Source organism: Pseudoalteromonas sp. TAP-3C (assembly GCF_059888565.1).
The window spans coordinates 2,592,844-2,650,325 of the sequence record NZ_CM187618.1 but is presented as its reverse complement, the minus strand read 5'-3'; the positions used below and the strand labels follow the sequence as shown (position 1 = coordinate 2,650,325).

Here is a 57,482-nt window from a genome sequence, read left to right as displayed (position 1 = left end):
ATCATGTGGGTTTGATGGGTAAAGATTATTATATAGATGCTTATATACCTGCTTTAAATTTAGCTATCGAGGTTGATGAGCCTTATCACGAAACTCAGAAAGATCATGATATAAAAAGACAAAAAGAAATTGAAAGTGAATTAGGATGTAAATTTATAAGGGTTTCTTGCCGGGAGTCAATCTATAACCAAGTTGATAACATTATTGAATTTGTTAAGGAAAAAGATACTAGCCCTTGGTTATATAAAAACCCAAGGCTGAATTTTCGTTCTGGTGAATATTCAAAGTCACATTGGAATGCACTAGTTGACAATAAGATACCTGAAAAAATGGATTTTTTTGCTGATAACTTAAAAAATAACGGTTATGAGATAAAAACAGGCTCAGTCCGTGGTATACCTTCGATTAGTAATGGTGAATATGGGTTCTTAATATCCAATAATAACGTTACCTTAGCAGTATATGCCAGAAAAACAGGAAGAGTTAACGTAAGGTTAATGTACTACCCTGAAGATATAGAGTCTTATGTGATTAAGCTTGTTGAACCTAGACAGATTTCTAGAGAAGGTGTGCCAAAATACTATGCGATTTTGTCCTGTGAAAACTCACTAAAAGATATTAAAGAGTCAGAAAAAAAAATAGAGCATTTCTTCAGTAAAATAAAACAATTCATAAGTTAATGATCCCTCAGAACTAGATTAGGGTCAAATCCTGAGGGATCCCCACATTTTTTATCCAAGCTACAAGCACTCACGGTAATCCTTATTTAGTTGGTTGAGTGCTTCTAAAAACGTTTTCAATTTTATTTTATAGCCAAATTTTTCGAAGTATTGCGTTCCTAAACTAAAACAAGACAGCACGTTTCTATCCTTTATCGTATTCGCCTGAAAGCTTCTATGCACATTCAATATTTTTGCCGTTAAACCTGCTAGCCAAAGGATAAAATTAGCAATTAATGCTATCAATAATGCGACATTCAAGCGGCCTTTTTCATAGCTACGACAATGACGTAAGTTCAAGCCATTACTTGTGTTTTTTAAGTCTCTAAAGGACTCTTCTATTTGCATTCGTTGACTGTAAATTTTAACAATATCTTGTGCTGAATAATTAATATTGCACAATGAGGTAAATAATAACCATGGCTCCGTCGCACCTTTAGCATGTTTCAAGCTTACGCTGCTGCGAATAGTTTTTCCTCGAAGATTTTTCTTCTTTCTTTGTTTAGGTTTTGATTTAAATAAGTAAAAGTGACCACTCAATGAATTGGCTTTAGCGAGTTGTGTTTCAAATAAATAAGCGGGTCTTGCAGTTGCTTTTGAGTAAAGTGTTTTGACTGGTGACCAACATGTATCATCTTCTGGCTTTTGATATTGTGTTTGATGCCTCACTCTGCCTACAAAATCCCAACCAAATTTAAGCACTAACTTAAACCAAGGATTGCGAAATCCTGCATCGGTAACGATGATCGGCTTGCACTCAGAAGGCAATATTGATTTAAGTGTTTTGAGGAAATCCTTATGCACGCTTTGCTTCATGTATTCACATTCACGAAAACTTTGCTCATAGATTGTCATTGCTCGACCTTTAACTGGGACTGCTGCTCGTAATAAATGAAACTCGCCACAGGGTGTTAACCCAGACCAATCAATCGTCACGCATGGACGTCTAATTTGACCAATCACGCGGCGAGTGATTTCTTGGTAATAGTGGTAGCGGGCGTGCTGGACGCGGGGGTTGCCAAATAACCTATCCATTCGTTTAATAGTGTGTTTAACCTTCGCGTTGCTCTTTAGTTTTCGCCCTAAAGCAGCAATGGATAAGAACTTATGTTGGCAGAGTGTTTCTACCGCTTTCATTAATGTGCAGTGGTTACGCTTATCAATAATACCCGCTGTATTAGAAAATGTTTTATGTAATAATTTACTCAAGTGCATAGTCGATTTACTTTGTAATTTCTTTGGTCGGAAAAAACATATAAGATCAGAATTGGCTGTGCACTTCAACTGTTTTTTACATTATCTTATTGATTTATATTATCAAATTGTGGGGATTCGTCAGGCGCCAACCCCGAAACTCGGCATCAGGACGATGCCGTTTCCGAATGGGAAATCACGCTTCAACTCGCCATACAGGAAACTTGCGCCGTTCTTGACCCAGGCAAACCCCAGCGATGGCACGAGACGGTAATCCCCGATGGGGCGCAATCGGTATTCGATGCCGTAGCGCCAGGGGTTTTCCACATGCCGGTCGATGCCCACCTGGCCGATGGTCAGATTGAGCGTGGGCGAATCCGTCATCGCATCTTCTGCCGGGAACGCCTGGACGAATACCGGGAAAATGAGTGTTGCGGTGATAATGAACCACCCCCGCAAGACAGAGCTGGAAGCCGACCGCCTCATGAGGGCCATCCTACCAATCAATCCGCCAAGTCGACCGTCGGCCCCAGCTCAACGGGAAGCGCCATTGAAATATTCCTGGGTACCATGATGGGCCATGGCACCCGCGATACGGCCAATGGCCTGGGTGTAGGCCGCAGTCCGCAGAGTGACGCCATTCTTCTCTGCATAGTTAAAACACAACCCGGCCTCAAGGGCCAGACGCTCGGCGAGTCGTTGGGTGACTTCCTCTTCGGACCAGATATCGCCAATACGGTTTTGCACCCATTCCAGATGACTGACGATCACGCCGCCAGCATTAACCAATACATCGGGTAGCACCTCTATACCGCGATCTACCAACAGCCGATCAGCACCACCACTAACCGGCCCGTTGGCGATTTCCAGGATCGTGGTAGCATTTACCGACGCGGCGTTATCCTCGGTGATAGCGTTTTCCATGGCAGCAAGTACCAATACATCCACATTCATCGCCAGCAGTTCATCGTTCGTCAATTGCTCGAACTCGGATTCTTCGCAGACCGAAGCGTCGCAATAGACCATGCCCTTGAGTTCACGGTTCTCGTTTTTGTGCCGCCAGATCGGGTCCGGGTCGAGTCCGTCATCAGAATGGATGGCGCCTTTTGAGTCCGACAGCGCGACGATGCGATAACCGCGCTCGTGGGCCAGCCGGGCGAAGTGATAGCCGGCATTGCCGAAGCCCTGGACTGCCACGCTGAGCTCTTCCGGTGCTTTGCCCCGACGTTCCGCCCACAAATCGAGCACCTGCAGGGCACCGCGCCCGGTGGCTGCGGTGCGCCCCTTAGAGCCACCCAGTCCCAGCGGCTTGCCGGTGATGGCGGCGGGTACCTGGCGGCGTTCGATCCGGGCGAATTCATCGGCCATCCAGCCCATGATGGTGTCGTTGGTATTGACATCCGGCGCCGGAATGTCGCGATCCGGCCCGATGAGATCGTGAAAGGCGCGGATATAGCCACGCGACAGGCGTTCCAGTTCCAGTCGAGAGAGCACCTTGGGATCGACGCAAACACCGCCCTTGGCGCCACCGAACGGCAGGTCTACCACCGCGCACTTGATCGTCATCCAGAAACTGAGCGCTGTGACTTCCTCCGCGCTGACGTCCGGATGGAAACGAATGCCACCCTTTCCGGGGCCTCGGGTATCGTCGTAGCAGATGCGCCAGGCCGGAAAGAATTGCAAAGCGCCGTCGTCCATGCGGACCGGGACGTTGATCTGCACGGTCTGCTGTGGCTGGGCCAGACGTCGGCGCACGTCTTCAGCGACATCTAGTTGGTCAAAGATCGCGTTCAGGTGATCGTTATCACCGAAGGCTTGGGAGTTTGAGTGGCTCATCATTGTGACTCCTTATTGGATGGGGTATCGCAGCAGGCATCGGACTGTTTCTTGCGCCATAGGGCGTAGGCGGTCAGGCCGATGAAAAAGGCCAGAGCCGGTAACAAAACGTAATCCAGATAACCGGTTAGTGCCGCCAGACCTACGGCACCGAGCAGCACGACCAGGATGGGCGTGAAGCAGCACAGGGCGACGATCACCGTCCCGATCAGACTAACTCGCAGAAGTGTTTTGGGATTTTTCATCGTTCAGTTCTCCTTCGGAAAATGATGTGTGTGTGGTCGTCAGTCACCGGTTGCCGATCTGTAGCAGCCGCATTAGCGACAACACGAACAGGCCAGTCAGCGCGATGGCGGCAATTGCCCAGTGCTTCCCGATGAAGGCACCGGCGCTGGTGCCGGCCAACAAGACGGCGAAAATCGGCAGATGACAGGGGCAGCTCAGGGCGGCGAGTAGGCCCCAGGCGTAGGCTCTCCAAGTAGATGATGCGGGCTTGCTGGGCGCGATACTGCGCCTACCCCTATCAGGATCTGAATGGCAGTCATGCTTTATATCGCTCATCTACATCTCCCCGCAAGACTCACCCCGCGCAACAGGACAGTTCTTTGACATCCTTGTTGAAAGTCTGGGCGCACAGCTTTATGCCTTCAACCATAGTCAGGTAGGGAAATAACTGCTCCGCCAACTCGGTGACTGTCATGCGGTTACGAATGGCCAGGGCTGCACTTTGGATCAGTTCACCCCCCTCGTGAGCCAGGATCTGGGCACCGATTAAGCGTCCGGTTGCTTTTTCAACCACAAGCTTGATAAAACCATCGGTCTCGAAATTGGCCAAGGCGCGGGGGACGTTCTCCATACCCAATACTCGACTGTCAGTGTCAATACCTTGCTGCTGGGCCTGTGCTTCAGTGAATCCAACGGTGGCTACTTGCGGATCGGTGAAGATCACTGCGGGCATAGTGGACAAATCCAGTTGAGCGTCTCCCTCCGTCATGTTGATCCCGGCACGGCTGCCAGCCGCTGCGGCAACGTAGACGAATTGTGGCATGGTGGAACAATCGCCGGCAGCATAGATACCTGCCACGTTAGTCTCCATGTGCTTATTAATGATGATTTCACCATTTTTTTCGGTTTTGACATCGATCCCTTCCAGGTTGAGCTTAGCCGTATTGGCATGGCGTCCGGTCGAGACTAAGAGCTTATCGCAAAGCAGTTTTTCACTACCGATTTGTCCTTCACCCTCTAGGGTTAAAGTAAATTGCTTGCCATCATGGGACACCTGACTCGCCTGGGTGTTCGTCAGGACACGAATGCCCTCTTTTTCAAAGCACTGCGTGAGTTTTTCGCCCAGTAAAGGCTCTTCGCGATACAGCAGGGTATGTCGTGCCAATACCGTTACTTTACTGCCTAAACGTTGATAAGCCTGAGCAAGTTCCAGCGCCACCACGGATGAGCCAATAACGGCCAAATATTTCGGCAACTCTTCGGCAAAAAGCGCTTCAGTAGAAGTCCAATAAGGCGTATCCGCGAGACCATTAATAGGTGGGATGGTCGGTGTTGACCCGGTTGCGATCAGAATTCTATCGGCGTAGAACTCTTCTTCCGTACCATCCGTTTTGCTGAGGATTAAGGTGTTTTTATCTTTAAACTGTGCCCAGGCTTTGACCAGACTGATAGCAGGATTGGCATCCAAAATGTTTTGGTATTTCGCCACACGAAGTTCTTCGACACGCGCTATTTGTTGTTTGCTGAGTAATTTACGGCTTATCTCGGGCTGATGGTTTTTAACTCCTGCAAAAGGATTGCTGCGCTGCTGCTGCGCCAGTTGGGCGGAGCGGATCAAGATTTTGGAGGGCACGCAACCGACATTGACGCAACAGCCACCGATCACCTCTGCCGCCTCGATAAGAGTAACTCTGGCTCCCCGCTCTGCGGACTTAATGGCGCAGGCGAAGGCTGCAGAACCACTACCAATAATGGCTACTTCGGGTACTTTTGAGTATTCATTTCTTGTATCGTTAGTCATAATTATCTGCTTCCTTTAATTAGCTTTGTTAGTTGGCACGGCGCAGCTATCATCATTACAGCGCTTGTTGGCCGGTGAAAAAATATCCCAAAGTGATACTGCCACCATCAAGCCCAGGGCCAAATAAGTGACATAAGTGCTCCAGCCGTACTGAAACCAGGGATACAGGGACAGCAGTAGCAATACCGGACCCAATATGCCCAATAGGCTGCGGTGCCATTGGCGGTGACTGAACCAGCCTAGGCCATTCAGTACCAGAGCAATCCAGGCGAACAGAGGCAATAACGTATTAATGAACACACCTTCCCACTGGCTCAGAAAGCTAAGACCAAGGGCTGCGCCTAGCGTGGCTATGGCGGGAAAGCACATGGCGCAGCCCATAGCCGCTACCACGGCGCCCAAAGAGCCAATTTTATCGCCAATGCGGGTCAGTAAACGAATGAGTGTTTCCATGGCGATTACTCCTGGACCGTTGAGGGATAACCGGCATGGGTCGTGGCCTTAACCAAGGCATCGGCAGTGGTTTTGCTGTCCTCGAAAGTCACCACCGCTTGTTTTTTCTCATAACTGACCTCTGCGCTGGATACGCCTTCCACCTTGTTCAGCGCCATTTTCACTGTGATCGGGCACGTGACGCAGTTCATGCTGGGCAGATCCAAGGTGACGGTTTGGGGTTTGGCCCAGGCAGACAGGCTGGCGACGAGCAAGGTGAAAGTGAATAGGATTTTAGTCATAGGTTTTTTCCTCATTTAGTTAGGTAAGTAGTTAGACAATTAGTAATATCCAGTAAGTACTGGTAATGAGTACCAGGGCAAGGAGTGCGCTGATCCAGAAAATCACCTGGCGACGCTTGTGCACTTGTGGTACCGCACAGGCGGTGCCCGGTTCGCAGGCCTCAACGGGACGGTAGAGCTTCCAACCGGTCCAGCCGAACAGGGCCAGCACGGCAAAAATAAACACAGGGCGATAGGGTTCCAACAAGGTCAGGTTGCTGATCCAGGCACCACCGATGCCCAGGGTTAGCAACAACAAGGGGCCAACGCAGCACAAGCCAACGCCAATGGCGGCCGCTATACCGCCAATCAGCGGCAGATTTAAATGGTTTTTTGGCATGGTTTTACTTAGCTCCTTTTCAGCACTTGATTTGTTTCAGTGAAGTAAGCCTAAGCGCCGTACCATGGTACAGAGTCAAGCAGAAATATACTCAATGTGTTTTTAAGGTTTATGCTCGGGTAGCAGGGATTCAATAATGGGGCAATGTGCCTGGTCAGGATTGACGGCGCATTGGTTTAATAAATTATTGAGGACGATTTCCAGGCGGCGCAGATCGGCCATTTTGGCACGCACACTGGTGAGCTTTTGCGCTGCCATGTTTTGCACTTCCTGACAGGGAGTGTCATTGAGGGTCAGCAGGTTGGTGATTTCCTCCAAGGTAAATCCCAGTTCCTGGGTACGCTTGATAAACCGGATCCGGTTCAAAGTGGTCTCTGGGTAGCGGCGATAACCTTCGCTTGGCTTGTCGGGCTGTTCGATAAGACCACGCCGCTGGTAATAGCGGACAGTCTCGACGTTGACGCCTGCCGATTTGGCCAGCTGTCCGATGCTATACGTCATGGCCACCGCGAAACGCAAGCCATCATGCCACAAGGCTTAGATGTGCATCGATGACATCCCAGGGGGCCCGCAAGGTGCGGGATCCTGTCCGCTCCAACAAACTTGCTTCTTCCAGGGCGCGGGTATCGGCATGGACATTCTTGTAGTCGCGCGCCAATGTGTTCGCCAGCGAACGGACACTCATCGACCCTTGTTGGCGGAGCGTCTTCAGCACCTCCAGGCGCCGAGGGGTAATCACTGCCAGAAGCATGGAAAGATCCTCGAAATTCAGGTGGATCTCTGTATCGATTTTCTTGCCCTCTGTTTTTTTATCGCTTTGGGCCCGCTGCCAGGCATCCACGAAGCGTTCAAACCCTTTGTCGGGTGTTTCAGTACCAATATGGATATGCTGTTTAGTCATGTTATTTACCTCGCAGTCGTTCAATGTCGGTTTTAAAATCGGCGATGAGCTGTTGCACGGAGATCCAGGTGTAATCCTCTTCGCTCTCTTGTCCTCCGGAATTTCCGTAATGCCGGTGATCCCCTTTGCCGCGTCATTGTCATAGCGAACCAGGCAGTGCCCGGACTGGCCGTAATAAAGCCGGTATTTCAATCCATGTGGCCGCTCCGTGTCTGGTATCGGTAATCGCCAGATCACCATTTCGCGGATGGCCCCATCCCGGTAGACGTACTTGTCTCTAAAGAGTAATTCCGCTTTCATATGGCTAACAGTACCATATGGTGCATCCTTGTGACAATTGTGTGTAGTATTGATTTTAGCTGGCGTTTATTAGCAATTTAAGGGTAAGCGCTCAATTCTGCGCGTATATTGACAGTTATGCTAATTGATCGCTTTTGCTGATATTCCATGGCAGCAGCGCGTCGATTTGCTCTACTGTTTCGGCATAAGGTAACTTGGTTAGCAAGTCATGAAGATACTGATACGGCTCAAGGTTATTAAGCTTGGCACTTTCTACGATGCTGTAACACACCGCGCTGGCATGGGCACCCTGTGGGGTGTCGGCAAACAGCCAAGCTTTGCGCCCAACCACGAACGGGCGAATGGCATTTTCGGCTAAGATATTACTGATACGCAGCTCACCACAGGTGCAGTAAACCGTCAGTTTTTTCCATTGGTTCAACATGTAGTGAATGGCCTTGCCCGTTAAGCTGTCTTTAGGCACTTTGTTCACATTAGTATCGAGGAACGCTTTGATGTCATTTAATATCGGCACGCTATTTTGTTGCCGATACGCTTTGATGTGCTCAGCCGTGAAGTCTGTTTGTTTCTCGCTTAGGTCGTTTATCTGGCGCTCAATATTGTAGAGCTTTTTAATCAAGGCGAGTGCCACGGCAGCCTTGCCGACGTTGTTGGTTTTTTTCTTTGGCGCAGCGTCGAAGGCATCTTTAAATTTACGCCGTGCATGGTCCATGCAACCCACACTAGTGAGACTATATTTTTTACACGCAGGACTGTACCCATCATAACCATCAGTTTGCAGATACCCTTTAAAGCCCTCGAGTAATGTCAGCGGCACTTGCCCGCTACGCGACGGGTCGTAGTCATACAGTATGCTTTGTTGCCCCGGCAAACCGCCAAGGGAAACCCACATGTATTTCTTGGAGGTCGCGGCTTTGCCGGGCTCCTTCAATACTTGTAGCGGCGTTTCATCCATCGCAATGACGTTGCCTTCATGTTGTTTGTCGCGCATCAGGTTGATGATGGGCAGCAGCACGTTGGCCGATTTCATCACGGATTCGTCAGGGTCAAGTCTTTCTTCTTGCCTTTTTATTGGTTATGGATAATCTTTAGGTATTAATTTATACAAATTGATAGGTGAAAAGATGGCTAAATAAAGAGTAGGGCATTTATTCCAAGGGCATGACAGCGGGGTAGGGTGTTAAACTTGAGATTGGTGTTTGCCCTTGGCAAGAAACAAGATCTGATAATCATATAGAAAGCTCCTCGAGTTTTTCGATACAGTTGTGTTGAACAAAACATAAACTGTACCTCGAGGAGCTTAGTATGAAACTATATGGTGGAATTGACTTGCATTCAAATAATAGTGTTATTGCTATCATTAATGAACAAGGTGAAACGCTTACCACTAAGCGTTTAAATAATGATATGTCCGTCATTTTATCTTTTCTAACCCCTTATAAAGACACGCTATCAGGGCTTGTTGTTGAATCAACTTTTAATTGGTATTGGTTAGTTGATGCATTAATGGATGCCGAGTTTAAACTTCACTTAGCAAACCCCGCTGCAATTCAACAATATTCAGGCTTAAAACATGCTGATGACCATAGTGATGCACGCTGGCTGGCTGAAATGCTACGGCTAAATATTCTGCCTGAGGGCTATATTTACCCGCGTGAACTCAGGGCTGTTCGCGACTTAATGCGTAAACGAATGGACATTGTTCAACAGTCCACTAAAAACGTATTATCAGTGCAAAGTTGTTATATACGACATCTTGGCTACAAGCTCAGCAGCAACAAAATAAAGCAAATGGCTGCTATCAGAAAAGGCGTGGATGTTGAGCAAGTGAATGCAGATTTTAGTTCAATAAACACGGCGCTGGCAGTCATTTCTAACCTCTCATTAATACGTTGTGCTCAACAGCAAATCAATGCAATAGAGGGGGCGATTTTAAAACAAATGTCACTCTCCCCTGAGTTTATAAACCTAACCAGTATCGATGGAATTGGAAATATATTAGCGCTGACGATAATGTTAGAAACAGGCACGATTAAACGGTTTGATAGCCCAGGTAATTTTTCTTCGTATTGCCGCTGCGTTAAAGATGCAAAATACAGCAATGGGAAAAAGAAAGGCGCTACAAATCAAAAGAATGGTAATCGTTATTTATCCTGGGCGTTTACTGAGGCGGCTAATTTTGCCATCAGATATAACCCAACAATCAAAAAATATTATCAACGTAAACTAGCTAAAACAAACAACGTAGTCGCGATTAAAACCGTTGCGCATAAACTTGCAAGAGCGTGTTACCACGTGCTTAAAGACAATGTGCCATTTGATGAACACAAGGCTTTTTCTTAACGGCTATACAATGAATTAGGTTAACGTGTTGAGTTAATAATAGGGTTGGTAAAACCATCAGATCTGATTGAGCCTGCACGTTAACCGCTCAAATTTAAATGTTGGATATGCCCAATGTCTGAGCCATAAAGGGTTGGTTATGTGAAAACATAAACCACTGATTTGTTATTGCGCAGTGCATGCACACTGCCAAAAACTGGACTGATATTGGCACTAAACGATGACTGAGGCGAAAGCCAAGGGCCTTAATTAATCATCAATGATGCTTATTAAACCGCCTTAATTCATATGGCGTTCTTTATTCAAGTCACGGTGCATATTCACACCAATCGACGTCATTACTAGGTGCGTAGCCATATTTAAATTGAGTTTAAAAAATAAGAACACTTGGTTTTTTGAATAAAAAGATCAAGAAAACACGGCTGTCTGCTTGACCGGAACTTTCTAATGGGTGACCCTCGGAGCTTCATTTCTCTGCATTTCCTATGCAAACTCTTACTCAGCAATTTGGACTCAACCAGGTGAGCCAGTAAATTATAAACTGAGCTTAAAATATAGCTTTTAATTTATGATAAAAAGCCCATTTAGCTGTAGTAATGTTACTCGCAGTACTGCGGCTATAACTGGTGGTGTTTATTGTCATTGTTTTGCAATTGGCTCGTCTGTAGTCATTTTTAGATAAGTCATATTTTCAATATCTAACTTATCAAAAGGGTATTGACCTCGAATATTATCATTAAAAAACTTCCCCATTGATGTTGAGTAATACAATTCATCCCATACTAAAATTGGGATATTGTAATAACGGTAAACGCTTCCTGATTCAAATTTCAGATCAAGGACTTTACTGATCGTTGAGTAGCCTATGTGTGAAAAAGCATCGGATCTTACTGGGTGTTGTTCAAACAAGGGGAATGGAATTTGGTTTTGTATAGAAAATTCAATTCCAGCGCTTATTGCATTTGCAACTGCATTATTTCTTAGGTATGCATCAATTAGCCCATGACCAGTTGAATCAAATAAAGACTCAGCAGAATAGTTTGAAGGTAAACTACCAAATAAAATCCTTACGGCTCGCATGACCCAGTCTTCGTCAAGTGTAAGGTGTGAAATGATCTCTTTATATTCCTCCCCCAAACTTCCTCCTATTGAGCTTGTTGGTGTTGCTATTGCGGCTAGGCTAACCATTGGATAATCGGAAGCAAGATAACCGTCGCTATATTGATAAGTAGATATGGTTTCCTCAAAAAGAGCATTGGTGTAAAAGTTTCCCTGCGAGTGACCAATAAGAATAATACGGTTGCAAGAATGCATCTGAAATTGAAGTCTTTGAAATGCATTTTTATAGTCTGTCTCGTCAATAATAGAGTAATTTACTTCAGTAAATACATCCTGTAAAACTGATTCAATTTGGGCGATATCTACATTTGAAAGTGAGCTAACAGTGCCTCCAATGATCGCAGTTATTATACGATACTCTGGTGAAAATATAGGTAAGTCGCTATATTTTTGCTGCGCAACTTCATATATTTGCATAAGTATTGCTTCACTTTTATTATAACTCCCCGTAGGAAATGCTCCTTTTTTAAATTCAGGTAGATGATAATTTTGAAAGTGACCTAATTCATTTAAGTTTGCCCTGTATTGCTTGATATTAGTTCGCATCCCATTTACATAGAAAATGCGTACATTATCAATGTTTTTAGAGCAGTACCGATCTAGTGCTTGATAATTACCATACGTAAAAACTGGAAATATAAGTAAGAATAAAAAATATATAGCTTTCACTTTATGTCCTCCTTAAGTATTTTGCAGTCTCTATCAGCATTTCGATGAAAACCGTCATCCCAAGCAATATAGTCACTAATTTTATTTTGGCTTTTTCGGTTCGCGTAAGCTCTGTCTATTGTATTAAAGTATAAAATTTCAGGTTCTCTAAAATGAGGTTGTGAATTTTGTAAATATCGAACACAGTAACTGATGTTAATCATATCTAAAATAATCTGCTTACCAATATCAGCATCTAAATTTGGTATACGCCCTTGCTCAATATCAATAACCAGTTGTAATGTTGAAGCGGCACCTAAACTAAAGGTGATGAGCTGCGGTGAATCAAATTTTTCATATACATAGCGCTCATAATCATCACGAATACCGTTATCATTTTGGTCAACACCGTCCAGCGTTTTGTAGTCGTCAGGGTGTTCAGGTGGTAAATCTGGGGTTAGGTAAAATAAATCTTTAATGCGCTGCCAGCTACTGTGGGGCTTAGGTTCGTTATTCTCATTCCAATAACGGGCAAGGAAGTAGTCAGGTCCGTATTTTACAAGGCTGCCACCTTGATACACTTTGTTTGCTTGCCATTTTTCTATCATGGTATTTTGCAGCCAAATCCAACCATCCCAATGTGGCTGGTTTTCTATCGGCTCAATACCCTTAACCCAAAAAGCGGCAATAAATAAGCTGTTGTTGTGAGTAACGACATCACCGGCTACATAGATAGAGCTGGCATTCCATTGTGGATGGTTTGGTTTAATGCTAGTTAAATCTACATTTTTAGATTCAGAGTTAAGCTGAAAAATATTTACAGCGTAAGTGTATGAACAGAATAGTAAACATGTGAGAACTATGAGTTTAGTCATTACAAATTCCTTTTTATAGAAGCTCCATTACTTTTTTTAAATTAAGTTCATTTTTTGGGTGATTGCAAGTCGAAAGTATTAAATATATTAATAACGTGATGGGTACATGTGTAGCTGCCAAATTTAAAGTATTTTTTAAAACCTTATTAAGTCTGTGTTCCATTTGCTAATAAAGTATCAATATAGGCGAGTTCTTCGCTAAAAATCCCACAAAAAAATGCACTTTGCTCAATGATTACAGTGTCATTAGGTTGAGCTTTGTAATCATGTTGGCAACGTATAAGCTCGCTGATTAACCACGGGCAATCATTGCTTGTAGTATTTATAGCTGTTTTTAAAAAAGAGGGCCATTTGATTTTTTGTAAATTAAAGCGATACAACATCACAGCGATATGGCTATACGCTTGTTGCTCAAGTGATGGTGGGTTATCACTATTTGCTGTATCACTATTTAGCAACTTACTACTAATAAGTACTTGTTGCAGTGCGACTTGTTGTGATTTACTTAAAAAAGTTGTTGTCATAATGCGTGAGTAGCCTTGGTTACAATGAAAAATAGCATTAAATATTAAAGGCTAAGCAGGCGTTTTATGACTCATGCAGCACCGAAAAAACGCAGCAACACTAATAACAAAATTGGCCTGACTCGTTACTGAATTAATAAAATACAATTGTAATTGGATGGATAGTTTTGAAGAATAAAGCTTAATGAAACCGTACTTCCCTAAAATGAATTTTATTTAAAATTGCGTTATTATTTAACCACTTTAAACAATTGCTGAGACTACATTGAATTATTTAGCCCACCTTTATTTAGCGCAGCCTATGGCTGATTCTCAGTTTGGGAATTTGTTGGGAGATTTTGGTGGTCAGCGGCAGTTAACACACATACCTGCAAGTGCTAAAAATGCGCTAGATAATCATTATTTAGTCGACAAATTCACAGATACTCATCCTTTAGTTAAAGAAGCTAAACAGTACTTTTCCCCTAAACGTAGGCGCTTAACTGGCTGTGCTTTGTAAAGGTTTAAAGTCTTGATTTATTATTCTTAGTTTATTTTAATGAACTTTACTGGGTTTTAGTTTTAATTTGCGTACTTTAACATTGGTCAGGTATGTTTAGTTTGTTTTAATGTACTTTCCTATTTATAAGTTTATTTTGCTGTACTTTTTTGTTGATAATTGCTTTTTTGTTCACTATAGTAAACTTAGTTTTGTTTAAGTTCTTTTTTATGAACTATTAATTTAAGGTTAGAAGATAGTGAGTAATTTATACGCTCTAAAGCAACAGCTTTTAATGCTTTTGCAAGAAGTTGAACGATTAGAGTCTTCATATGCCAACTTAGATGAAGCTTTTCCTTTGTCTGAAATTAAAGCGCGCGTTAATCAATATTGTAAAGATAATAGCATCACGGTAGATATCTTTTGCGAACTTGCCGCAATCAGCAAAGCGACTCTCTATAAAGCATATAGCAGTCCTGGTTCAGCTAAGCGCTCAACTATTGAGTCTATCCTTAGTGTGTTAGGGGATTATCAATTACTGGTAGGACGATGTATGTAATGGAAATTAACCGCAGAGCAACGGTATTTATAAATAATATCAGAGCGGGTGTTCTGATTGAATATAGGGATGAAAGCCTGTCCGGTAAAGAAGAGTACACTTTTATTTATGACGAAAATTATTTAACAAAAGGTGAGCCAATTGGGCATCACTTTCCACTAAGAAGTGAACCGTTTTACTTTGACATTCTTCCTCCATTTCTTACTAATTTGTTATCTGAGGGATGGCTGCGGACTCATTCCATTTGAGTCTGGGGAGCTTGCTTATATAACGAAGCGCTTTGATGTCATCGACAAGTAGCAGCGCTACTTAATTGAAGATGGGGCATCGTTGTGCCAAGTTCATCCAAAGCACAAAGATAGCGATGCGTTGAGTTACGAGAACGTGCTAATTAAGTTGACTCGTTGCGCAGGTAATAGCAAAGCCGTTACGCTAAAACTGTTTTTACACGTTGTATTTAGCCATATAGTCGGTAACAACGATTTGCATTTAAAGAACTTTTCAATGCAAAGAAAGCCAAATAAAAACAATAACATTATGGACTTAGTTACGCCCATGTATGATATGTTGAGTTTGGCACCTTATCCAGTATTCGATAGAGCGTGTTTTATGTCTTTTGGCGTTCTTGCTATTGAAGAAGGGGAAGAAGGCGATTTTAGCGACGCGTATAATATCTTTGGCTTTTATACCAAAGAGGATTTCGTTCAACTTGGTGTTAATATTGGTCTGCCTAAATCTATGGTAGAAAAACAGCTAAAAGTGCTGAAGATTAAAGTACTTAAGGCCATTGATGGTGGCTTTCGCACACCGATCCCTGATCACATATACGATGTTATTATCAAACGCATTCGCGAGCGTTGTCGTACATTAGAACTTACTCCACCCTAATAGTTGACGTGTTAATACTTAATCATCAGGCCCTTTTAGGGTAAACACTAAATGTTTGCGCATATCTTTTAAAATCACGCCTTTTTTTAGCATGGCACCACTTAAACGTTTTTGCCATTTCAATAAGTCGGGCTCTGCCGCTGTTAACGCCTGCTGATTCTCAAACTGAAAACACATTAATAAAGAGCCAGGGAATAAGTGGTATTCTACGTCAAACCAGCACTGCGACATGCCTGGAATGTCAGTAAGAGCCTGTTTTTCGATTGCATCAGCAACATTGAGCACCAGTGCTTGTTGTTTTATTTGCACTTTAGAGAGTTTTTTCATGAGAGATCCGATTTGAAGGCTAAAAATATAGCCAAGATGGCATATTATACCTAAGTATTTAGGTTGTTAACAACGTTAACTTTAGCTAAATACGGGGTGTAATGTTCAGCTGTAAAAGTTTTTTGTTAGTGCTTTGCCGTTGCTTGTCTAGTTATATAGCCTTGATTTGTTTAGATAAAAACAAGTTAGCTATATCTGCCACTTTTATCAATGAGTCTTTATCTTGAGAGCTCCATGACACCTTTTTTCCCACACTTTCACAACAAATAACACCTAACGGTTTGTTATCAAGAATGTAAATGTAATCAAGCAAAGAATAAATATTTAGTGGCTTGAAGTAAGCGTTAGTAAATGGTTTGGTTACCTGGTTATTTCTGGCGTCGGAGGCGTCTAGCACTTGGTTGGTTAAAATATAATTGAAATAGGCCGGGGAGTCTCCGGTATTTAAAATAGTGCCACTGGATATGTGATCATTTTCATCAAGGCAAATTAAACAAGTTAATGCACTATATTCTTTGCTAAATAACCAAAGGCTAACTCTATTGGCATTAGGAACTAATATTTTTAATTCTTTGCATATTTGGTTTAGCTTCCAGTCACTAGAAATAGTAGGATCGCTGATTTTTACTGCTAAGTTTTTTAAATTTAAGTTTTTAGGGTTGTAAACATTAAGTAAACTATTTAACTTGGTTTTATCAAATGGTTTAGTTAAGTAGCCATCCATACCAATCTCTAAGTAATGCTCTATGTCTTGTTTTAGGGTGTTTGCCGTCATTGCTATAATTGGAACGGTTTTGCCTGCGGGCAGCGCTCTAATAACCTTAGTCGCTTCCATACCATCCATTTCAGGCATTTGTATATCCATAAAAATTAAATCTACAGGGTTTTTTGTGAAGTACTTAATACATTCTTCCCCGTTTTCAGTGAGTACTAAATTGGTGTTGTGTGCGTTAAGCATTTTAGTAATTATGAGTTGATTGATTTTGTTATCTTCTGCAATTAAAACAGTGCAACCTTGCAAGTTTGTTATTTCACTGCTTTGCTGTGGCATTGAGGGTAATAAAGCAAGCTCAAAGTTTTGTTCGTAGGTAAACGTAGAACCTTTTCCTTTTACACTGCTAAAACTAAGATGCCCTTTCATTAACTCACTTAAATGGGAACAAATCGATAAACCTAAACCTGTCCCGCCATATTTTCTTGAGGTCGATGCATCCGCCTGTTGAAACTCTTTAAATAAGTGCTCTCGAACGGTTTCGTTAATCCCTATGCCTGTATCAATAACTTCAAATACAAGTGTTTGTGACTGCAATGTACTGCTTTTTACACTCACCTTTATTTCTACTTGACCATGATTGGTAAACTTAATCGCATTTGAACACAAGTTATTTAGAATTTGAGAAATCCTAAGAGGATCGCCCTTTAAATGAACCGCTATGTTAGCATCCACGGATGTGAAAAGTTTTATACCTTTAGTCGATGCTTGCTTTTGCTGGGGCTTTACAACGTCGTTGATAACTTTATTGAGGTTAAAATCGGTATGCTCAATGTCTAACTTGCCCGCCTCAATTTTAGAAAAATCTAAAATATCATTTACAATATTTGATAGGTAACGCGCTGAGTTTAGAATGTTTTTTAAGGTGTTATCTTTCTCTTCTATTGTGCTTTCAGCTATACCAAACTCAGCTAAGTTTAAAATACCATGTAACGGTGTTCTGAGTTCGTGAGTCATATTCGCTAAAAATTTACCTTTTAAATTATTGGCTGTATCTGCCTCATCTTTTAGTTTTTTAAGTTCTTTATTGTGTTTTTCTTGCCTCTTTAAGGCTATCGCGAGCTTTTTATTATTAAGCCTGAGCTCTAGCTGTGTAATTACTTCTTTGCCTAAAGTTGTCAGTGCGTTTTTTTGTTTTTCAGTGAGTTTTTTTGGACTATCGCTGATAACACATAACGTACCTATGGCATTTCCTTTAGGAGTTATAAGAGGCGCACCAGCATAAAAACGAATGTTGGGATCATTGGTGACTAATGGGTTGTTATAAAAACGCCTGTCAATGAGTGCATTTTGTACTTCGAAAATTTGCTGCTGTAATATTGCGTGAGAGCAAAATGCAATATCTCGTGGTGTTTCGTCTGCATCAATGCCGTGTTTTGATTTAAACCATTGCCTGTTTGAATCAACAAGGCTTATAAGTGAAATAGGGGTTTCACAAATGTCAGATACAAGCTGGGTTAAATCGTCGAATATTTTTTCAGCTTCTGTGTCTAAAACATCATACTCATATAAGTCCTTCAGCCTAGATAACTCATCTTCAGCTATTGGTGCTTTTATCATGGTATTGCTCTGTATTTAGATTTCATTAGTATCAAATAAACGTATAAAAATAATAAATAGAGTATAGCCGTGCTTGTGCAGTTTAGCTTTATGAAAAAGGGGTGAACACTGATTTTCGTGCACCCAATATATCACGCTTTGGTTTTACGACTCTTTATACTTCGTTTGAGAATGCATGGCAGGCAATGGTTATTTTAGCTGAGGCGGTTAAAACTCAGTTGTACAAAGAGCCACGTTTTAATTTAGCCGGCAAAGTAACGTAACGCTATCTTACCTTAACAATAGCTTATTTAACTAACAACATAAAAGCAGATGAACAGTGCCACTACTGTTCATCTTTTATCAAGTTAAAGTAATTTAGTTGCACTCTCATCTCGGTAGCTTGTTCCGCCATTTGCCGTGCAGCTGCCATTGTTTCTTCTGTAATGGCCGAATTAGCTTGTGTTAAACCGGTTAAGCGTTGTACAACAAGATTAACTTCTTTAATGGCCTGCTGCTGTGCAGAGGTTGAATGATCTATATGTATGATGTTTTTATTAACATCGCTAACAGCTTGCATAATTTGTTTTAATTTCTCACCAGAGCTGCCTGCTAATTCAGTCCCAAGGGCTATTTTTTGGTTACTATTTGCAATGATACTTTTTATTTGCTTTGCAGATGCCGCACTGCGACCCGCTAAATCACCAACTTCATTGGCTACAACAGCAAAACCTCTTCCATTATCGCCAGCTCTGGCTGCTTCAACAGCGGCGTTAAGCGACAGTAAGTTAGTTTGAAAAGCAAGGTTATCAATAACAGTGAGTATTTCGTTAATATCTTTACTTGCTTTATTTACTTCATCTATTGCATTGACTGTTTGTGTTGATAAGCGGTTACCTTCATCAGCAATTTTTTCTGCATTGTTAGCTAATGCCACTGCGCTTTTTGATTGTTCAGATACTTTGGTTAGCTCATCTAGCATTTGCTCGGTGCTTGAGCTTGCCTCTTCAAGGTTGGCAGCTTGCTCCTCTGTTCGTTTACTTATTTCAGTATTGCTAGATGCTATTTCTCCTGCATTTTGCACAACCTGACTAGCAGAAACTTGGATTTCTTTTATAACACTGGTTAATTTAGCAATAGTTGTGTTCGTATCGCCTTTAAGTGTGTTAAATACACCTTGATATTGTCCCTCTATTTTTTTAGTAAGGTCGCCTTTAGCTAAGTTTGATAAGACACTGCTTACTTCATTTATAGCTAATGAAACCAATGAAGTAGACTCGTTTACGTTGTTTTTTAAATCTTCCAGCTGGCCTTGCAATGGTTGGTTCAGCTGATGGGTAAAGTCGCCGTTTGCCATTGCTGCCATGACTTTATTGAGGTCATTTATTACATGGTCTAGATTAGTTACCGATTGATTTATATCATTTTTTAAGTTATTGAGTTGGCCTGTCATAACAGATGAAATAGTATGATCAAAACGTCCTTGACTAATGGCTAGCATAACTGATGAAATTTCAGTTAGCGCATTATCAATCGCCATAATTGATGTGTTGATGTTATTTTTTAACTGCTCTAGTTGACCACTGGCTTCACATTCTATCATTTTTTTAAAGTCACCTAGGCTAACAGAGGTCATAACCTCACCTATTTCATGCATAACATTATTTAGATTAGCCATACTGGAATTAATATCTTGTTTTAGGGTGTCAAGTTGACCTGCTAAAGGGGCGTTTAATTGTGCTGAAAATTGCCCTTGGCGTAATGCACTCATAACGTCACTAATGCCATTTATTGCCATGTTTAAACTGCTTACGGAGTTATTTACGCTGTCTTTTAATTGTGCAAGCTTGCCTTTTGCTGGGTAGGTGATTTGCTCTTTAAAGTTACCTTGTTCAACGTTCATCATAATATCGACAATACTGTTCATTGTTGTATCTATTGAGGACAGCGATTGATTAATATTACTTTTTAAGGTGCCCAACTCACCTGACATGGAGGCATTAATTTGTACATCAAATTTGCCCTCAGCCATAGCAAGCGAGATGTTATTTAATTCGTTTACTGCACTGTTAAGCGAACTTGCACAGTCGTTAGTAGCTTGTTTTAAGGTATCGAGCTCTCCCCGACAGGGTGCATTGATGCGTTGGTCAAATTTACCTGCGGCCATCTGATTCATCACACGGTTAGTTTCGCTAATTGATAGCTGTAAAGTAGCCAAAAGAGTGTTGAATGCATGAGTGCTTACACCTATTTCATCGTTTGAATAAATTGTTGCCCGCAATGAAAAGTCACCTTGTTGCTCTACCTTTTTCATTGTATCAGCCAGTGCATGGATTGGTTTTGTTAAGGTGCGTGAAAACCAATATGCGGCAACAGTAACCATGACAATAGTGATTATAAGTATAACGATGAGTAGCTGAGAAAGTGTATTTATAGACTCGAAGGCTTCGTGTTCATCCATTTCTGCTATTAGTGCCCAGCGCATATTAAATACATCCACAGGTGCAAATGCGGACAGAACCATTTCATTATTATAATCATTAATTACGTGTTGGCCTTTTTCATTGTTGAGCGCTTTGGTAACAGATAAAGTATTAACCGCGCCTTTATTTGGGTTTCTAAAAGAACGCTCTACAGAGCGATTTATAGGATCGATATAAGAATCAGAGCGCATTAACCCTTCAGGGCCAACCAGGTAGGTTTCTCCACTTTCACCTAAACCTTCACGTTCTTTCATAATTGAGTTGATGTCATCTATAGAAAGCTGAGCGGCTAAAATTGCAATTGTTTCACCATTGACAACAATTGGCTTACCAATAAAGCTTGCAGGTGCATTATATGAAGGGGAGTACTGTTTATAATCAACAAATGCGATTTTTTGAGGATCTTTGTTATTTTTTAATATTTGAAACAGGCTTGCTAAATTACTATTGGCGTAAGGGCCTGATTGCAGTGACGTTGCAAAGTCGACTTCTTTGTAAACTGAATAAACAATATTGCCATTTTTTGGGTCGATTATAAAAATGTCGTAAAACTTATTTATAGTCGCAACATTGCGCAAATAGTCATGATATTTACGATGGGTTTGTTCATATGCATCTGATTGCGCTGTAGCCGTTAATTTTTGTTTTTCACCAATTGGGTTTGGATTGTTAGCTAAATAACGAGATTGTAACTCAATAGTTTTTGAGCTCATTAAATCCAGCGCTGATAGCGAGGCGGTGTTTGTTGGATTTAACTGTTTAAATTTAGGGAAAAAAGAATCTTTATAAAAGTTATTTAGGGACTCTGGGGACATGGAAGGTGAAATAGCATCATACCCATTTATAAACTGTGCAGCTATGAGGGGGAAATCGGGATTAGCGTGCAGTGTATTAAGTTTATTTTCAATATTGTCAAAGTAACGTTTTACAGCGCTTTGCTTAACTTTGCTTACAGCATCTAATCGAGAATATACTTGTTTGGTGATTGAGTCGGAAGCTATACCAATAGCAACGGCTATAATTATGGCTATTGGTACTAAAGCAACTACTAAAAAAGCAGATATAAGCTTTTTAGTTAAATTTAACGAATTAAAAAAATGACTGATTGCGGGCATTACTATGTTCCTTGTAATAAGGTTTGTACCTTATAAGAGCATAGAACACAATTTCTGAAAATCTAATTAATAAGTAAAGTTGTGGGTTTTTATTTACTTTCAATACATTTTATTGTGCTTCCCATTTTTAAAGGTGTTTTTTATTAAAGCGCAACTAAACTATGCGCTAGCATGGTTTGAATTTGTTTTACTATTTTAGCTTCAATCTCGGGTTCAAACTGTGCAATGCGCGGAGTATGAATATGGCCTGTAGGAATATTTGAATTTAGCTGATTGCGCAGGCGAATACTGCGATAGGAGATTTCGTTAGACAAATAACCACCCCCGCCGCCTTGCACTGCAGTCGCGTTTTTTAACTGTTCAATCGTATTCGCTTTAAAATCTTTTTCTAGAGTAATAACGTGGTGGTTATCATTAATAGAATAGGGCCCTTTTGCACTTTGCATAGCCCTAACAGGTAAGCTAAATTCTACAAATTCGTTACCGGGTAATGGGCGGTCGTTTAAGCTTGGAATAAGTGGCGCCGTTTTGCTGCCGCCATACACTACGTTGGCGTTGTCGGGCGCTGTTACACTGCGACGCTTACCGGGGAAGCGCTCAAGATCAAAGTCTTTGCGACCCATGCTAACGGTAACCACCATATCAACATTATTAAGTGCGTAATAAGGGGCAAGTAACGACTCTATTATGCCTTGGTCAAAATCTTCGTAGCGCACCGGTATCATCACTGTGTTGATTTCAGCAGTGATACCTTTATAGCTAATCACTTGGCCATCAAGTAGCAATGCAGCAATACCTGATGGGTTACTTTGGTTTATATGTTTATCCAGTAAAAATGGGTCAAACCCGGTTAGTAATATTTTTTTATTGGTATTTTGTGAGTAGCTTAGGTCGGTGCGTCCTCGGCTACCGTTTTCTAGTAAGGTTAATAATACGGCTTGTTGCGCTTGGCTCAGTGAAAATGCAGGCTCAATGGTGCGTATTATTTTACTTGATTGTAAACGAGCCCAGTAAAGTGCGCGATCATCAAGGTTCTGCGTTGTGGTTATGCGCTTTTTGGCACTAAACCATAACCGTTTTGAATAGTCATTAACGGTATCTACGGCTTGTGCATAGCTTGAGAGGGATTTGAATTGTTGCTCAAATTGATTTACCTCGCTGGCAAAAGCGCTAAATACCTTAGGCATAAAGTGGTTGGCTTTTTCAATGCGTAATTCTTCTGGGGTTAACGGCGTATCTAAATTAGCAAAAACGCTAAAAGTAGAAAAAACTAAGCTAGAGGCAATCAGTGTCTTTATCATGGTAATTCTGTGCTGTGTTGTATTTATTACCCACTATCTTACGTCTAATAAGTGGATGCAAATAAAATCGATGGCAGGTTTCATGCTATAAGTAATATAAAAAGGCGTTAAATCAAAAACTGCTGATATTTTCTTAAAAAGAGTCGAAACTCTATGATAGGTTTAGCTACAATGTCGGCTGTGTATTTTTTAGTTTTTTACTTTAGGCAATTATGCAACTTATTGAAATAGATAAAGTACGTTATCGTAAACATTTAAATCGCGTTATCGTCGGCTGTGCAGCGAGTTTAGCAATTGGCAGCCTCGCGATTTCACAAACACTTATTGCAATATTTCCCGATGAAAGTGGTAGTCATTTTCATTGGAACTTATTAGGCGTTATTGTCACGAGTATTGGCATAGGGTGGTTGTTAAATAAATACCGTAAACATGCGTTTATGACAGAGGTTGTATATGTATGGGAGCTTAAACAAGCGCTCAATAAAATCACTCGTAAAATGGCAAAGCTAAAAGCGGCGGGACGTGAAGGTAACCCTGATGCACTATTAGCCATTCAGTATAGTTATGCAGGTTCACGCTTGTTATGGCAGCTTGACGATAACACTATCACTATGGATGAGTTAGCGATTAAACAAGCCGAGCTTGATAGCGTCGCGGCTAAATATAATTTAACGCTTGATGTTAATGATTATGATGACGCAATTCTAAAGCAGTTTTAATTTATAGGAATCACAATGTGCATAATTCTCTACGGTGTCCCGCTTTCTCCTTATGTACGTAAAGTACGTGTGTGTTTAGCGCATAAACAACTCGACTATAAACTCGAAATGGTCTCGCCGTTTAATCAACCTGATTGGTTTTTAGAACTTAACCCGCTAGGGCGTATTCCGGCGCTAAAAGACGGCGAGTTAAGCTTGGCCGACTCCAGCGTTATTTGCCAATATCTTGATGAAAAATACCCCAATTTACCGTCTTTACTTGGCAATACCGCAGAGCAGTGTGCAGCCGTTCGCTGGTTAGAAAAATACGCAGATTACGAGCTGGCTCCTTTTGCTACATTTACGGTATTTCAGCAACGTATTATTGCCCCTACAATGCAAAAGCAAACCGATGAGGCATTGGTGCAAAGCGCATTAAATGAAAAACTCCCCCCTTTATTTGATTATTTAGACGGTTATTTAGGTAATAACGAGTTTTTTATTGGCGATAGCTTAACCCTTGCCGATATTGCTGTGAGCTGCCAGTTAATGAACATGGAACACGCTGGTGAGCAACTTGATGAGTCGCGCTGGCCTAAGCTTGCTGCTTTACATAGCCGTGTAAAACAGGGCACCGCTATGCACACAATGCTTGAAGGCGAACAAAAAATATTAGCCTCATTAAAATAACGTTTATTACTGATTTTTATGCAAAAGCTTAAGGAGCTATAAGTGAAAAAAGTACTGATTGTTTGTTTAGGTAATATTTGTCGCTCACCGACGGCTGAGGCGGTATTGAGGGCACGCGCTAAAAAGTTAGGCATTGATCTGCTAGTGGATTCGGCGGGAACCATTGGTCATCACGAAGGTAACTCGCCAGACAGACGCTCAATGCAGGCCGGTGAAAAACGCGGTTATAGTTTTAAAGGTATTTTTTCGCGCAAGGTACGCAGCAGTGATTTTAGCGAGTTTGACTTGATTTTAGCTGCAGATACGCAAAACCTCGCAGATTTAAACGCACGCTGCCCTGGGCATTTACAATATAAGTTAGCGTTATTTTTAGAGTATGGAGAGCAAGCGCAAAGTGCAATACCCGATCCTTACTATGGCGGTGATGATGGCTTTGAAAAAGTGCTCAATTTAATAGAGGCCGCCAGCGATAACATTTTAGCCAAGTTAAAATAGCTATAGTGTTAAATTAAAAGGCGCTTGAAGCGCCTTTTTGTAGCAATTCGCTTAATTAAGTGAATGGGTATTATCTGTAATTAACGGTTTACTTTAAAGTCGAGCTGCACTTGAGAAATTGCAGTAATGGCTTTACCGTTTTCAAATTTAGGTGCATAGCGCCACTGTGCTAATGCTTCTATTGCCGATTTTTCAAAGGCTACGCCGCCTTGTGAACTAAGTACTTGCGGGTTTTTTACAAAGCCTGATTCATCCACTTCAAACTCCATAATTACACTGCCATCTTTACCAAAGCGAGCTTTATTATTAGGGTATTTAGGGTTAACGCGGTATAGCGGCGTTTGTTCTTGGCTTTCTTTCCACGGCACCATTTTAGCAATTGCTATACAGTGTTTAGTGGCTTCATCGCTTTTGCCTTGTTGTTCATACAAGCCAATTAGCCGAGAGTGTGCGGTAAGCTCTGCGTTGTGATCGTAACTTAAGCTTTTATCAAACACGTTGATCACGCGATTAAGTCTTTCAATCGCTTGGTCGTATTTTTTTCTACCTTGTGCAAACGATGCCATTAAAAAATCAGCTTTAATTTGCTCTATTGAGTTTTTAGGTAAGTGAGCCTGATAATACTCATCGGCCTCTTCTAGGTAGTTTTTGGCCTCTCGGTATTTTTTATGGCTAAATTTATTCGCTAATATCGTCGCCGCTTCTAATTTCATATCGGCTACAAATTTAGGCTTGTTTTGTGTGTTTGCGATTGTAATTACTTGATCTAAATAATAGTCAGCTTTTTGAGCTGAAGGTGCAAAATTAGCCATGCCCATTAAAGCATCAATATTTTTTAGTGATTGCTTACCATGATTCTTGACTAAAATGGTATAGGCTTGCTGGTACAGCGCAAAGCGTTTTTCAATCGAGTGGTTACCATACCCATTAATTGATTTTGCATAGTTAATAGCTAAGTTTGCAGTGTTATCAGTATTTTCACTGTAAACAGCTTTACCTAATGTGTAAGCCTGCTTCGCGGCTTGTTGCACATTTTCTTTAGTTTTAACCGCATTTAAGTAATTTTGATAAGCCTTGTTAAATTCTACTTGGGGGTCGTTTACTTGCACTGCAAGTAAAGAGCTACTGACCATAGATAACAGTAATACAAGTTTGTTTAGTTTCATAATAATCCCTATTTTTTATTAGCAGCAATGTAGCAAACCCTTGCGTGTTTGTCATTTTTTTAGGTAAACCAAGGTAAAGACTTACTGATAATTATTTATACTTAAAGATTGAAAATAGCCGCTGTCGTCGCCATATATGAGTAATAAAATAGGGCTGTACTACGATCTAATTTTGAACTTTTGTGATATTATCACTTTATCGTGTCGTAGTTTTTAAATATTTGGATTGGTCGTGGCGCAAGTAAGAGCAAGAGTCCAGCTTAATGTGGGCAAAAATAGTGATATTCCAGCAGAAATTATTTCATTTAGTGGCTTAAAAGATGGCCAAGAGCATGTTGCTTTAGTGTTTAATAACGCTGATAGCCAACAAAGTGTGCCGCTTATTCGAATGCATTCAGAATGTTTAACAGGCGATGTGTTTCATTCGTCACGTTGTGATTGCGGTGAGCAGCTAAATGAATGTGTTGAAATGATGCATGAGCAGGGTGGCATTTTACTCTATTTACGCCAAGAAGGCCGTGGCATTGGTTTATACAATAAAATAGATGCCTATGTTTTGCAGTCACAAGGCATGAATACCTATGAGGCTAATAATCATTTGGGTTTTGCTGATGATTTACGTGATTTTTCGGATGCGGTGTTAATGCTTAATGCGCTTAATTTAAAACATGTTAAGTTAATGACTAATAACCCTAAAAAGCTCAACGCATTAAAAGATGCCGGTATAGAGGTTGATTCTGTTATAGGTACGCATGCACATATTAAAGCAGGGCTTTCGGGTAATAAGGCATACCTAGAGACCAAAATTAAGCATGGCTCGCACATGCTGGATATTAAGAAAATTAAAAAACCTTAATATTACTTATCTGCCTCTGTAATACCAACCAACGCCGAGTTATACTCGGCGTGTTTTGTTTTAATTAAGAGCAAGTATGTCTACACAATTACGAATTTTTAAAGCGGATGCTGGGTTAAAGTGGTTTAAAGCCGGTTGGCTAATTTTTAAAACTCAACCATTAACGTTTATTTTTATGCACTTGTTGATTGGCATTGTTGGCCTGTTGTCATTATTTTTGCCGTTACTACAAATAGTGGCTGCGTTGGCAACACCATTTTTAACCGCAGGTTTTTATCAAGCGGTGCTGACTAAACAGCAAGGTGGCAAAATTATGCTAGCCGATATTTTAAAACCGTTTTCAGCCAAAGGAAATCGGCTGGGCTTATTTCGCTTAGCACTTTATCAAATGGGGGCGGGAATTTTAATTGCATTGCTCGCTAATGGTTTATTCGCAGATGCGATGGCGGTTATGACCCAGCCTAACCTAGATCCTAATACAGCCGTTAGCCAAATGCTTGAAAGTATTTCTTTTGCCAATGTGGCGCTGTTTTTAATTGTGCTGTCGGTATACTTTACCTCGTTTGCCTATGCCGTGCCGCTGGTTTACTTTAATAAAGAGCAGCGTATTTTAAATGCCTTAAAAAAATCGTTTATGGTGTTTTATTATAATATTTTACCATTGAGCATTTATGGTATTATTTGCGCATTACTCATGGTGGTTTCGGTGTTCTTATCGTTACTACCGCTATTGATATTAATGCCAATTTGCTACATTAGTTTCTTTGTTTCTTATCAGGCTATTTTTATGCCGGTTGTGCCGCCAAGTGATGACAATAACATTAAGCCTTTAAGCAGCGAGCAAAGCGGACGCTTTGACGCTTAATGGATGATACGTTAAAACAAAAGCTAAAAAACTATGTACTTTGGTTACTTGGAAGGCAAGAGTATTCGCGTCGAGAGTTAACCCAAAAGTTACAGCAAAAAGAAGCAACTGACGAGTTCATAGAAAACCTGCTTGATTGGTGTGAGAAACACAATTTTATAAACGAGCAGCGTTATTGTGAAGGGTTTGTAAGAAAGCATATATTTAAATGCCACGGCTTAAAGCGAATTCAAAGTGAGGCCATGGGTAAAGGGATTGATAGAGCACTGCTTGAAACAGTGGTTGAAGAGCTGGAAATAGATTGGTTTGAGCTCGCGCAGGAAGCGTACAACAAAAAATATTCAACGACACCGGCAAACCTCGAGTACAAAGAAAAAGCTAAGCGCGTGCGCTACTTAATGTACCGAGGTTTTAGCTATGATGAAATAAATTTTGCAATGCAAGCACAGTAAATACAGGTGAGACTTTCACATGCAGCACATGACTACCGCACAAATTAGGCAACAGTTTTTAGACTTTTTTGCCAGTAAACAACATCAAGTTGTTCCCTCTAGTTCGCTTATACCGGGTAACGATGCCACATTATTATTTAATAATGCCGGTATGGTGCAATTTAAAGATGTATTTTTAGGCGCAGAAAGCCGTCCTTATACACGTGCAACCAGTTCGCAGCGTTGTGTACGTGCTGGTGGTAAACACAACGATTTAGAAAACGTAGGTTACACCGCACGACACCATACTTTTTTCGAAATGCTAGGTAACTTCAGCTTTGGTGATTACTTTAAACAAGATGCGATTAAATTTGCGTGGGAATTTTTAACACAAGTTGTAAAACTCCCAAAAGAAAAGCTGTTAGTGACTATTTATCATGATGATGAAGAGGCTTTTGGCTACTGGGCAAACGATATAGGTTTACCTGAAGATCGTATTATTCGCATTGCGACTAGCGATAACTTTTGGTCCATGGGGGATACCGGTCCTTGTGGTCCATGTTCTGAAATATTTTATGATCACGGTGAGCATATTTGGGGAGGCCCTCCGGGTACGCCTGAAGAAGATGGCGATCGTTTCATTGAGATTTGGAACTTAGTATTTATGCAATACAACCGTCAAAGCGACGGGACTATGTTGCCACTGCCTAAGCAATCTGTTGATACGGGTATGGGTCTTGAGCGTATTTCAGCTATTTTACAAGGTGTGCATTCAAACTACGAAATTGATTTATTTCAAGGTTTAATTGCCGCAGCGGCAAGCGTTACCAATGCCCAAGATATGAATGATAAGTCGCTTCGCGTAGTTGCCGATCATATTCGTTCGTGTGCGTTTTTAATCTTAGACGGGGTGATGCCATCAAACGAAGGGCGTGGTTATGTGTTGCGTCGTATTATTCGTCGTGCAGTACGTCACGGTAATAAGTTAGGTGCTAAAGGCGCGTTTTTCTATAAGTTGGTTGCTGCACTTATTGAGCAAATGGGTCAAGCGTATCCAGAACTTGCTAAGCAACAAGAAATTATTGAAAAAGTACTGCGTATTGAAGAAGAGCAATTTGGTAAAACCCTTGAGCGTGGTTTAGCTATTTTAGAGGAAAGCCTAAGTGATTTAACCGGTGATGTGATCCCCGGTGATTTAGTATTTAAGCTTTACGATACCTATGGTTTTCCTGCAGATTTAACAGCCGATGTAGCGCGTGAGCGCCAGATGACGATTGATCATCAAGGCTTTGAAGCATGCATGGCAGTACAACGTAAAACAGCGCAACAAGCCGGTAAGTTTGGTGCTGATTACAATGACCAATTAAAATCAGACAAACACACTGACTTTAAAGGCTACGATAGCACTCATTACCGTGGCACTGTGGTCGAAATTTTTGCCGGTGGCAAAGCGGTATCATTACTTGAAGATGGTCAACAAGGTATTATTGTTTTAGACCGCACGCCATTTTATGCAGAATCTGGTGGTCAAATTGGTGATAGCGGCACAATTACTGTAGCTGGTGGTGAGTTTGTTGTTACTAACACCACTAAACTGGGTGATGCATTTGCACACCATGGCACAGTGCAAGGGCGTATTGGGGTTAACGATAAAGTTGATGCAAATATTGATGCTAAACGCCGTGACAGCATCAAGAAAAACCACACAGCTACCCATATTCTTCACCAAGCATTGCGTCAACTTTTAGGTGAGCACGTATCGCAAAAGGGCTCACTTGTGCAGCCAGATCGCCTGCGTTTTGACTTCTCGCATTTTGAAGCGGTGACCAAACAAGAGCTGCGCGAAATTGAGCGCGTAGTGAATGACGAAATTCGTGGTAACTTTGCACTCAACACTGAGCTAATGGCGATTGATGATGCTAAAGCAAAAGGTGCAATGGCATTGTTTGGTGAAAAGTACGATGACGAAGTACGTGTCGTAACCATTGGTGATTACTCAATTGAGCTTTGTGGTGGTACACACGTCGAGCGTGCGGGCGACATTGGCTTATTCAAAATTGTATCTGAAAGCGGTATTGCTGCTGGCGTTCGCCGTATTGAAGCGGTAACGGGTGCAGAAGCAATTACTTATGTCAGTGAGCAAGAACAGCAATTAGCTGATGTTGCAGCGCTGGTAAAAGGCGACAGTGCCTCAGTACTTGAAAAAGTAACAGCCTTACTTGAAAAATCGAAAGGACTTGAAAAACAAGTTGCCCAGCTTAATGATAAACTAGCCAGTGCGGCAGGTGCATCGTTACTTGATTCAGTGGTTGAAATTAACGGGGTGAAATTACTGGTAGCCAATGTTGAAGGGACTGAATCAAAAGCGCTTCGCGGCATGGTTGATGATCTTAAAAACAAGATTGGCTCAGGTGTTATTGCGCTTGGTGTTGCCACAGGTGACAAAGTAAGCCTAATTGCGGGTGTAACTAAAGACTTAACGGGCAAAGTAAAAGCCGGTGAATTAGTTAATCACATGGCAGGTCAAGTAGGTGGTAAAGGCGGCGGTCGTCCAGATATGGCACAAGCGGGTGGTTCACAGCCACAAAACTTAACGGCAGCACTTGATAGCGTAACCGCTTGGTTAACTGAGCGTACTTAAGCTTAAGTGGCGCTTATAGTTCAAAAATTTGGCGGCACTTCGGTAGGCTCAATAGAGCGTATTGAAGCGGTCGCCGATCTTGTTGTTAAAACCAAACAACAAGGCCACCAAGTGGTGGTGGTGCTCTCGGCAATGTCGGGAGAAACCAATCGTTTAATTAATCTTGCCAAACAAATCGACTCTCGCCCTAGCAGTCGTGAACTCGATGTGTTACTCAGTACTGGTGAGCAAGTCTCTATTGCTTTATTAGCGATGGCTATTATTAAGCGCGGCCATTCAGCAGTTAGTTTATTAGCCGATCAGGTTAATATATTAACCGATAACATGTTTGGCAAAGCGCGTGTAGAAGAGGTTGCTGCAACACGTTTAAAACACGAACTTGAGCATAATCGCATTGCTATTATTGCCGGGTTTCAGGGGCGCGACATTGAGGGAAACGTGACTACGCTTGGGCGTGGTGGTACCGATACCTCGGCAGTTGAAATTGCCGGTGCAATAAAAGCCGATGAGTGTCAGATCTATACCGATGTGGACGGCGTATATACTACAGATCCGCGTGTAGAACCTAACGCACGACGCTTAAGCCATGTTACTTTTGCTGAAATGCTTGAGCTGGCAAGTTTGGGTGCTAAGGTGTTACATATTCGCTCCGTAGAGTCTGCTGGTAAGCACAATGTGCCGTTACGGGTTTTATCTAGTTTCAAACCTGACGCAGGTACATTAATAAGTTTTGAGGAGAGCGACGTGGCGAGCAACGTGGTGTCGGGTATTGCATTTAATGCAGATGAGTGTTTAATTAAGCTACATGGAATGCCGCAAGGATCTAAGCACCTTACAAAAGTTTTGAAACTTTTTGCTGATAATGGCATCGAAATAGATATGATTAATCAAACTAATCATAAAGCTGAAAAAGTCGACTACGCTTTCACAGTGCATTTAAATGATTATTTAAACGCGCTTGATTTGTTAACCGCCGCTCAACAGCAACTAGACGCACAGGTAATTGATGGTTTAATGAATGTGGCGAAAGTGTCAGCTGTGGGTATGGGCATGAAATCCCATTCTGGAGTAGCAAGTTTATTTTTTGATTCGTTAGCAAAAGAGAATATTGATGTGATGTTTATTTCAACCTCAGAAATAAAGATTTCAGTTTTAATAGATGAAAAATACCTAGCGTTAGCTGTTCGTGCATTACATAAGACATTTTTAACAGAAAATGAATAGATTGAGAGTTTTTACTTACTATTTAGTCTAATTTTAATTAAAATGTAAACGCGGAATCTTATAATTTTATTGGAACATGGGAGCAAGAGAATGCTAATACTAACTCGTAGAGTAGGCGAGACCCTTATGATAGGTGACGAAGTTACCGTTACTGTTTTGGGTGTTAAAGGAAATCAAGTTCGTATCGGTGTGAATGCACCTAAAGACGTATCAGTTCATCGTGAAGAAATTTACATGCGTATACAAGCTGAAAAGTCTAACCCTAATCCGGACAATGCTTAATCAATAGAGTATTAAATGTTTAGTTAATCACTATGACATTTGTAAAAGCCACTCACTGAGTGGCTTTTTTGTTTATAAAATCAATGGTTTCATCGTTGAGTATGGCTTTTGAAATGTACTGCATACCGCTTTTACTTTTTAACAGTAGTCCGCGATCTGTGGTAATAATTTCAATAATATCGTGCCACGCTAATTGGTAGTCTTTGTAATGATTAGAAGACGTTATTCCGTTTTCGTCGAAGGTGAGGGTAACTTCAGAGCCTGACGCTCTGCTGAGCATTTGTCTTGTGGCCCACCAAGGGCGGCGATAGTAAAAAGCAATGCATTCAAGTAAGGCTAACATCAGTAAAAATGTGCCCAGGTAATGATCCCCTAAACCATAAATGCCAAATAATCCTAATACAACAAGCAGTGCTAATAAAAAATATTTAGGTTGTGCGCGCTTACTGTAGGGCAACGACTGGTCGAAGCATTCATAAAAGTAAGGTTTATCGAGTTTGTAGGTTGTCGTAAATACCATGCATCTATACTTAACATTTATTTTTTATCATTTTAGCAAGCTATGGCATTAATACGCAGCTTAAATGAGATAAATTATTAAAAACGCTGTAAATTTTAGATATAAAAAAACGACCCTGAGGTCGTTTTAAAGAAAAATGATTGTAAATTAACAGTTTGTTTCTTTAGCATTAACGCCTTCTTTTACTTCTTCACAGGCGTCTTCTACTTTGTTTTGTACATCTGTCACTGCTTCGTCGATGCGTTCACCCGCTTCTTCTGCGTGATTGTCTTCACAACCCATAATAAATGCACTTGCAAATAGAGCAATAGCGACTGCTTTGATTGTTGATGATTTCATAATGTAATTCCTTATATAAAAGTTTAAAAGAGTTTGTCGTTTCGTTATCTATCTGGGGCCTTTACCGCGTAAAGCACCAGAGATAAGTGAAATAACCAGTAAAACTAAAAATATAAAAAATATGATTTTAGCAATACCTGTTGCGGTTCCTGCAATACCACCAAACCCTAAAACGGCTGCGATTAGAGCGATCACCAAAAATGTAATTGTCCAGCGTAACATTGATATCTCCTTATTGTGTTAATATTATTCTAAAGTACTAAAGTAAGCGAATATCGTGCCAGTATATTTTATTTATTAAAATCATGTATTTAAGTTTGTTGTGGTGTTTTTCTTTATTTAATTAGTAATTTTTACGATTTTATCGGTAACTTATTCACAGTTATATATGATGAAATAAAAAGTTATGTGAATCTATTTATTTTGGTAAGACCAATTTCTATTTGGTTTAAGTGTTACTGAATAACTTACTTAATAAGTTTGCTTTATATATCTTTTGTTTATAACGAACATTTTTAATATCTATCTTACAAGGCTAAATAAGCTATTTTAGGTGGTGTTAACTTTATTGATGATATGTTACTTTAAGTTTAATTGGTTTTACCAATTTACAACTTGTGGGCAAAAGAATCGCTTTTGTTATTGTGTGTGAATAATTATTTAAATAAACTGACTTTTTATTTTTTATGGTTTGAAAGGAGAGAATTATGGATATAGGGGCTTCGCTGATAACTGCGGGCAATTTAATGCTGACAGGTATGGTGAGTGTATTTGTATTTCTTTCTTTATTGATTGGTGCTGTGGTAACCATGTCTAAATTGGCTGCCAAATTTTCTCAGCCAGAGGTGGACGCACCACAAAGAGTGCCATCTTTTAAATCTCAAGGCGTACCAAGTGAACACATTGCTGCAATTAGTGCTGCCATCGCTCAGTACAAAACAAATAATAATTAGAGGAGCATGAAATGGCTAAATTGAAAATAACAGAACTCGTACTGCGTGATGCACATCAATCCTTATTAGCTACTCGCATGCGCTTAGACGATATGTTGCCTATTGCTAAAAAAATAGATGATGCTGGTTATTGGTCTATTGAGTCTTGGGGAGGGGCTACTTTTGATTCGTGTATACGTTATTTAGGTGAAGATCCATGGGAGCGTATTCGCGCGCTTAAAAAGGCCATGCCCAATACGCCACAACAAATGCTACTTCGTGGGCAAAACCTATTAGGTTATCGTCATTATGCAGATGATGTGGTTGAAAAGTTTGTAGAGCGGGCGCATGAAAATGGCGTTGATGTATTTCGTATTTTTGATGCAATGAACGATGTACGTAACTTAGAAACAGCTATAAAAGCAGCAGTTAAAGTAGGTGCGCATGCCCAAGGTACTATTTCTTATACAGTAAGTCCGGTTCACACTCTCGATATGTGGCTCACGCTTGCAAAGCAGCTTGAAGAATTGGGCTGTCATTCAATTTGTATTAAAGATATGGCGGGACTACTTAAGCCGTATGATGCAGAAAAACTAATAAAAGCGTTAAAAGAAACGGTTTCAGTGCCTATTGCCATGCAATGTCATGCAACCACAGGTTTGAGTACTGCAACTTATCAAAAAGCCATTGATGCTGGCATAGATATGCTCGACACCGCTATTTCATCAATGAGTATGACTTATGGTCATTCAGCAACCGAAACAATTACGGCAATTGTAGAGGGAACAGATCGCGATACAGGCCTTGATCTAAATCACTTAGAAGAGATAGCCGCATACTTTAGAGATGTACGTAAAAAGTATGCAGCGTTTGAAGGAAGCTTAAAAGGTGTTGATGGGCGAATTTTATTAGCACAAGTGCCCGGTGGCATGTTAACTAATATGGAAAATCAGCTCAAAGAGCAAGGCGCTGCTGATAAACTAAACGAAGTATTACTCGAAATCCCGCGCGTGCGTGAAGATCTCGGTTTTATTCCATTGGTAACACCTACCTCGCAAATTGTTGGTACTCAAGCTGTATTAAATGTTCTCACTGGTGAGCGTTATAAAACCATTACCAAAGAAACTGCAGGCGTATTAAAAGGTGAGTATGGTTCAACCCCCGCACCGATGAACAAAGAACTACAGGAGCGTGTACTCGATGGTAGCGAAGCAATTACCTGTCGCCCGGCGGATATCATTAAACCTGAGCTTGAAACATTAGAAGCTGAGTTAGTCAAACTTGCACAAGAGCAAGGCTTAACGCTTGCTGATGAGCAAATTGATGATGTGCTCACCTATGCGTTATTTCCGCAAATTGGTTTGAAGTTTATTAAAAATCGTAATAATCCTGATGCATTTGAACCTGTTCCTAGCGCCGATGACAGCTCAAGTAAAGCAACTGAACAATCAAAAGCAAGTAACAAAGGTGTTAAGGCCGAACAATACAGCGTTAAGGTCGATGGTAAAGTATACGATGTGGTCGTGGCTCAAGGTGGTGAACTTAAAGAAGTTACCCTCAAAGACTCTGAACATATTCCTCAGTCGGCATCAGTTGCTTCAGGTGAAACCCTTAATGCACCACTTGCCGGTAATATTTTTAAAATTAAAGTAAAACCAGGGCAAGTAGTCAATGAAGGGGATGTGGTGATTATTATGGAGGCCATGAAAATGGAAACCGAGGTACGCGCCATGCATACGGGTACTGTTGCAAACGTGCTTGTGTCTGAAGGCGATTCAGTGTCCACCGGCGATGCAATGATTGCCCTGGCTTAAGGAGTAAATAGAGGATGGATGGTATTTTAAACCTCTGGCATGCCACAGGTATTGCTAACTTTACATTGCCCGGGTTGCTGATGATTGCCGTTGGTTGTTTGTTGCTATTTTTAGCAATAGCCAAAAAATTTGAACCATTACTACTGTTACCAATTGGTTTTGGGGCTATTTTAACCAATATTCCGGTGGCTGGCTTATCAGACCCTGGTGGCTTACTTTACTATGTTTACTATGTCGGTATTGATACTGGTATTTTTCCGCTATTAATATTTATGGGCGTGGGGGCGCTCACTGATTTTAGTGCCTTGATTGCAAACCCGCGTATGTTGCTATTAGGCGCCGCTGCACAGTTTGGTATTTTTGCGACTTTATTTGGTGCTATTTTGCTTAACTTTATTCCGGGGTTTGAATTTAGTTTACAAGATGCGTCAGCGATTGCCATTATTGGTGGTGCAGATGGACCGACAGCCATTTTTTTAGCATCAAAACTAGCGCCTGACTTACTCGGTGCTATAGCCGTAGCCGCTTACTCATACATGGCGCTGGTTCCTATTATTCAGCCGCCTATTATGCGTGCGTTAACAACACCGCAAGAGCGTCAAATTAAAATGCCTGAACTGCGTAAAGTATCTAAAAAGGAAAAAATTATTTTCCCACTGGTGGTACTTACTTTAACGGCATTATTTTTACCCGTTGCCATTCCTTTGGTTGGTATGTTTTGTTTAGGTAATTTAATGCGTGAGTCGGGCGTGGTGGATAGGCTTAGTAACAGTGCCCAAAATGAAATCATTAATATTACCACTATATTTTTAGGGTTGGCTGTAGGCTCCAAACTTGCTGCAGAACAGTTCTTAACCTTAGAAACCATTGGTATTTTAGTGCTGGGTGCCTTGGCGTTTTCTATTGGTACCGCTTCGGGGGTATTTATGGCAAAAGGCTTAAATAAAATATCAAAAACCCCGATAAATCCATTAATTGGTGCCGCCGGGGTCTCGGCTGTACCGATGGCGGCGCGTGTAGTTAATAAGGTCGGACTTGAAAATAATCCACACAACTTCTTACTAATGCATGCAATGGGGCCTAATGTTGCTGGTGTACTCGGTAGTGCGGTCGCTGCCGGTATTTTACTTGCCCTGGTTGGTTAAATATACTTAGACTCAACCTATTAGCGCAGTTTACTGCGCTTTTTTTTGCCTAAAAAACTTAACGTAAACAGTTTCTTGTTTAGGTTTTTTTGTTTACAGTAATCATTCTTTATATTTTTAAGGGCTGTCTAATATGTCACACACTCCGCTGGCAAAATATCTCCCAAATGCAAGTAAGCTGATATTTGGTTGTATGGGCTTAGGAGGTGCATGGGATAAGAGTGCGATCAACAGTGCGCACTTACAGCAAGGACATGCATGCATAGATACAGCGATTGAGGGCGGAATTAATTTTTTTGATCATGCTGATATTTATACCTTAGGTAAGGCTGAACAAGTGTTTGGTAAGGTGCTTGCTCAGCGCCCAAAGCTTAGAGAAAAAATATATATCCAGTCTAAGTGTGGTATTCGTTTTGCTGATGAGAAAAACTCACAACGCTATGATTTTTCTGCCGATTGGATTGAGCGCTCAGTAGCAGGCTCATTAAAGCGATTAAATACCGACTACATAGATGTGCTGATGTTGCAAATCAAATAGAGGCGAGTTTGCAAAAGCATCAATGGGTCGATGAAGGCATTTATGTCGGTAATACCGATGGCAAAGATATTAACTTTACGCCAGGATGTATTGAATATTGCCGTGAGCATGATATTCAAATTCAAAGCTGGGGCAGTTTATGCCAAGGTTTATACTCGGGGGGCGATTTATCCAAGGCTTCACCTGCGGATATAAATACCAGTATTTTAGTGAGTAAACTTGCCATACTCTATGAAACAACGGCTGAAGCAATTGTATTGGCTTGGCTGTTGCGTCATCCTGCATTAATTCAGCCTATTATTGGCACTACTAATGTAGAGCGTATCAAAGCCTCGTGTGGTGCAATTAATATTAATTTAAGTCGTGAGCATTGGTACCAGTTATATATTAGCGCCAAAGGCTGTGCACTACCGTAACTTAATATCAAGAAGGTGATATGAACATATTTGTTATTTTAATTAGCTTGGTAATTGCTTTAGTGGTTATTATTCCTTTACTAGAAAAATACCAGAGTAAAATGGGGCTTGAAAACGCCACTAAATACAGCAAGTATATTTGGCCACTGGTTATGATCTCTTTGGTTGTGCAGCTTATATATGTTCTTTTAAATTAATCTATAAAAAAGCCTTTGCGGGTAACTCCAGCAAAGGCTTTTTTATTTAAGCATCGAAAATGTTTATTTAAGTGCTAGCTGTAATTCACGGTTACGCTCTAATTGGGCAATAAAGTTATCAGCAATTGGCTTAAATTTAGCCAGCTCTGAACGAGGTAATGGTTCAGACTTGGGCAGCTCAACGGTTTTAGGATTACGGTGAACGCCATTAACCAAAAACTCATAATGTAAATGTGCACCGGTAACACGACCTGTTGCACCAACTGTACCTATTTGTTCACCTTGTTTAATTTTTTGTCCTGTTTTAACTAAGCGTTTATTAAGGTGTAGATATTTAGTAACGTATTGTGTACCGTGGCTAATAAATACGTAATTACCATTATATTTGCTGTAGCCAGATTTAATTACTTTACCATTACCCGATGACACCACAGGCGTACCTGTACGCGCTGCGTAGTCAATACCGCGATGCGCTTTAACTTGTCCAGTTACTGGATGCAAGCGGCGAGGGTTGAAGCTTGAACTAATATATTTAAAGTTAACCGGTGCACGCAAAAAAGCTTTTTTCATACTGCGGCCTTCAGGGGTATAAAAATTACCGTCTGTGTGACGAATTGCTGTGTAGCGCTCACCTTGGTTGATAAATTCAGCGGCAATAATTTTACCAGTACCAATAAACTCACCATCAACATAATGAGATTCGTAAATTAAACCAAATTCATCACCCTTACGAATGTCGTTAGCAAAATCTACGTCCCAGCCAAATATATCGGCAAAATTCATAATTTGGCGTTCGCTCAACCCTGCTGCGATAGCTGAGGTCCAGAAGCTGTTTGAAATTTCACCGCCAACAGTTTTGCTAAGCGTTTCTATTTCTTTGCTGTCGATAGATGTGTCGTATTGGCCTTCGTCATTAAGGGTAACAAACAGGGTGTCTGTTTTAGAAATAACATAGCGTAATTGGGCCAGCGAACCATCCTCTGCAGTAGCAAAACTCAAGGTTTCACCAGGGTGGATTTTGGTTAGTTTGCGTGTTTCGGTATTGGTATTTACAAGTTTGTAAAGTGTTTGCGCAGAAAACCCAGCGCGCTTAAAAATGATCGCTAAGTTGTCTCCATTTTTTACAATATGGTCGACAAATTCGTATTCTGGAAGCTTTTGCGTTACTTGCTCTGAATTTAAGTCTGTGAGTTTTTCGTTTTCACCTACTTTTATTTGTAATTCGTAGCGCTTACCAATTTCTAGCGTGCTCTCGCTATTGTCTTTGGATGCAGTGGCTTTTTCAGAAGGAAGAAAGGTTAAGGCAACAATAGCAGAAGCCAAACCTAGAATAAGCATTTTGTGTTTTTTGGGGAGCGTGTTTACCACGTAAACCATAACGTGCCTTTTTCTGCTGTCAAGATAATAAATGGGCCATATAGCAGGATATAACGAATAATCGGTGAATACTAGTATTTTGTAGATTTAAACTCGAGTTAAATTAAGCTAAAATCACAGAGTATTCAGGCTGTATATGCTGATTGTAGTGTAGTAACAATTATTTTTTAATTTTAAGTAGAATATTTTTTTAGAATAATCTGAAATTAACTTGTTAAATAATGCAATGACAAGAAGTAATTAATCTATAAGTTTTTTTAAGTTCATTTAGCTGGTTTCTTAAGCATTATTAATAACTACTTTTTATTCCTTTTTAGAGCCTACCGCCTCGTTTTTAGTTAGTGCCATAATTAACTAAAAAAGTTATTCTAATTAAGTGGAAATTTGTTATGTTAGCTAAATAGTTTTATTTGTTTTGTGATAACGCGCTAGCAATAAAATGTGAGCATATTATACCCCCTTCGTTGTCAGAATTTTTTGGAGTAACACACAGTGGATTTACAAACCGCTCTAGCAGAGATAAAACGCGGTGCAGAAGAGATATTAATTGAAGATGAGTTGGTTGAAAAATTAAAGTCGGGGAAAAAGCTAAAAATTAAAGCTGGTTTCGATCCTACGGCTCCAGATTTGCACCTAGGTCACACTGTACTCATTAATAAAATGAAAACCTTTCAAGATTTAGGTCATGAGGTTATTTTCTTAATTGGTGACTTTACCGGTATGATTGGCGATCCAACAGGTAAAAATGTGACCCGCAAGCCGCTTACGCGTGATGACGTGCTTGCTAACGCTGAAACCTATAAAGAGCAGGTGTTTAAAATCTTAGATCCAGCTAAAACAACTGTCGCATTTAACTCTACTTGGATGGAGAAGTTAGGCGCTGCGGGCATGATCAAGTTAGCCGCTCGCCAAACTGTGGCACGTATGCTTGAGCGTGATGATTTTAAAAAGCGTTATGCAGGCGGCCAATCTATTGCAATTCATGAATTTTTATACCCATTGGTACAAGGTTGGGATTCTGTTGCACTTGAATCTGATGTTGAGCTTGGCGGTACAGATCAGCGCTTTAATCTTTTAATGGGGCGTGAGCTGCAAAAAGACGAAGGCCAAAAACCACAAACCGTATTAATGATGCCTTTACTAGAGGGGACTGATGGCGTTCAGAAAATGTCGAAGTCACTAGGTAACTACATCGGTATTACAGACACGCCTTCAGACATGTTCGGTAAAATTATGTCAATTAGTGATGTACTAATGTGGCGTTATTATGATTTATTAAGTGCGTTGTCTATTGAAGAAATTGCAGTGCAAAAACAGCGTGTAGAGCAAGGCACTAACCCACGTGATATTAAAATTGAATTAGCGAAAGAGCTTATTGCACGTTTTCATAGTAAAGCCGATGCACAAGCCGCGCATGATGATTTTATTCAGCGCTTTCAGAAAAAAGCACTGCCAGATGAAATTCCTGAGCTGACGGTTAATATTGATGAAGAGTCAATTTTAATTGCTAACTTGCTCAAAGAAGCGGGTTTAGTAGCCAGTACTTCAGAAGCAATGCGGATGATCAAGCAAGGCGCCGTAAAGCTTAATGGCGAAGATAAAATTACAGACACTAAATTGGAAGTAGCAAAAGGCACTACAGCTATTTACCAAGTAGGCAAGCGCAAGTTTGCAAATATTACGATTGCTTAATGCTATAAGTAATTAAATAAAAAACCAGCGGCGGCTGGTTTTTTTATGCGAGTTTAAAACTCAGAACAGCCTTAATAATTTCAAGGCTAATAATAACCAGTAACCAAAATAACCGAGTTTGATTAAGGATATTGAGCAGTTTTGCTACATCATCAGCATTTGGCAGGCGCTCCACTCCAACACGCATTTTATTAAAACGCTGCTTGTTATATATAGCAGGGCCACCAAGTTGTAACGCTAAAGAAGCAGAGCAAACACTGAGTAACCAACCTGTGTTGGTTTGATAAAAGTGACGTCCATAATGCTTAATATAATGTAGGCTTTTTTTACTGGCTTTAAGTGAAGCAATTGTCAATGCCAGTAAACGAATCGGTATATATTCAACAACAAAAAGCGTCAGTTTAAGCGGCATTAAAAAAGCGCTGTTAGGGGTAATGTCAGCTCGCCAAGCGTGTTGGATTAAGGTAAGTAAGCGGTAGGCAAGAGTGGCAATTGGGCCTAGTAATAAAAAAATAAAAATAACCACAAAGTAATGCCGTGCCGTTCTAAGTATGACACTTTCCATAACGGCTTTAATGATCCCAGAACTTGAAAGTGTTTTGACCTCGCGTGCTACCAAAGGCTTTAATAACTCGCGCGCTGTCGATTTTTGATTTTTTTTAACCAGTCTGGCTATACGTAATGCTTTTTTATTTAAGCTACTGCTTTCTAAGCATAAATATAAAATAAAACCAGATAACAACTCAGGGTAGAAAGCAAATTCTAGGAGCAAAACGACAATAATCATAACAACAGTAAGAACAAGTACGCTTGCTAATGAAGCCGCTAAATAATGGTATTGTTTGCTGTCTGTCTTTTTATAAAGACGCTGGCCAATGGCGTTAAAAACAGCACCGAGTATATGATTAGGGTGATACCAGCTAACTAAAGGTAAAAAGCGCTCAGCAAGGAGCGCACAAATAAATACAATAAAGTCCAAATGGTTTTGAACTATATTATTGAGCATTTACAGCGTAACCGCCGTTAACTTCTCAAGTAAGGCCAACACCATTTTTGACGAATTAATAGAGGCTGTTTCTAAATAGTCTTCGAATGATTGTGGAGACTCCTTACCAGCAATATCAGACATTGAACGAATAACCACAAATGGCGTATCAAGTGTAAAACACGTTTGCGCAATTGACGCCCCTTCCATCTCTACTGCCAACATAGCAGGGAAGTCACTTCGTGTTTTTTCAATACGAACAGGGTCGCACATAAACGAGTCGCCAGTACAAATTAAGCCAACGAGGGTTTTTATCTCACTAATTTGTGCAATTGTTTGCTCGGCCGCTTCTACAAGTTTAGGGTGAGCAGTAAAACCTGCTGGCATTTGCGGTACTTGGCCAATTTCGTAACCAAATGCTGTTACATCTACATCGTGATGACGAACTTCTGATGAAATCACCACATCACCCACATTAAGTGAAGGGTCGAAGCCTCCAGCAGAGCCTGTGTTGATAATACAATCTGGTTTGAAGTTATCGATAAGTAAAGTGGTTGCAATAGTAGAGACCACTTTACCAATACCTGATTGCACTAAAGTTACAGTGTTATTTGCAAGCTCACCGGTGTAAAAGGTAAAACCTGCTTTGGTTAAAACCTGTGGATTTTTCATCGCCTCGCGTAAAATTTTAACTTCTGGCTCCATTGCGCCAATAATACCAACATGCATAGTGTTAAGTTCCTAAATTTGAATAGGGTGATTATACTGTAAAAAATAACGTAGGGTAAAATAAACAAAAATGCGAGCTTAAAAAGCCCGCACTTTAAAGCGACGTATTGTTTATATTTCAGCAAGAGCCGTTGATTGCGCTTTCGCTTGAGAGGGAGATAATACCGCCGGTTTATTTACTCGCGTACGCGTAGGGCGTAAGGGTTGCGATTTAGCAGGTTTGCCTAGCTTAAACATAATAGCGTCGCGCACCTCGCTTGAGCGGTAGCCCGATTTTACCTTCATACGAATGTGTGGAATGCCCGCGGCTTCTAATGCACCGTTAACAAACCAATCACGCTGTGCTTTGTGACCATCTTTGTTAGTATTATTAACCAAATCAACAGCAGCGACTATAGTCATTTTTTCTTTGTCTATCAGTACAAAGTCCAGCTGTTTATTTTTTACTTTAGCTAATGCCGCGCGTTTAGATTTAGCCGACAGACCTTGTTTACAATCAATTACATCGATTAGCTTAACACGGCTGACAATTTTATATTGATCGCCAACGGCACGCTCTAATAACCCTAAAAAAGCCCCTTCAACTTGAGTAAATACACTCTGTTTACGGGTAAAAGGATAAGGGTTTCCGCCATCATCATTAAATTTTGACGCAACCACGGATGCCCCAACAACCAGTACTAATATTAATAATAAAGCGAATTCCATACGGTAACTCCATAACAACAAATTGACACTGCTTTTTGAAAGCAAGTTATGTGCCTAAATAGTTGTTATGGCTATTTTATTAACGAATGGAGGTGAGCATTATTATGCTTTTATTTAGCCCACTAGGTTACAAATGTCGCGCCAAGATTACTTTACTGGGTTGACAAATTTTAATCGAGAAAAGCCTATAGCTCCTAAAAATAAGTGCAATAAATATAAAATTTTACGGTTTTTATCACACACTATGAAATTAGCGGATAGATAATGCTAAAATTAGTCTTTAATCATACTTACTTATAAAAATAAGCATTTAGCTAAGAGAAAACTGACATATGACAGATTCTTCTTTGAACCCATGGGTTCGAGTACTTTCTAGTTCAATAACTCGTTTTGGCGAGTTCAAAACTGCGGCTATTTGCTATGCACTATTACTGACAGTATCGATGGTTTTATCAAGTATGTTTTATTACGTTGCCACAGGCGAAATAAATTTAGTTGATATATTGGCAGTGGTGTTTTTTACTGCTGTTGTTTCTCCTCTTGTCATAAGTGTGCTTCTTAACTCTATTTTGCAACTTGATGCCTCTTACGCTTACTTAGACAGCGCTACAAAACAAGAAAAGCTTTTAAATCAAACCTTAAAAGACAATATTAATCGTTTAAATATTGAAATTGATGAACGTAAAATGGCTTTTCACGCCAAACATCGCGCCATTGAAGAGCTTAGACGTGAAATTGCAGAGCGTAAAAAAACCCAACAAGAACTCGCACAGCAAGGTATGCTTCTTCGCTCGATTGTAGACTCTTCGCCGGATTTATTTTATTACCGCGACAATAATGGGGTGTTTGCCGGTTGTAATAAAATGTTTGAAGAGGTGATGGGTAAAACCAGTGGCGAACTAATTGGTAAAACTGCTGAGCAGATATTTCCAAGTCACTTTTTATCTGAAGTATTAAGAACTGATGAGCAAGTTGAACACACGCATCAAGGCTTAACTATAGATGTAGAGTACTCAGTAAGTGGTGAGATTAGATGGTTTGAGTTACGTAAACTTCCCTTTATTAATGAACAAGGGGATTATATTGGTTTACTGGCATTTGGGCGGGATATTACTAGTCGTAAAGAAGCCGCACAAGCACTGGAAAAAGCCTATAAAGACAAAGGGAAATTTATTGCCACATTAAGCCATGAGTTACGCACTCCCCTTAATGGTATTGTTGGCCTAACGCGTATGTTGTTGGATACCGAACTAAATAAACAGCAGCGTAGCTGGTGTAACACGGTGTTTTCGAGTGCTGAAACGCTGGGGAATATTTTTAATGATATTATAGATTTAGATAAAATAGATCGTGAACAATTAGACATTGCTGCCAACGAAATTAATGTGTCGGATTTTATTAATGATGTGGTTAATTTTGCCGGTTTGATTGCTGAGCAAAAAGAGCTATCGTTTGAAGTGAAGCGCTCGGGAATGCTTGATATATACGCTTTACTTGACCCGACTCGTTTACGCCAAATTGTTTGGAACTTAATTAACAACGCCGTTAAATTCACCCAATATGGTAGTGTAACTCTCGATTTTGCTAGAGAAAACCGTGCAGATGGTCCGTGGTTAATTATTAAAATACTTGATACTGGTGAAGGTATACCTCAGGAGCAACTTACCCGTATTTTTGATATGTACTATAAAGCGCCTGATCTCAAAGGCACTAACGCAATAGGCTCAGGTATTGGCTTAGCGGTTACTAAAGCGCTAGTCAGTGCAATGAAGGGGATTATTACTGTTAATAGTACGTTAGGTGAGGGGAGTTGCTTTACCGTACAAATTCCGTTGCAGTTATGCACTGCACCAACCGAACACAGCTATGTTGGCCGCAGTTTATATATTTTATTAGTTGAAGATGTCCCTTTAAATGCTGAAATTGCTATTAACTTGCTAGAACAGCGTGGCCATGAGGTACTTTGGGCTGAGACAGGTGAAGATGCTTTGTCATTTGTAGAAACAGAAGATGACTTAGATTTAGTGCTACTTGATATGCAATTACCAGATATTAATGGCGATGAAGTAGCAAGGCAAATTCGCTCGCAGAGTCATTTTGATCAACTGCCTATTGTTGCACTTACCGCGAATGTTCGAAGTGCGGAGGAAGAGCTCAAAGGCATTTCTATTCAAGGCGCGCTTGCTAAACCAATAAACACCAGCAAGCTAGATAATATGTTGGCTGAACTATTTGGTATAAAACAAGTGCAAAGTGAGGCTCCTCAACCACTTTTGAATCAAGAGGTATTAAGTCAGATAAATACTGAACTATTAGATATTGAAACTATAGAAGACTTTGTAAGTTCGATGGGGGTTAAAGTGTTTAACCGCAGTAGTCAGTTGTTTGCAAAGCTAAATCCACAGTATCAACAAGAGTTATCAGTTTCGTTAAAAGCTGCTGATAGAGAAGAGTACAAATCGGTTGCACATAAGCTTAAAGGCGCTGCAGGTTCAGTGGGTCTTAATGATGTGCAATTGCATGCAAAGCAAATGGAGCATGGGGCATTAGAGCAAAGCGATGAGGTGTTAGCGCAGTGGCTTGATGAATTAGCAGATAAAATAAATGAAGGACAACAGGCCCTTCATTTATTTTTACAACAATTAGAATAGCTAATTAACTGTCTATTTTACCAATGAAGCGATAACCTTCACCGTGGATAGTGCTGATTAACTCTGATGTAGAGTTGTCACTTTCAAAGTGTTTGCGGATACGACGAATAGTAACGTCAACCGTACGGTCGTTAGCGCGAAGCTCTCGGCCAGTCATGTGCTTTATTAGTTGCTCACGGCTAAATATACGACCTGGAGAATCAAGCATTAAACGCAACGCTCTGTACTCTCCTTTAGGTAGGCGTTTTGCATCCCCGTTTGGAGATGTAAGGCAACGACTGTTTTCGTCAAGTTCCCAACCGTTAAAAGTGATCACGCCATTTGTTTCAATAGCAGATTCTTCAGCACCTAACGCAGTACGCGTAATTAAATTACGTGCACGAATAGTTAATTCACGTGGGTTGAAAGGTTTAGTAATATAGTCATCAGCACCAATTTCAAGACCTAAAATACGGTCTACATCATTGTCACGGCCTGTTAAGAAAATAAGACCAACTTTGCGTTTTTGGCGTAATTCGCGAGCTAAAATAAGCCCGTTTTTACCTGGCAGGTTGATGTCCATAACTACAAGATTGACGTCATCGTTATTTGTAAGCTTATCATGCATATCATCGCCATCAATGGCTTCAATAACTTTGTAACCTTCGGCTTCAAATAAACTAACGAGGTTTAGTCTAGTTACGTCTTCATCCTCTACGATCAGAATGACTGGCGTTTGCATTTTTAATTAACCTTTTTGGAGTGTGTTTTATTTATAAAATCGGCGTGATCATCAAAACCGACTACTAGAATTATAGGATTATATCTAAATGTTAACAAGTAAAAACACATTAGATAAAACAGCTGCGCGTCAAACCTACTTTGACGTATTATTAAAAACCGCAGCTTAATTGATACTTAACGTTGAATGTATAATTTGAATTATAAAGTCGAAGCCATTTCCCTTTAATAATTGACACATTCATCAACCACCTAAAGATACTTAAAATAATCAGACTAATTCAAAATGAAATTATATCACTTTCCAACTTTTCAGCAATGTATGTGATATGTTAAACGCAATTAAGTTCATTTATTGTTTAAATATACAGCATTAATAGTACAACTGTTTAATGCATTTCGTTTAAATGTGGTCATAAAGTGGTAATTCAAGGGGATTAATAAATTTATTTGGTTCTTTTAAGGTAATGTAATAACAAACTGCGCCCCTTTTGGGTGTTTAGTATCTAGCACTATTTCTCCCGCTAAGGCTTGAGTAACTAAATTATAGACCAAATGCATACCTAAACCACTGGCTCCTTGTCCACGTTTTGAGGTAACAAATGGATCAAATATTTTCGCTCTGATATTTTTTTCAACACCCTCACCGTTATCTGAATAGATGATCTGCGTTTTTTCTGGCGTTGAGACAATATCAATCTGTATTTCATTATTCTCTCCCGCTTTAAATCCGTGAAGTAAAGAGTTTAAAATGAGTTGATGGAATATTTGCTGTAATGGCCCTTTTTTACTTTCAATAGTTAAATCTGCTGGGCAATTTATAATCATTTTAGGTTTTTTTATTTTTAACTCTTGCCCTATTGATAATAATGTATCGTTTATTAGTTGATGTAAATTGACGGTGTTTGCGATTTCATCATCGTTAATTACCGCTACTTTTTTAAAGTTAGAGATAAGTTCTGCGACGCGGTTTAAACTGCTGTAAATTAGATCTAAGTTTTCAAGACCATCGTTAGTAAATTGCTCAAATTGGCTGGCAGTGAGTGATTTGTTTTGGAAACTAATTTGTAGTTCTGCGAGTTTATCTCGTAATAGGGTCGAGCCTGTAATGCCAAGCCCAATAGGGGTATTTACTTCATGAGCAACACCTGCCACCATTTGCCCTAATGAAGCCATTTTTTTATTTTCAACAATTTGAGTTTGATATTGGTGCATTTTTTCAAGTGTTGACAACAGCTCTTTATTTGCCTCTCTAAGTGCAATCGTTCGTTGGTTTACTTTTTCTTCAAGGTTTAAGTTTAATAGTTTAATTTCTTGTTTATCTTCTTCATGGCGTTCTATTTGTCTTTGTGTTCGAGCTAGCATTACATTTAAGCTATTTGAAAGCCGTGTTATTTCAGTTAAGTTGGTCAAAGGTGCGCGAGCGTAATAGTTGCGATTTCTGGCTATATTTTGAAGTAGTAAGCTCAAATTTTCTATTGGACTAGCAATCCGTTTTTGCAGCCTTAAAATAATCAAACTAATAAAAATAAAGATAAGAGTCATAATAACGATATCGATTATAATTTTTTTAGCAATTAACTGATTTAAATTATCTAATCTTCCTCTTATATATACATAGCCTAGCAATTGCTCGTCATTAAGTATGGGAGTTATGTACTCAATATACTCATTACTGACTTGTGGTTTTGTGAACTCATTGATACTGTCGGTTTTAATGGGAACAGGGGGCGATTTTCGAGCATTAAAGCTGGTAAAAAATACCGGTTTATTAGTTTTTTCATCTAAAGCATATATATGTAAATTTGTTACTGATGAAACTTGCTGAAGAAGCTTTAAGCGTCTTTCTTCTGCGGGTCTATTTTTATTAAGTAATGAGGGCATAGCATCAAAGGCAATGATTTCTGACACCAAAACAAGTTTGCTAATGAGTTGTTTTTTTTGTTCTTGCGCACTTAAATAAGTAGAAATAGAAAGTGATAATAACAAACAGATAGCGGTTATAAGCATGATGGTTTTAAACAATATGCTACGAATGCTATTTTGCGCTACAGTTTTGGACATTGCGAGAAGGCCATCCGTGTCAATTGTGAATCTGATAAATAGTAGTTTAGCAAAAACAGCAAAAAGTGAAGTAAAAAGATTAGCTTAATTACACTATTTATTTTTATAAAGTAAATATGCGGCTAATATACCGCACATTTATGTTTTGATAGGGGGTTAATAGTTTTAACTACTGTATACGGCAAATTTGTTGTTTTTAAATACGGTGTGATAACTATCAAATTGGGCTTCTAAAATAGGTGGGTATTTTAAAAAACTATTAGCAACAATGGTTAACTTACCTGTTTTAGTTAGGTGCTGTTTAGCATTATTTAAAAAGGACTCGGCAACTGTGTAGTCAGTTGCAATCCCGGTATGAAATGGTGGGTTGCTAATAATTAAATCAAACTTACCTGCAATGCTGCTTAAACCATCGCTCAGTATGGCTTCACCCTTAACGTTATTAAGTTTAAGCGTTTGTGTTGTTGCATAAGCAGCAAGTGCGCTTACATCACTACATGTAAATGTAAGCGCCTGATTTTTTAGCCCTAAAAACGTAGCAATAAGTCCGGCGCCACAACCAAAATCGAGTACTTTACCGTGCTTTAGCTTCGGTGCATTTTCTAGCAGCATTTTCGTACCTGCATCAAGGGCGCCATGGTTAAACACGCCAGGAATACTTACAGCAGTAAACTCAATATCACTTACGTTTATCACAAACTCTTTGTGGTAAGTACTAATATCAAATACTTGACTAAGCATTATTTCTGAAAATGAGTACAAAACACAATGTTTTGCCGAGTCTATTTTATTACTAAATGCCGCTTTACCGGCGAGTTGTTTTTCAATTGATTTAACACCGCTCTTATTTTCACCCACGACTAGCAGCTCTGCGTCTTTGCATATAACTGCACGTATGTTATCGAGCGCCATTAATAGCTCGGGCTTAGACTTGGGGTAATAAAGAATCACTAAATCATATTCACCGGCATTAATCGTGTGATTAACAACGACATTTATACCCGATATGTTTTTAGCAAATTCACCATTTGCATGGTTGTAGCTAAAAGCCGTTATTGTACTTTGTGGGTTGAGCGTTTTTAGCGAATTTAAAAAGCCATCTTGAACAAAGTTGACCACCAATATTGATTTACCTTTTAGCTCCTCGCTGTTGCGAAGTAATAGAAGGCTCGGATTGGTTAATATGCTCATAAATGGCTTTACCTTACTTGATTATTTAATTTACGGTTACCTAGGGTCTGTTGACCTTTGCGGATTACAATTTGTTCAAACTAGGGGCGGTTTAATCGCGGCGCGAGGCTTGTAACCTAGTGGGCTAAGTAAAAACCGAGCAACAAAGAGTAAATCGCCCCTAGGCAGAACCCGAAGGGCTGCGCCTGTTTGGCATTGATGCTGCGTTATCGCCTATTTATGGGGAATAACCACACCACATAGGCTCTGCCTTGCCTAAATACCAAACAGACTGCTGCAAATTCAACCTTGAAAGGTCAACAGACCCTTAGTACGTTCGAACATTAAATCCCATACGCCATGGCCTAAACGATGGCCACGTTGTTCAAACTTAGTCAGTGGGCGTAAATTAGGGCGAGGTACATAGTCGTTAGTTTCTGATTGGTTTTTGTAGCCAGGTGCTGCTTGCATTACTTCAAGCATATGCTCTGCATAGTTTTCCCAATCGGTTGCCATATGAAAAACGCCGCCAATTTTTAATTTAGAACGCAGTTTTTCTACAAACTCAGTGTTTACAATCCGGCGCTTATGGTGACGCTTTTTGTGCCATGGATCAGGAAAGAACAACTGCAAGGTCGATAAGCTTTCGTCACTTATACAGTCTGAAAGCACCTCAACCGCGTCATGTTCAAATACACGAAGGTTTGTAACGCCTGCTTCGTCGGCATCCATTAAGCACGCGCCAACGCCTGGGCGATGTACTTCTATGCCAATAAAGTTAAGCTCTGGTGCATTTTTTGCCATTTCAACCAGTGACTTGCCCATACCAAAACCAATTTCTAATACTACATCATTGTCATTACCAAAGACTTGGTTTAAATCAAGTAGGCCGTTTTTATGCTCAAGCCCCATTGTTGGCCAGCATTTTTCGATTGCAGCGGCTTGGCCTTTGGTTAATCGGCCTTCGCGTTTTACAAAACTACGAATAGTGCGGATATACTTACCTTGTTGCTTAGCTTGCTCAAGGTTGTTGTTACTTGATTCACTCATATTATTGGCCTGACAAAACAATGTGTTTAAAAATGGTTGCGTATTATCCCTGACCCGCGTGGGGTTGACAAGCTCTAGGGCGTTATAGCTTGATCTTTTCAACAACTACAATAGACTGAGCCGCCATTGAGCATTAGTAAAAAAGTAAATATGTTGGATTTAAAAAAGCAGCAGTCTGATTGGTTTTCTAATCAAGTAGTTGATTGGTATCATCTCCATGGGCGCAAAACATTGCCATGGCAATTAGCTAAAACCCCTTATAAAGTGTGGGTATCTGAGGTAATGTTGCAGCAAACCCAAGTTGTGACTGTTATTCCCTATTTCGAAAAGTTTATGCAAAGCTTTCCCGATATTATTGCTTTAGCAAATGCTGATGAAGATCAGGTTCTGCATCACTGGACTGGTTTAGGTTATTACGCGCGTGCACGAAATTTACATAAAACGGCCAAAATAGTACGAAACAAATATCAAGGCCATTTTCCCAGCACACTTGAAGAGGTAATGGATTTACCCGGAATAGGGCGCTCCACTGCCGGTGCTGTTTTATCTTTATCGTTGGGGCAGCATCATCCTATTCTTGATGGTAATGTTAAAAGAGTGCTTGCGCGATTTTTCATGGTTGAAGGGTGGTATGGGGTCAAAAAGGTAGAAAATCAGCTCTGGCATTTAAGTGAACAACTCACCCCTAAAAATAATGTGACTGAGTTTAATCAGGCTATGATGGATTTGGGGGCAAGCCTTTGTTCACGAAGTCGTTTTGACTGTGAAGCATGCCCGTTAAAAACACAATGTGGTGCTTTTAATGCGGGTAAGGTTAAAGAGTTCCCACATTCGAAGCCTAAAAAGCAAACCCCTAAAAAACACTGCCATCAGCTAATTATTCGATGTGATGATAAAGTGTTAATGGAAAAGCGCCCAAGTAGTGGCATTTGGGGCGGATTATTTGGATTTTTTGAATTTAATGAGCACAGTGAGCTCGATACTTTTTTAGCACAACAAGGGCTAAAAAGTGAGCTTGAGATATTAGCGCCTTTTACCCATGTGTTCTCACATTTTGAGCTAACCATAAACCCACATGTGCTCAATGTTCAGCAAATCCCTGATGTGGTGAACGACAAGCAATTAATATGGTATCCGCTTGATCAATCAATAGAGGTAGGTTTAGCTGCACCAACTAAAAAGTTGGTTAAACAAATTACGGCAATAGGTTAGACTATTAGCATTAAGCATTAGAGAGAATAAATCATGGCACGTACTGTATTTTGTCAAAAGTTACAAAAAGAAGCCGAGGGCCTTGGATTTCAACTTTATCCTGGTGAAATTGGCGAAAAGATTTTTAATAACATATCTAAAGAAGCATGGGGGCAGTGGCAGCATAAACAAACTATGCTGATCAACGAAAAGCATTTAAATATGATGGACCCAGCTCATCGTACCTTCTTAGAAGAGCAAATGGTTGGCTTTTTATTCGAAGGTAAAGATGTGGAAATTGAAGGCTATAAGCCTGTAGAAAAATAAATAACAAAAAGGGCTGTTAAAGCCCTTTTTTACTTGGTTTGGGTATAGTTACGTTGGCTCAATTTGCTGCTCGTGGTTTTTAATTTGCTCTTTTAAAAACTGTGCCGCTCTGGAGTATTCAATTTCAAGTTTATCTCTCATTTCAATTAACTCATCAGCATTGACTTGCTCTACTTTACAACTATCTTCAAATGACTGTGCTAAATCAGCGACTATATTAGCGCCTACTGTTTTTGATATAGACTTTAGTTGATGACAAGCCGCTGTAATTTCAGTTTTGTTGCTTTGAAGTACCGCGAAGTTAATCGATTTAATTTGTTCTTGGCTTTGCTCTAAGTACATCTTAAAAAAGCGAATTTTTTTAGCTTCATCGCCATTTATATATTTGTTTGCAGATTCCATATCAATAGGTATAACTGGCTTGTCAATTGAGCTAATTTGTCTTGGCTGTTCACTAGATAAATCACTCCATTGTTTTAATATATCTTCGAGCGCATTTAACTCAATTGGCTTAGTAATAAAGTCATTAATACCGACTGCTAAACAACGTTCTTTTTCACCTTTTAAAGCATTCGCAGTGACAGCAATAATATAAGGTTGAGCGTCAACTGATTCTAGTAATGAAGCTTCTTCACGGATTTTTTCAACCATATCGTAACCAGACATTTTAGGCATGTGTAAATCGGTTAGGATGAGTGAATAGCTATTTTTGCGCCACATTTCTAGCCCTTCTTCACCATTATTAGCCAGCTCTACACTGTACCCTAATATATGTAACTGTTCTGTCAGGACTTCTTGATTTAATAAATTATCTTCAACTAACAATATAAGCTTATTATCAGCTAACGCCTCTTGTGAGTTTAAATAGCGATTCATGCTTTTAGCTTTTTTGATCTGCTTAGGTTTATGCAAGCCAGCTGCAACCAAAGTTGATAGCATAAAGTTAGATTTACACAGCGGTGAGGCATTAATATAAAAAATATTCTGATGATTGATAACAGCTTCATCTAGCTTACTTAATATCACAGCTTGTTGGTTATTATCTTCTAATGAGTAAAGCAAACCTCTTAGCAGGGTGCTAATACTAGCCATGTCATCAATGCCATCAATAACCCAAATAACATCTTTTGTCTCTACGTGAGCTTCTATGTCTTGTTGTTCGTAAGCGTAGGTAATTTTAGCGCCCATAAAGGATAAGTAGCGATAAATTACTTTACTGCGGTCAGTATTTTTACTGACTACAACGACGCGTTTGTCATTAAGTGTATTTTTATAAGCAAATTCTGTTTTACCTGCTGTTGAAAAGGGCAGCTCTACAGTAAATTCACTACCAATGCCCTCATGGCTTGTTACCTCAATGGTGCCAAGCATTAGTTCAGTTAAACTTTTACAAATAGAAAGGCCAAGCCCTGTACCGCCAAATTCTCTAGTGATTGAACTTTCAGCTTGAGTAAATGGGTTAAAGATTTTTCGCAATTGTGACTGACTCATTCCTTTGCCATTGTCGCTTACGCAAAAACGCAGTGTGAAATGATCAGCTGTATTATGGGCTACTTCAACTGATATTCTTACTTTACCTTTTTTGGAACCATTAGAGGTGGTAAATTTAATGGCATTACTGCATAAGTTATAGAGTACTTGACGTACTCTGACTGAGTCACCCATGAGATTAGTGGGGATATCGGGAGCAATCGATAAATCTAAATCTAGATGTCGATTTTTTGCCACCGAGGAAAGAACTTTAGCCACTTCCTCCAGTGTGTCTGAGACAGAAAATGGCGTGGGATCTATATTGAGTTTGCCAGCTTCAATTTTAGAAAAGTCTAAAATATCATCTAAAACACTAAGTAATGAAAATGCAGACTCGCGAATGATGGTGCTTAAACGCAGTTGTGCACCATCAAGTTCAGTTTGTCGAAGCAAATCGATAGTACCTATAACCCCATTCATAGGTGTTCTTATTTCATGGCTCATGATAGCTAAGAAAGTGGTTTTAGCTTCACTTGCTTTTAATGCTCTTTGAGTTTGTTTTTCTAATTCAAAAGTTCTATTTTGTACTTCTGATTCAAGACTCGTTTTTAGCTTTTTTAATTCCTTTTGCGCCGCTTTATCATCAGCTTGAACGGCACTTACTTTCTTTAACAATATATTAATTTGCTGAGCAATAGGCGCTAAACCACCTTCAAGTCCCTCATTAAGCGTACTTTGATAGTTATCATCGTGTGTAATTGCTTTAAGATCTTGCGTGAGTAAATCAGCATTTTTAGATAATCGTTTATTAATATATTTATTAAAAATAATTGCCAATAAAAATAATGCCAACAAACCTATAATGCCAACAAGGTAAGAAATTAGCGATATATTTTGCTTTAATTGTGGGGTTAATGGTTGTTTTTGTTCAATAATAAGTTCACCCACTAATTGCCCATCTAACGAAATTAGGTGGTGAAGCGTATTTTGTTCTTTTAAGTGTTTATTAATAGCTAAAGGCGCTATTGATTTATCATTATTGTTATAAACCAGCTCTGCTTGATTTGCTGCATCAAAGCGGTAAAGGGTATAGCTATAATCATTGTTAAGCTCGGTTGTGATATCGAGTAGTTGCTCAATCTGCTTTTGTTTAAATAAAGACAATGCACTTAATATAGGTTGCTCAAGGCGCTTAGCAAGTGTTGTAATTAATATTGAAGACTTAGTGCGAACTTCATTGTCCTTAATATTGCTTTGGGGGTAAAGCGCGAAGGCAATTACAAATAATGTAGTGATTATAAGGTTACTAACTAAGAATAAAGGTAGTAGGCCCTTTACTGCTGAGGAGAATTTACTCTGCATGAGTTTTCCTATCGTGATATTATTAAAACGGTAAGTCTGTACCGAATGTTATATGTAATCGTAACATCTAAAAAAAATATTTCACTACGTTTTTTAAACTCTTTTGTTGGATAAATAAACTGCATTTATAAAAAGTTACGTTAAGTTGTCTGGAAAACGCGCAAACAGTTATAAAGAATAAAAAAAAAGTTGACTTGCAAAGGCAAAACTCGTTTAATACGCCGCACGCACAAATGGCTCAGTTGGTAGAGCTAAGTAGTAATTGCATTGAAAATCCATTGAGATTTTTAATTAGCACTGTTTAAGTGCCTCGATAGCTCAGTTGGTAGAGCAGAGGATTGAAAATCCTCGTGTCCCTGGTTCGATTCCGGGTCGAGGCACCATTTATTAAAAGTTATCAATATTTAAAATTGATAAAGTGCCTTAGCACACAGTTTAGTGTGCCGACTTAGCTCAGCTGGTAGAGCAACTGACTTGTAATCAGTAGGTCAACCGTTCGACTCGGTTAGTCGGCACCATTTATTTTAATTAGATGTTTTAACAACATTTAATTAGTACTATTTAAGTGCCTCGATAGCTCAGTTGGTAGAGCAGAGGATTGAAAATCCTCGTGTCCCTGGTTCGATTCCGGGTCGAGGCACCATTTATTAAAGTAAAGTTGTTTAAATAAAGCATATAAACATTTTTAAGCGTGCCTTAGCACACAGTTTAGTGTGCCGACTTAGCTCAGCTGGTAGAGCAACTGACTTGTAATCAGTAGGTCAACCGTTCGACTCGGTTAGTCGGCACCATTTATAACGTAACTAGAAAAAGAAACTGTAATCAGTAGTCTGTTCAAGTTACCCGTTGACTCGGTTAGTCGGCACCATTTATAACGTAACTAGAAAAAGAAACTGTAATCAGTAGTCTGTTCAAGTTACCCGTCGACTCGGTTAGTCGGCACCATTTATAATAATTAGGTGTTTTAATAATATTTAATTAGCACTATTTAAGTGCCTCGATAGCTCAGTTGGTAGAGCAGAGGATTGAAAATCCTCGTGTCCCTGGTTCGATTCCGGGTCGAGGCACCATTTATACAAAGCCTCGCTCATGCGGGGGTTTTTGTTTCTAAATTTAACTGGGCCACTGAACGGCATCAAACTGCGTTCGATTATAAAATACATCCCTGTATTTTCTCCTTTGGGCCATCTTTCAGATGTTAAAAATTGTTCCTGACAATTTTTTGCCGGGTTGAGGCACCATTTATACAAAGCCTCGCTTATGCGGTTTTTTTTCTAAGTTTTGCTCTATCCTGCTCTATTTTTCCCCAGTACGCTATAAACAACAAGCCCATCAGTCATTTACGTACCACTTGTTAATATCTTTATTCAGCTTTTTTGCTTAAAAATTAGGTTACAAATTGATTTGTAAATAATGCGTTAATGTCTGGCGTATTAAAGCCACTTATAATTTTATCGAAAAGTATGTAATGTTATGTAAAGTCAATTGAGCTAAGTTTGCTAAAGTGCTTGAATAACACTCATAAATAGCATTAATTAGGTTTAAACATGATGTGGCAATATAAGCCATCTTTATTGGCAATAAGTATTGTGCTGCTAAGCGGTTGTGCGAGTAACTTAAACCCGCAACAGCGTGAGCAAGCGCCAAGTGCACTCCCTACTCAGTGGCAACAAACCG

Annotated in this window: 55 protein-coding genes, 5 tRNA genes and 3 pseudogenes (2 of these 63 only partly in view); 31 read left to right on the top strand and 32 right to left on the bottom strand. The window is 40.0% G+C overall.

Features of this window, described 5'->3' with window-relative positions; genetic code table 11:
* Positions 1–680: the 3' portion of an AbaSI family restriction endonuclease gene (locus AC6H44_RS12460; protein WP_500735856.1), read on the top strand. It extends 229 nt beyond the left edge of the window; 680 of the gene's 909 nt are visible here — the last part of the coding sequence; its start codon lies beyond the left edge, outside the window; its stop codon occupies positions 678–680.
* Positions 681–740: 60 nt separating this feature from the next.
* Here AC6H44_RS12460 and AC6H44_RS12455 read toward each other — a convergent pair whose 3' ends face one another.
* The 12 genes from AC6H44_RS12455 to tnpC form a co-directional block, all read right to left on the bottom strand.
* Entirely contained in the window at positions 741–1,934 is a 1,194-nt protein-coding gene (locus tag AC6H44_RS12455; RefSeq protein WP_500735855.1) for an IS4 family transposase, read from the bottom strand.
* A gap of 120 nt (positions 1,935–2,054) precedes the next feature.
* Positions 2,055–2,399: a hypothetical protein gene (locus AC6H44_RS12450; protein WP_500735854.1), complete on the bottom strand. Its 345-nt coding sequence runs from the start codon at positions 2,397–2,399 to the stop codon at positions 2,055–2,057.
* 48 nt (positions 2,400–2,447) lie between these two features.
* Positions 2,448–3,752: a Glu/Leu/Phe/Val family dehydrogenase gene (locus AC6H44_RS12445; RefSeq protein WP_500735852.1), complete on the bottom strand. Its 1,305-nt coding sequence runs from the start codon at positions 3,750–3,752 to the stop codon at positions 2,448–2,450.
* The gene (gene merF, locus AC6H44_RS12440; protein ID WP_500735851.1) at positions 3,749–3,994 is read right to left on the bottom strand and encodes a mercury resistance system transport protein MerF; all 246 of its coding nucleotides are present in this window, start codon (positions 3,992–3,994) and stop codon (positions 3,749–3,751) included. The genes AC6H44_RS12445 and merF overlap by 4 nt, the downstream gene beginning before the upstream one ends.
* Before the next feature lie 43 nt (positions 3,995–4,037).
* The gene (merE, locus tag AC6H44_RS12435) at positions 4,038–4,310 is read right to left on the bottom strand and encodes a broad-spectrum mercury transporter MerE (protein WP_500735849.1); all 273 of its coding nucleotides are present in this window, start codon (positions 4,308–4,310) and stop codon (positions 4,038–4,040) included.
* Positions 4,311–4,329: 19 nt separating this feature from the next.
* Complete coding sequence (merA, locus tag AC6H44_RS12430; protein ID WP_500735847.1) at positions 4,330–5,775, bottom strand: mercury(II) reductase; 1,446 nt, start codon at positions 5,773–5,775, stop codon at positions 4,330–4,332.
* Between the two features lie 15 nt (positions 5,776–5,790).
* Positions 5,791–6,228, bottom strand: coding sequence for an organomercurial transporter MerC (gene merC / locus AC6H44_RS12425; RefSeq protein ID WP_500735846.1), 438 nt, complete (start codon positions 6,226–6,228; stop codon positions 5,791–5,793).
* A 5-nt stretch (positions 6,229–6,233) separates the two neighbouring features.
* Complete coding sequence (gene merP / locus AC6H44_RS12420) at positions 6,234–6,509, bottom strand: mercury resistance system periplasmic binding protein MerP (RefSeq protein ID WP_500735844.1); 276 nt, start codon at positions 6,507–6,509, stop codon at positions 6,234–6,236.
* Positions 6,510–6,540: 31 nt separating this feature from the next.
* A complete protein-coding gene (locus tag AC6H44_RS12415; protein ID WP_500735842.1) occupies positions 6,541–6,888 on the bottom strand; it encodes a mercuric transporter MerT family protein in 348 nt (115 codons plus the stop codon).
* A 102-nt stretch (positions 6,889–6,990) separates the two neighbouring features.
* Positions 6,991–7,389 carry a mercury resistance transcriptional regulator MerR gene (merR, locus tag AC6H44_RS12410; protein ID WP_500735840.1) on the bottom strand — a complete coding sequence of 133 codons (399 nt, stop codon included), beginning with the start codon at positions 7,387–7,389 and terminating at the stop codon, positions 6,991–6,993.
* A 22-nt stretch (positions 7,390–7,411) separates the two neighbouring features.
* Positions 7,412–8,089, bottom strand: coding sequence for a toxin-antitoxin system TumE family protein (locus AC6H44_RS12405; protein WP_500735838.1), 678 nt, complete (start codon positions 8,087–8,089; stop codon positions 7,412–7,414).
* A gap of 115 nt (positions 8,090–8,204) precedes the next feature.
* Positions 8,205–9,119 carry an IS66 family transposase gene (gene tnpC, locus AC6H44_RS12400; RefSeq protein ID WP_500735836.1) on the bottom strand — a complete coding sequence of 305 codons (915 nt, stop codon included), beginning with the start codon at positions 9,117–9,119 and terminating at the stop codon, positions 8,205–8,207.
* 275 nt (positions 9,120–9,394) lie between these two features.
* Between tnpC and AC6H44_RS12395 the strand changes: the two genes are divergently transcribed.
* A complete protein-coding gene (locus AC6H44_RS12395) occupies positions 9,395–10,432 on the top strand; it encodes an IS110 family RNA-guided transposase (protein WP_500735835.1) in 1,038 nt (345 codons plus the stop codon).
* Positions 10,433–11,071: 639 nt separating this feature from the next.
* On the opposite strand, the gene AC6H44_RS12390 is transcribed toward AC6H44_RS12395, so the two are convergent.
* From AC6H44_RS12390 to AC6H44_RS12380, 3 genes are all read right to left on the bottom strand, one after another.
* On the bottom strand, positions 11,072–12,220 hold the full coding sequence (locus AC6H44_RS12390; protein WP_500735833.1) for a KTSC domain-containing protein: 1,149 nt from the start codon (positions 12,218–12,220) through the stop codon (positions 11,072–11,074).
* Positions 12,217–13,074, bottom strand: coding sequence for a chitodextrinase (locus AC6H44_RS12385; protein WP_500735831.1), 858 nt, complete (start codon positions 13,072–13,074; stop codon positions 12,217–12,219). Before AC6H44_RS12385 ends, AC6H44_RS12390 begins: the two co-directional genes overlap by 4 nt.
* A 146-nt stretch (positions 13,075–13,220) precedes the next feature.
* Positions 13,221–13,598, bottom strand: a complete 378-nt coding sequence (locus tag AC6H44_RS12380) for a hypothetical protein (RefSeq protein WP_500735830.1) — start codon at positions 13,596–13,598, stop codon at positions 13,221–13,223.
* Between the two features lie 265 nt (positions 13,599–13,863).
* Here AC6H44_RS12380 and AC6H44_RS12375 point away from each other — a divergent pair.
* From AC6H44_RS12375 to AC6H44_RS12360, 4 genes and pseudogenes are all read left to right on the top strand, one after another.
* Positions 13,864–14,094 (top strand): annotated as a pseudogene (locus AC6H44_RS12375) (ACP phosphodiesterase); the annotation flags it as partial.
* A 241-nt stretch (positions 14,095–14,335) separates the two neighbouring features.
* Complete coding sequence (locus AC6H44_RS12370; protein WP_500735828.1) at positions 14,336–14,635, top strand: hypothetical protein; 300 nt, start codon at positions 14,336–14,338, stop codon at positions 14,633–14,635.
* Positions 14,635–14,883, top strand: a complete 249-nt coding sequence (locus AC6H44_RS12365) for a HipA N-terminal domain-containing protein (protein WP_500735826.1) — start codon at positions 14,635–14,637, stop codon at positions 14,881–14,883. Before AC6H44_RS12370 ends, AC6H44_RS12365 begins: the two co-directional genes overlap by 1 nt.
* A 64-nt stretch (positions 14,884–14,947) precedes the next feature.
* A complete protein-coding gene (locus tag AC6H44_RS12360) occupies positions 14,948–15,523 on the top strand; it encodes a HipA domain-containing protein (protein ID WP_500738431.1) in 576 nt (191 codons plus the stop codon).
* Positions 15,524–15,541: 18 nt separating this feature from the next.
* Here the strand turns inward: AC6H44_RS12360 and AC6H44_RS12355 are convergent, their stop codons facing one another.
* The gene (locus AC6H44_RS12355) at positions 15,542–15,850 is read right to left on the bottom strand and encodes a hypothetical protein (RefSeq protein WP_500735824.1); all 309 of its coding nucleotides are present in this window, start codon (positions 15,848–15,850) and stop codon (positions 15,542–15,544) included.
* A gap of 151 nt (positions 15,851–16,001) precedes the next feature.
* Positions 16,002–18,182, bottom strand: a complete 2,181-nt coding sequence (locus AC6H44_RS12350; RefSeq protein ID WP_500735822.1) for a GAF domain-containing hybrid sensor histidine kinase/response regulator — start codon at positions 18,180–18,182, stop codon at positions 16,002–16,004.
* A gap of 98 nt (positions 18,183–18,280) precedes the next feature.
* Between AC6H44_RS12350 and AC6H44_RS12345 the strand changes: the two are divergent.
* Positions 18,281–18,445, top strand: a pseudogene (locus tag AC6H44_RS12345) (kynureninase/PvdN C-terminal domain-containing protein); the annotation flags it as partial.
* Between the two features lie 62 nt (positions 18,446–18,507).
* On the opposite strand, the gene AC6H44_RS12340 reads toward AC6H44_RS12345, so the two are convergent.
* Together AC6H44_RS12340 and AC6H44_RS12335 are read right to left on the bottom strand one after the other, a co-directional pair.
* A complete protein-coding gene (locus AC6H44_RS12340; RefSeq protein WP_500735821.1) occupies positions 18,508–21,759 on the bottom strand; it encodes a methyl-accepting chemotaxis protein in 3,252 nt (1,083 codons plus the stop codon).
* Positions 21,760–21,902: 143 nt separating this feature from the next.
* A complete protein-coding gene (locus AC6H44_RS12335; protein ID WP_500735819.1) occupies positions 21,903–23,060 on the bottom strand; it encodes a pyroglutamyl-peptidase I in 1,158 nt (385 codons plus the stop codon).
* A 212-nt stretch (positions 23,061–23,272) separates the two neighbouring features.
* On the opposite strand from AC6H44_RS12335, the gene AC6H44_RS12330 reads away from it, so the two are divergent.
* The 3 genes from AC6H44_RS12330 to AC6H44_RS12320 are packed head-to-tail and all read left to right on the top strand — an operon-like array spanning position 23,273 to position 24,943.
* Positions 23,273–23,779 carry a DUF3087 domain-containing protein gene (locus tag AC6H44_RS12330; protein ID WP_500735817.1) on the top strand — a complete coding sequence of 169 codons (507 nt, stop codon included), beginning with the start codon at positions 23,273–23,275 and terminating at the stop codon, positions 23,777–23,779.
* 15 nt (positions 23,780–23,794) lie between these two features.
* Entirely contained in the window at positions 23,795–24,448 is a 654-nt protein-coding gene (locus AC6H44_RS12325; RefSeq protein WP_500735816.1) for a glutathione S-transferase family protein, read from the top strand.
* A 42-nt stretch (positions 24,449–24,490) separates the two neighbouring features.
* Complete coding sequence (locus tag AC6H44_RS12320; RefSeq protein ID WP_500735815.1) at positions 24,491–24,943, top strand: low molecular weight protein-tyrosine-phosphatase; 453 nt, start codon at positions 24,491–24,493, stop codon at positions 24,941–24,943.
* Between the two features lie 80 nt (positions 24,944–25,023).
* Here the strand turns inward: AC6H44_RS12320 and AC6H44_RS12315 are convergent, their stop codons facing one another.
* A complete protein-coding gene (locus tag AC6H44_RS12315) occupies positions 25,024–26,109 on the bottom strand; it encodes an energy transducer TonB (RefSeq protein WP_500735814.1) in 1,086 nt (361 codons plus the stop codon).
* 232 nt (positions 26,110–26,341) lie between these two features.
* Between AC6H44_RS12315 and AC6H44_RS12310 the strand changes: the two genes are divergently transcribed.
* The 6 genes from AC6H44_RS12310 to csrA all read left to right on the top strand — a co-directional run bounded on the left by AC6H44_RS12310 (position 26,342) and on the right by csrA (position 32,408).
* Entirely contained in the window at positions 26,342–26,965 is a 624-nt protein-coding gene (locus AC6H44_RS12310) for a GTP cyclohydrolase II (RefSeq protein WP_500735812.1), read from the top strand.
* Positions 26,966–27,041: 76 nt separating this feature from the next.
* Entirely contained in the window at positions 27,042–27,830 is a 789-nt protein-coding gene (locus AC6H44_RS12305) for a BPSS1780 family membrane protein (RefSeq protein ID WP_500735811.1), read from the top strand.
* The gene (locus AC6H44_RS12300) at positions 27,830–28,282 is read left to right on the top strand and encodes a regulatory protein RecX (RefSeq protein ID WP_500735809.1); all 453 of its coding nucleotides are present in this window, start codon (positions 27,830–27,832) and stop codon (positions 28,280–28,282) included. Before AC6H44_RS12305 ends, AC6H44_RS12300 begins: the two co-directional genes overlap by 1 nt.
* 19 nt (positions 28,283–28,301) lie before the next feature.
* On the top strand, positions 28,302–30,902 hold the full coding sequence (gene alaS / locus AC6H44_RS12295; protein ID WP_500735807.1) for an alanine--tRNA ligase: 2,601 nt from the start codon (positions 28,302–28,304) through the stop codon (positions 30,900–30,902).
* Positions 30,903–30,908: 6 nt separating this feature from the next.
* Positions 30,909–32,126: an aspartate kinase gene (locus AC6H44_RS12290; RefSeq protein WP_500735806.1), complete on the top strand. Its 1,218-nt coding sequence runs from the start codon at positions 30,909–30,911 to the stop codon at positions 32,124–32,126.
* Positions 32,127–32,216: 90 nt separating this feature from the next.
* Positions 32,217–32,408: a carbon storage regulator CsrA gene (gene csrA, locus AC6H44_RS12285; protein ID WP_372858612.1), complete on the top strand. Its 192-nt coding sequence runs from the start codon at positions 32,217–32,219 to the stop codon at positions 32,406–32,408.
* Positions 32,409–32,460: 52 nt separating this feature from the next.
* Here csrA and AC6H44_RS12280 read toward each other — a convergent pair whose 3' ends face one another.
* The 3 genes from AC6H44_RS12280 to AC6H44_RS12270 form a co-directional block, all read right to left on the bottom strand.
* A complete protein-coding gene (locus AC6H44_RS12280) occupies positions 32,461–32,928 on the bottom strand; it encodes a YcxB family protein (RefSeq protein WP_500735805.1) in 468 nt (155 codons plus the stop codon).
* A 147-nt stretch (positions 32,929–33,075) separates the two neighbouring features.
* Positions 33,076–33,267, bottom strand: a complete 192-nt coding sequence (locus tag AC6H44_RS12275) for a hypothetical protein (protein ID WP_500735804.1) — start codon at positions 33,265–33,267, stop codon at positions 33,076–33,078.
* A 48-nt stretch (positions 33,268–33,315) separates the two neighbouring features.
* Positions 33,316–33,489 carry a DUF1328 domain-containing protein gene (locus AC6H44_RS12270; protein ID WP_500735803.1) on the bottom strand — a complete coding sequence of 58 codons (174 nt, stop codon included), beginning with the start codon at positions 33,487–33,489 and terminating at the stop codon, positions 33,316–33,318.
* A 485-nt stretch (positions 33,490–33,974) separates the two neighbouring features.
* Here AC6H44_RS12270 and AC6H44_RS12265 point away from each other — a divergent pair, with 485 nt between their 5' ends.
* The 5 genes and pseudogenes from AC6H44_RS12265 to AC6H44_RS12245 all read left to right on the top strand — a co-directional run bounded on the left by AC6H44_RS12265 (position 33,975) and on the right by AC6H44_RS12245 (position 38,309).
* On the top strand, positions 33,975–34,220 hold the full coding sequence (locus tag AC6H44_RS12265; RefSeq protein WP_500735802.1) for an OadG family protein: 246 nt from the start codon (positions 33,975–33,977) through the stop codon (positions 34,218–34,220).
* An 11-nt stretch (positions 34,221–34,231) separates the two neighbouring features.
* Complete coding sequence (gene oadA, locus AC6H44_RS12260) at positions 34,232–36,013, top strand: sodium-extruding oxaloacetate decarboxylase subunit alpha (RefSeq protein WP_500735801.1); 1,782 nt, start codon at positions 34,232–34,234, stop codon at positions 36,011–36,013.
* A gap of 14 nt (positions 36,014–36,027) precedes the next feature.
* The gene (locus AC6H44_RS12255) at positions 36,028–37,158 is read left to right on the top strand and encodes a sodium ion-translocating decarboxylase subunit beta (RefSeq protein WP_500735800.1); all 1,131 of its coding nucleotides are present in this window, start codon (positions 36,028–36,030) and stop codon (positions 37,156–37,158) included.
* A gap of 133 nt (positions 37,159–37,291) precedes the next feature.
* Positions 37,292–38,112, top strand: a pseudogene (locus AC6H44_RS12250) (aldo/keto reductase).
* Between the two features lie 20 nt (positions 38,113–38,132).
* Complete coding sequence (locus AC6H44_RS12245; RefSeq protein ID WP_500735798.1) at positions 38,133–38,309, top strand: hypothetical protein; 177 nt, start codon at positions 38,133–38,135, stop codon at positions 38,307–38,309.
* 63 nt (positions 38,310–38,372) lie between these two features.
* On the opposite strand, the gene AC6H44_RS12240 is transcribed toward AC6H44_RS12245, so the two are convergent.
* Complete coding sequence (locus AC6H44_RS12240; RefSeq protein ID WP_500735796.1) at positions 38,373–39,686, bottom strand: peptidoglycan DD-metalloendopeptidase family protein; 1,314 nt, start codon at positions 39,684–39,686, stop codon at positions 38,373–38,375.
* Positions 39,687–40,178: 492 nt separating this feature from the next.
* On the opposite strand from AC6H44_RS12240, the gene tyrS reads away from it, so the two are divergent.
* Entirely contained in the window at positions 40,179–41,378 is a 1,200-nt protein-coding gene (gene tyrS / locus AC6H44_RS12235; RefSeq protein WP_500735795.1) for a tyrosine--tRNA ligase, read from the top strand.
* Between the two features lie 43 nt (positions 41,379–41,421).
* Here tyrS and AC6H44_RS12230 read toward each other — a convergent pair whose 3' ends face one another.
* The 3 genes from AC6H44_RS12230 to AC6H44_RS12220 all read right to left on the bottom strand — a co-directional run bounded on the left by AC6H44_RS12230 (position 41,422) and on the right by AC6H44_RS12220 (position 43,800).
* Positions 41,422–42,384 (bottom strand): cobalamin biosynthesis protein CobD/CbiB, encoded by a 963-nt coding sequence (locus AC6H44_RS12230; RefSeq protein ID WP_500735794.1) that lies wholly within the window; start codon positions 42,382–42,384, stop codon positions 41,422–41,424.
* Positions 42,385–43,092: a 5'-methylthioadenosine/S-adenosylhomocysteine nucleosidase gene (gene mtnN, locus AC6H44_RS12225; RefSeq protein ID WP_500735792.1), complete on the bottom strand. Its 708-nt coding sequence runs from the start codon at positions 43,090–43,092 to the stop codon at positions 42,385–42,387. It abuts the gene before it with no gap.
* A gap of 111 nt (positions 43,093–43,203) precedes the next feature.
* Complete coding sequence (locus tag AC6H44_RS12220; protein ID WP_500735791.1) at positions 43,204–43,800, bottom strand: DUF2726 domain-containing protein; 597 nt, start codon at positions 43,798–43,800, stop codon at positions 43,204–43,206.
* A 332-nt stretch (positions 43,801–44,132) separates the two neighbouring features.
* Here AC6H44_RS12220 and arcB point away from each other — a divergent pair, with 332 nt between their 5' ends.
* Complete coding sequence (gene arcB, locus AC6H44_RS12215) at positions 44,133–46,451, top strand: aerobic respiration two-component sensor histidine kinase ArcB (RefSeq protein WP_500735790.1); 2,319 nt, start codon at positions 44,133–44,135, stop codon at positions 46,449–46,451.
* A gap of 4 nt (positions 46,452–46,455) precedes the next feature.
* Here arcB and arcA read toward each other — a convergent pair whose 3' ends face one another.
* From arcA to trmB, 4 genes are all read right to left on the bottom strand, one after another.
* On the bottom strand, positions 46,456–47,172 hold the full coding sequence (arcA, locus tag AC6H44_RS12210; RefSeq protein ID WP_500735789.1) for a two-component system response regulator ArcA: 717 nt from the start codon (positions 47,170–47,172) through the stop codon (positions 46,456–46,458).
* A 458-nt stretch (positions 47,173–47,630) separates the two neighbouring features.
* Entirely contained in the window at positions 47,631–49,235 is a 1,605-nt protein-coding gene (locus tag AC6H44_RS12205; protein ID WP_500735787.1) for a sensor histidine kinase, read from the bottom strand.
* 165 nt (positions 49,236–49,400) lie between these two features.
* Positions 49,401–50,426: a methyltransferase gene (locus AC6H44_RS12200; RefSeq protein ID WP_500735786.1), complete on the bottom strand. Its 1,026-nt coding sequence runs from the start codon at positions 50,424–50,426 to the stop codon at positions 49,401–49,403.
* Positions 50,427–50,708: 282 nt separating this feature from the next.
* Positions 50,709–51,455 carry a tRNA (guanosine(46)-N7)-methyltransferase TrmB gene (gene trmB, locus AC6H44_RS12195; RefSeq protein WP_500735784.1) on the bottom strand — a complete coding sequence of 249 codons (747 nt, stop codon included), beginning with the start codon at positions 51,453–51,455 and terminating at the stop codon, positions 50,709–50,711.
* A 150-nt stretch (positions 51,456–51,605) separates the two neighbouring features.
* Here trmB and mutY point away from each other — a divergent pair, with 150 nt between their 5' ends.
* Together mutY and AC6H44_RS12185 are read left to right on the top strand one after the other, a co-directional pair.
* On the top strand, positions 51,606–52,667 hold the full coding sequence (gene mutY / locus AC6H44_RS12190; protein WP_500735782.1) for an A/G-specific adenine glycosylase: 1,062 nt from the start codon (positions 51,606–51,608) through the stop codon (positions 52,665–52,667).
* Between the two features lie 33 nt (positions 52,668–52,700).
* Positions 52,701–52,973, top strand: coding sequence for an oxidative damage protection protein (locus AC6H44_RS12185; RefSeq protein ID WP_500735781.1), 273 nt, complete (start codon positions 52,701–52,703; stop codon positions 52,971–52,973).
* Between the two features lie 48 nt (positions 52,974–53,021).
* Here AC6H44_RS12185 and AC6H44_RS12180 read toward each other — a convergent pair whose 3' ends face one another.
* Complete coding sequence (locus tag AC6H44_RS12180; RefSeq protein ID WP_500735780.1) at positions 53,022–55,805, bottom strand: ATP-binding protein; 2,784 nt, start codon at positions 55,803–55,805, stop codon at positions 53,022–53,024.
* Between the two features lie 307 nt (positions 55,806–56,112).
* Between AC6H44_RS12180 and AC6H44_RS12175 the strand changes: the two genes are divergently transcribed.
* The 6 genes from AC6H44_RS12175 to AC6H44_RS12150 all read left to right on the top strand — a co-directional run.
* Positions 56,113–56,188 (top strand) — tRNA-Phe (locus AC6H44_RS12175).
* Positions 56,189–56,247: 59 nt separating this feature from the next.
* Positions 56,248–56,323 (top strand) — tRNA-Thr (locus AC6H44_RS12170).
* A 49-nt stretch (positions 56,324–56,372) separates the two neighbouring features.
* Positions 56,373–56,448, top strand: a tRNA-Phe gene (locus tag AC6H44_RS12165).
* A 72-nt stretch (positions 56,449–56,520) separates the two neighbouring features.
* Positions 56,521–56,596: transfer RNA gene (locus AC6H44_RS12160), tRNA-Thr, on the top strand.
* Between the two features lie 203 nt (positions 56,597–56,799).
* Positions 56,800–56,875 (top strand) — tRNA-Phe (locus tag AC6H44_RS12155).
* A gap of 477 nt (positions 56,876–57,352) precedes the next feature.
* Positions 57,353–57,482: the beginning of a TolC family protein gene (locus AC6H44_RS12150; protein WP_500735778.1), read on the top strand. It continues 1,280 nt past the right edge of the window; the window shows 130 of its 1,410 coding nt (coding positions 1–130); its start codon is at positions 57,353–57,355; the stop codon falls past the right edge of the window.

Coding starts and splice junctions, on each gene's coding strand:
- mtnN (WP_500735792.1), bottom strand. CDS start 43,092: ATGCATGTTGGTATTATTGGCGCAATGGAGCCAGAAGTTAAAATTTTA.
- AC6H44_RS12405 (WP_500735838.1), bottom strand. CDS start 8,089: ATGAAAGCGGAATTACTCTTTAGAGACAAGTACGTCTACCGGGATGGG.
- AC6H44_RS12455 (WP_500735855.1), bottom strand. CDS start 1,934: ATGCACTTGAGTAAATTATTACATAAAACATTTTCTAATACAGCGGGT.
- AC6H44_RS12445 (WP_500735852.1), bottom strand. CDS start 3,752: ATGATGAGCCACTCAAACTCCCAAGCCTTCGGTGATAACGATCACCTG.
- merP (WP_500735844.1), bottom strand. CDS start 6,509: ATGACTAAAATCCTATTCACTTTCACCTTGCTCGTCGCCAGCCTGTCT.
- AC6H44_RS12265 (WP_500735802.1), top strand. CDS start 33,975: ATGGATATAGGGGCTTCGCTGATAACTGCGGGCAATTTAATGCTGACA.
- AC6H44_RS12415 (WP_500735842.1), bottom strand. CDS start 6,888: ATGCCAAAAAACCATTTAAATCTGCCGCTGATTGGCGGTATAGCGGCC.
- AC6H44_RS12245 (WP_500735798.1), top strand. CDS start 38,133: ATGAACATATTTGTTATTTTAATTAGCTTGGTAATTGCTTTAGTGGTT.
- AC6H44_RS12240 (WP_500735796.1), bottom strand. CDS start 39,686: ATGGTTTACGTGGTAAACACGCTCCCCAAAAAACACAAAATGCTTATT.
- merE (WP_500735849.1), bottom strand. CDS start 4,310: ATGAGCGATATAAAGCATGACTGCCATTCAGATCCTGATAGGGGTAGG.
- AC6H44_RS12385 (WP_500735831.1), bottom strand. CDS start 13,074: ATGACTAAACTCATAGTTCTCACATGTTTACTATTCTGTTCATACACT.
- AC6H44_RS12275 (WP_500735804.1), bottom strand. CDS start 33,267: ATGAAATCATCAACAATCAAAGCAGTCGCTATTGCTCTATTTGCAAGT.
- AC6H44_RS12205 (WP_500735787.1), bottom strand. CDS start 49,235: ATGTCCAAAACTGTAGCGCAAAATAGCATTCGTAGCATATTGTTTAAA.
- AC6H44_RS12255 (WP_500735800.1), top strand. CDS start 36,028: ATGGATGGTATTTTAAACCTCTGGCATGCCACAGGTATTGCTAACTTT.
- AC6H44_RS12305 (WP_500735811.1), top strand. CDS start 27,042: ATGTCTACACAATTACGAATTTTTAAAGCGGATGCTGGGTTAAAGTGG.
- arcA (WP_500735789.1), bottom strand. CDS start 47,172: ATGCAAACGCCAGTCATTCTGATCGTAGAGGATGAAGACGTAACTAGA.
- arcB (WP_500735790.1), top strand. CDS start 44,133: ATGACAGATTCTTCTTTGAACCCATGGGTTCGAGTACTTTCTAGTTCA.
- AC6H44_RS12185 (WP_500735781.1), top strand. CDS start 52,701: ATGGCACGTACTGTATTTTGTCAAAAGTTACAAAAAGAAGCCGAGGGC.
- AC6H44_RS12180 (WP_500735780.1), bottom strand. CDS start 55,805: ATGCAGAGTAAATTCTCCTCAGCAGTAAAGGGCCTACTACCTTTATTC.
- AC6H44_RS12300 (WP_500735809.1), top strand. CDS start 27,830: ATGGATGATACGTTAAAACAAAAGCTAAAAAACTATGTACTTTGGTTA.
- tnpC (WP_500735836.1), bottom strand. CDS start 9,119: ATGAAATCGGCCAACGTGCTGCTGCCCATCATCAACCTGATGCGCGAC.
- merA (WP_500735847.1), bottom strand. CDS start 5,775: ATGACTAACGATACAAGAAATGAATACTCAAAAGTACCCGAAGTAGCC.
- AC6H44_RS12200 (WP_500735786.1), bottom strand. CDS start 50,426: ATGAGCATATTAACCAATCCGAGCCTTCTATTACTTCGCAACAGCGAG.
- AC6H44_RS12395 (WP_500735835.1), top strand. CDS start 9,395: ATGAAACTATATGGTGGAATTGACTTGCATTCAAATAATAGTGTTATT.
- AC6H44_RS12220 (WP_500735791.1), bottom strand. CDS start 43,800: ATGGAATTCGCTTTATTATTAATATTAGTACTGGTTGTTGGGGCATCC.
- AC6H44_RS12270 (WP_500735803.1), bottom strand. CDS start 33,489: ATGTTACGCTGGACAATTACATTTTTGGTGATCGCTCTAATCGCAGCC.
- merC (WP_500735846.1), bottom strand. CDS start 6,228: ATGGAAACACTCATTCGTTTACTGACCCGCATTGGCGATAAAATTGGC.
- mutY (WP_500735782.1), top strand. CDS start 51,606: ATGTTGGATTTAAAAAAGCAGCAGTCTGATTGGTTTTCTAATCAAGTA.
- trmB (WP_500735784.1), bottom strand. CDS start 51,455: ATGAGTGAATCAAGTAACAACAACCTTGAGCAAGCTAAGCAACAAGGT.
- oadA (WP_500735801.1), top strand. CDS start 34,232: ATGGCTAAATTGAAAATAACAGAACTCGTACTGCGTGATGCACATCAA.
- AC6H44_RS12350 (WP_500735822.1), bottom strand. CDS start 18,182: ATGATAAAAGCACCAATAGCTGAAGATGAGTTATCTAGGCTGAAGGAC.
- AC6H44_RS12325 (WP_500735816.1), top strand. CDS start 23,795: ATGTGCATAATTCTCTACGGTGTCCCGCTTTCTCCTTATGTACGTAAA.
- alaS (WP_500735807.1), top strand. CDS start 28,302: ATGCAGCACATGACTACCGCACAAATTAGGCAACAGTTTTTAGACTTT.
- AC6H44_RS12330 (WP_500735817.1), top strand. CDS start 23,273: ATGCAACTTATTGAAATAGATAAAGTACGTTATCGTAAACATTTAAAT.
- merR (WP_500735840.1), bottom strand. CDS start 7,389: ATGACGTATAGCATCGGACAGCTGGCCAAATCGGCAGGCGTCAACGTC.
- AC6H44_RS12335 (WP_500735819.1), bottom strand. CDS start 23,060: ATGATAAAGACACTGATTGCCTCTAGCTTAGTTTTTTCTACTTTTAGC.
- AC6H44_RS12280 (WP_500735805.1), bottom strand. CDS start 32,928: ATGGTATTTACGACAACCTACAAACTCGATAAACCTTACTTTTATGAA.
- merF (WP_500735851.1), bottom strand. CDS start 3,994: ATGAAAAATCCCAAAACACTTCTGCGAGTTAGTCTGATCGGGACGGTG.
- AC6H44_RS12315 (WP_500735814.1), bottom strand. CDS start 26,109: ATGAAACTAAACAAACTTGTATTACTGTTATCTATGGTCAGTAGCTCT.
- AC6H44_RS12355 (WP_500735824.1), bottom strand. CDS start 15,850: ATGAAAAAACTCTCTAAAGTGCAAATAAAACAACAAGCACTGGTGCTC.
- AC6H44_RS12365 (WP_500735826.1), top strand. CDS start 14,635: ATGGAAATTAACCGCAGAGCAACGGTATTTATAAATAATATCAGAGCG.
- AC6H44_RS12230 (WP_500735794.1), bottom strand. CDS start 42,384: ATGCTCAATAATATAGTTCAAAACCATTTGGACTTTATTGTATTTATT.
- csrA (WP_372858612.1), top strand. CDS start 32,217: ATGCTAATACTAACTCGTAGAGTAGGCGAGACCCTTATGATAGGTGAC.
- AC6H44_RS12380 (WP_500735830.1), bottom strand. CDS start 13,598: ATGACAACAACTTTTTTAAGTAAATCACAACAAGTCGCACTGCAACAA.
- AC6H44_RS12450 (WP_500735854.1), bottom strand. CDS start 2,399: ATGAGGCGGTCGGCTTCCAGCTCTGTCTTGCGGGGGTGGTTCATTATC.
- AC6H44_RS12340 (WP_500735821.1), bottom strand. CDS start 21,759: ATGCCCGCAATCAGTCATTTTTTTAATTCGTTAAATTTAACTAAAAAG.